This window comes from Acinetobacter baretiae (assembly GCF_015627105.1).
Taxonomy (GTDB): Bacteria; Pseudomonadota; Gammaproteobacteria; order Pseudomonadales; family Moraxellaceae; genus Acinetobacter; species Acinetobacter baretiae.
Map to the genome: position 1 here is coordinate 57,672 of NZ_VTDM01000010.1, position 57,671 is coordinate 115,342.

Consider the following 57,671-nt stretch of genomic DNA (forward strand, 5'->3'; position numbering starts at 1 on the left):
AACTTTATGGAATTCTCACTTGCTTTAGCTTTTAGATGATTTGAAAGGATGAATTTGTTCCTAAAATAGATTGTATAAGTTGTTGTTCTAATTCGGTTAGTGGTTTTTCATCTTCAAGGTTTTGTGATAGTGAGATAATTTTTTCTCCATCAATAATTTGTCCTTGTGTACATAAAATTTGACCAAACTGTTCGAGTGACGCAATATTCTTATCGACTTGAAATGAATGGATATACCAGCCTTTTGCATCTTCAATACGGCGTTGTTGATGGTACATGTGTGCAATGTAGTGTGAAGTGTGTGGTAAATCTAAATCGAGTGCTTTAGTCAGTGCCTCTTTTGCCAATACATAATTTTTTTGTAATATATGACATTGTGCAAGAGGGATGAGAGCGTCATGATGTTCATGCTCAAGTGCTTGTTCAAAACAACTTAAAGCATCTTCAATTCGATATTGATTTACTAGAATTTTACCAAGTGAAATGAGTGATAAATGATGGCCATATTGAATGGCAGATAAAAAATAATGTTCAGCCAATACATGATTATGGCGTTCAGATTCTATTTGACCAAGATGGTTAAACGATAAAGCAAATTTAAGCTGAGCTGCTTGCATGTAGTAATGATATGCAAGTGTCGTTTCACCTTTATAGTGATGTAAATTACCTAACCCATGCATCCAACGTGGATCTTTGGGCTGCTGTTGTTTAATTTGTTCGAGTAAAATTATGGCATGGTCATAATGTTGTGTTGTAATGGCAAGATTGGCGTGTTCATAGAGTAATTGAACATTTTTATCTAAATCACGTATTGTGTTTTTAAAGTCTCTAAAAGCGCCCATGTTTAACCACCTTAATATAAATGATAATTATTATCTTTTATATCACGTTTTTTAGGGTGGTGCTAGGTGCATATATAAGGATATGCACCCGTGTAAGTTTAAATTTAACTGAATTTATTCGCTTCGTTCATCATCATCTTCAGAGGCATCATCCATGCCGAGTTCTTTAAGCTTTCGTGTTAAAGTGTTACGTCCCCAACCCAATACTTCGGCTGCATGACGTTTTCGACCACGTGTTTGCTCAAGGGCAGCATTGATGAGTGTTCGTTCAAAAATTGGTGTAGCAATATCTAAAATTTTGATATCGCCATTTTTGAGTTTATTGACTGCCCACTCACTGAGTAATTCATCCCACTCTTGTGTGACGGCACGTGTTGTTTTTGTGGCAGGATCTGAGGTTTTGATGGCGGTTGTCTGTCTTAGCTCAGGAGGTAAATCATTTGGATAAACCTCTCGGCCTGTAATCATGACCGTGAGCCAACGACAAATATTTTCAAGTTGTCTAACGTTACCTGGCCATGCAAGTTGCTTCATATAGGCAATGGTTTCTTGTCGTAAGATTTTAGAGCTTACACTCAGTTCTTTTCCGGCTTGTTCTAAAAAGTGCTGTGCAAGCATAGCGATGTCTTCACTACGATGTGCAAGTTTTGGAATGTGTATGCGAATAACATTTAAACGGTGATATAAGTCTTCTCTAAAGCGACCAGCTTCGACTAAATTTTCGAGGTCTTGATGTGTAGCAGCGACAATTCGAACATCAACCTTAACAGGAATATGTCCACCTACGCGATAGAATTCGCCATCTGCAAGTACTCTTAGGAGTCGTGTTTGTGTTTCAAATGGCATGTCACCAATTTCATCTAGAAATAACGTACCGCCATTGGCTTGTTCAAATCGGCCATGTCTTTGTGTATTTGCCCCTGTAAAAGCCCCTTTTTCATGCCCAAAAAGTTCAGTTTCAATGAGGTCTTTTGGAATAGCAGCCATGTTAAGTGCAATAAAAGGTTTATTTTTTCTTGGTGAATGGCGGTGTAGTGCATGTGCCACAAGCTCTTTTCCTGTTCCTGATTCCCCATTAATCAGTACAGTAATATGAGATTGAGATAACCGTCCAATTGCACGAAAAACCTCTTGCATGGCTGGGGATTCACCAATAATTTCGGTGGTTTGTAGCGGTTGATAGTTTTGTGTGGCTTCTTGGTTTTGTAGTTTTTCTAAATGCAAAATTGCACGATTTACCAAAGCCAAGGCTTCATCAATATCAAATGGTTTTGGGAGATATTCAAAGGCTCCTGTTTGATAGCTTGATACAGCTGATTCAAGATCTGAATGTGCTGTCATAATGATGACAGGTAGATCGGGATGGTTGGTTTTAACACGACCTAAAAACGTAAGACCGTCAATACCTGGCATACGAATATCTGTCAGTATAACGTCGGGGAGATCTGTGTGTAGTTGGTCTAAAGCGCTTTGAGCATCTTCAAAGCTTGTGACATTGAAACCTTCTTCTTTAAAGGTTTTTTCTAGTACCCAACGCATGGCACGATCATCATCAATGACCCAAATTTTATTTCGTGACATGTTTCGACTCCCAAGGTAAATATAAACTGAAGGTGGTTTTTCCTGAAACGGATTGGCATACAATAACGCCGTTATGCTGGTGTATAATGTTTTGTGCAATACTCAGACCAAGGCCTGTACCATTTGCTCGACCTGTTACCAGTGGATAAAAGACGGCTTCAAGTATGTCGGTTGGAATACCTGGGCCATTATCTTCAATATCGATACGAATCGCTGAACGATGTAATATATTGTTAATGGTCACAAGGCGTTGTATGCGAGTTCTAAAAGTGAGTGTGGGTGACTGTTCTTGGTGATGATAAAAGGCTTTATTTTCAAGAATGGCTTGCACAGCATTAACACTAATGTTGAGCATAACTTGAATGAGCTGATCACGATCTGCCTGTATGGTCGGAAGTGATAAGTCATAGTCACGTATGAGTCTGATTTTCTTTTTCGTTTGATTGCTCACTAGCGAATAAACACGTTCTAGAGGCTCATGTATATTTACATCAATATAGCTAGGGAGTTGTCTAGAACCTAGCATGGTATCTGCTAAGGTACGTAAACGATCCACTTCATTAATAATAATTTCAGTAAACTCATTATATTTTTCGTCATTTAAACGACGTGCAAGAAGCTGCGTTGCCCCACGTATGCCGCCTAAAGGGTTTTTGATTTCGTGTGCAACGCCTCGTATGAGTTGACGTGTGACTTGGTGCTGTTGCAATAAATGTTCTTCTTTTGAAATTCTGAGCATTCGTTCAATCGGATTGAGCTCAATGAGCAAAAATGGTGCAGTATTTTTATCAACATTGACACAAGACACTGAATAGTCAACGTGAATGTTTTGAAAATTCACTCGAATAATTGCTTCTCTGCGTGTATATGCTTGTCCCTTTTCGAGGGTGTTTATGAGTGCTTTTTCAGTATTGAACTCATCATCTGGAATTTCAAGTAATTGCAAAGCTGAATAATTACAAGCACGTAATGCACTAATGTCAAATAGTGATTCACAGGCTGGATTTAAATAAAACACGTTGAGTTTTTCATCTACTAGTAGTACTGCTGTGGACAAGCTGTCCACTAAAAGCCGATAGTCGATCGCAAGTTGCGTGGTCATTTTTCAGCATGTCCTGTATTGAAATAGGGCGTAAATACCGTATTCATGGTGACTTTTCCCTGTTATAGCACGTGTTTACATCATTATGTGTCTTAAATAAAGCAAAATACACGCCAACTTTTTACGCTTTATCGTGCATTGTTTTGGCTCTTTATGGTCTATTGTTTAAATTGTACAGATGAGTAGAGCCGTTAATATAGGACTTATTTGTTGTTTTGCACAGTCATGGTGCATTATTTTTTATTGCCAATGAATGTTTTTCTTTTGGTGCAATTTACAATCTGGATATTTTAAATCTATGCTTATGCCCTGAAAAGTCATACAATACCCAGCATTCTAGTAGAGTGCTGAGTTCCATGAAGTCCCCCAAAGTCGGTTTTGTTTCTTTAGGTTGTCCTAAGGCATTGGTTGATTCTGAGCGTATTTTAACCCAATTACGTATAGAGGGTTATCAAGTTGCGTCAGATTATGATGGTGCTGATTTAGTTGTTGTGAATACCTGTGGTTTTATCGAATCTGCGGTACAAGAGTCTTTAGATGCCATTGGTGAAGCAATAAGTGAAAATGGCCGTGTAATTGTGACAGGGTGTTTGGGTAAAGATGAAGACAAAATTCGTCAAATGCATCCAAACGTTTTAAAAGTTACAGGCGCGGCGGCTTACCAAGACGTCATGGAGGCAGTACATCAGTATGTACCTGCACCACCGAAAAAGCATGATCCTTTCATTGATCTGGTTCCAGAACAAGGGGTGCGCTTAACACCAAAACATTATGCATATTTAAAAATCTCTGAAGGCTGTAATCATCGCTGTACATTTTGTATTATTCCGAGCATGCGAGGTGATTTAGTCTCTCGTCCTGTTAGCTCTGTACTTGACGAAGCAGCAGCATTGAAGCGTGCAGGTGTTAAAGAAGTTTTAGTGATTTCTCAAGATACTTCAGCGTATGGTTTAGACACTAAATATAAACTTGAGTTTTGGAATGGTCAGCCCGTAAAAACCAAATTTTATGATATGTGTGAGGCTCTAGGCCAATTGGGTATTTGGGTGCGACTACACTATGTATACCCATATCCACACGTAGATGCTGTGATTGATTTGATGGCACAGGGTAAAATTTTACCGTATTTAGATATTCCTTTTCAGCATGCAAGTCCTCGTATTTTAAAACTGATGAAACGTCCTGCGCATAGTGAAAATACACTAGAGCGTTTAAAGGTGTGGCGTGAGAAGTGTCCAGAATTAGTGATTCGATCCACATTTGTGGTCGGTTTTCCGGGTGAAACGGAAGCGGATTTTCAGATGCTTTTAGATTGGCTTGAAGAAGCACAGCTTGATCGTGTCGGGTGTTTTACATATTCACCTGTTGAAGGTGCTACAGCAAATGATCTTCCTGATCATGTTCCTGAAGACATCAAACAAGCGCGTTATGAGCGTTTTATGCAAGTACAACAAAAAATCTCTGCGGCGAAATTACAACAACGTATTGGTCAAACTATGACCGTACTCGTAGACGGTTTAGAAGACGAATTTCCTGTAGCAATTGCACGTTCTTATGCAGATGCACCAGAAATTGACGGTAATGTTTTTGTTGAAGATATTGATAAATCAACCATTAAAGCGGGCGATGTCTTGGTGGTTGAAATCACCGATGCTGATGAATACGACTTGTTTGCTAAACTGATTGATGTAAAAACAGCTTAAATCGACAATATATTTATTTGAGAGAAAATTATGGCAGATCCAAATAGCCCACGTTATTCAAGAATTTTACTTAAATTATCAGGTGAGGCTTTGTCTGGTAATCGTGATATGGGTATTGATGCTCAAGTACTTGACCAAATGTCACTTTCTATTGCTCACTTGGTCGGTTTAGGTGTACAAGTTGGTATTGTGGTCGGTGGTGGTAACTTATACCGTGGTAGTCAGTTGCAGAAAGATGGACTGGTTGGTCGTGTAACCGGTGACCAAATGGGAATGTTGGCCACTGTCATGAATGGCTTAGCATTGCGTGATGCATTGGTACGTCGAAACATTAAAACACGTTTAATGTCTGCATTATCGATTGGTACAGTGGTTGAACCATACTCAAGTCGTGATGCAATTCGTCACTTAAATGCGGGTGAAGTATGTGTTTTTGTCGCAGGTACAGGTAATCCATTTTTCACGACAGACACTGCCGCTTGTCTACGTGGTATAGAAATTGAAGCTGATTTGATCTTAAAAGCCACAAAGGTAGATGGCGTATATAACAAAGATCCAAGCAAATATGACGATGCGGTTAAGTATGACCATTTGACATTTGATCAAGTCTTGGATGGTAAACTAGGTGTGATGGATTTAACCGCAATTTGTTTGTGCCGTGACCATGATGCGCAATTACATGTGTTTGATATGAATAAATCAGGTGCGCTTTTATCTGTAGTGATGGGTGAAAAAGAGGGAACTCACGTCACGAAGTGATATACGTGAGTGACAAAGCTCTTTATACTAACCACAATTTTAGTTTTAACTCTTTTAATTATTTAGGAAGATCATATGATTAACGATCTAAAAAAAGACAGCGAACAGCGCATGCAAAAATCTATTGAATCTTTAGAGCAAGGTTTTGCAAAGGTTCGTACTGGTCGTGCACACCCATCCATTTTAAATGGTGTGATGGTCTCTTACTATGGTTCAGATGTTCCTTTAAACCAAGTAGCAAACGTCGGTGTTGAAGATTCAAGAACGTTATTAGTACAACCATTTGAACGTCAAATGGTCACTGTCATTGATAAAGCGATTCGTGAAAGCGATTTAGGTTTAAACCCTATTTCAGCAGACAGTATTCGTGTACCGCTACCTGCATTGACTGAACAAACGCGTCGTGACATGCAAAAAGTTGCTCGTAACGAAGCGGAAAATGCAAAAGTTGCCATTCGTAACATTCGCCGTGATGTACTTGGTGATATTAAAACATTACAAAAAGAAAAAGAAATCTCAGAAGATGATGAGCGTCGTGCAAGTGATGACATTCAAAAAATTACAGATAAATATGTTGCTGAAGTAGATAAGCGTCTTGCTGCAAAAGAAGCTGAACTCCTGAAGGTTTAACTGACTATGACGATCGTTGAAGATATTTGTCCTCCTCAACATGTTGCCATCATTATGGATGGCAACAATCGTTTTGCTAAAAAAAGGAATTTACCAAAAGGCGAGGGGCATCGACAAGGAAAACTGATTTTAGATCCTGTAGTCGAACATTGTCGTAAGGTTGGAGTGAAAGCACTCACGGTATTTGCTTTTTCTAGTGAAAATTGGAATCGTCCTCAAGCTGAAGTTGATTTACTCATGTGGCTATTAGAACAGGCCATTCTTGAGCAAATTCCACGAATGATTGAATTTGAAATTGCCTTAAGATTTATTGGTGATCAAACAAAATTACCCCCACATTTAAAAACACTGATTGCAGATACAGAGCAACGAACAGTACATTTTCATAAAATGACACTGACTATTGCAGTAGGTTATGGTGGACAGTGGGATATTGCAAACAGTGCACGTCAGATTGCGCAAGATGCAGTAGATGGCAAAATTTCAGTGACAGATATTAATGCTGGACTGTTTAACCAATACGTTTGTTTAGGTGATTTGCCTCCTGTAGATTTACTGATTCGTACAGGCGGTGACTATCGTATATCTAACTTTTTACTCTGGCAATTGGCTTATGCTGAGTTGTATTTTACAAAATCACTGTGGCCTGAGTTTTCTGTACAAGAACTTGAAAATGCATTTAAGGTATTTGCAGAGCGCGAACGCCGTTTTGGTAAAACCTCTGAGCAAATCCAACAAGATAAAATTGAGAATTAATACATGTTTGAGCGGATAAAAACCGCATTGGTTTTAGTGGTTGTTGTTTTGAGTTGTATGTTTGCCACGCCGTCTCATTACCCAATGCTTATATTGATGGTTGTTGTGGCAACGCTTGCAGGTGATGAGTGGTATAAACTCATGCCAACATCTGAAGGGGCGCAAGTGTCAAGCACAGCCTCTAAAGTGTATGCTGTGATCATTTTTATTGCGTCAGTAGTGACATTATACTTTAAAGATTTAGCATTACTACTTTGGGGTGGGGCAATTTTTGTGGCGATCTTTAGTGCCTATTGTATAAAAAACTACCCTCAGTATGATGCATGGTACAACAAAGGTTTAACCCTTGTTGGGGCAGTACTGATTACTGCAGCAATTACAGCCATCTTTTCTGTATGGTTAATTTCTGCTTGGTGGTTAATGTATTTGTTTTTGCTGGTATGGGCGGCAGACAGCGGTGCATATTTTGTCGGGCGAAAATTCGGTAAAAAAGCCATGGTACCTCATGTGAGTCCTAAAAAAACGCTAGAAGGGTTGTATGGTGGTGTGGCAATCTCTGCAATGATTGTGATTGCTGTACAAAGCGTATATTTGAATTTTAATTTATTACAACACGGCGCATTTTTAATTTTATCGTTACTTACAGTGTTGGCCTCAGTTTTAGGTGACTTAATTGAATCGATGTTAAAACGTCGTGCTGGCGTAAAAGACTCGGGGTGCTTATTGCCCGGGCATGGTGGAATATTGGACCGCATAGATTCATTATTGACAGCAGCTCCTGTCTTTGCAGCAGGTATTTATTTATTAAAACTGATTGGTGTTGAACTATAATGCGACAAAACGTATGTATTTTGGGTGCAACAGGTTCTATTGGTGACAGTACACTCAAAGTTTTGGCACAGCATGCAGAGCATTATGCTGTTTTTGCTGTGACTGGCTATCACCGTATAGATAAACTGATTGAAATCTGTATAGAACACCGACCTAAAGTGGTTGTTGTTCCTCAAAATAAACAACAAGAGACTTGGCAAAAATTACAGCAACACGGTTTATCTAATATAGAGATTTTAACGGATGAACAGGGTTTAGTGCATGTATCTTCGCATGCAGATGTAGATGTGGTGATGGCAGCCATTGTGGGTGCGGCCGGATTGTTACCAACACTTGCTGCAGTCAGAGCAGGAAAACGAGTTTTGTTGGCAAACAAAGAAGCTTTGGTGATGTCAGGTGACATCATGATGCAAGAAGCGCAAAAAAATAATGCACTATTACTTCCTGTAGATTCAGAACACAATGCGATATTTCAGTGCCTACCACATGATTATAATATTTCAAAAAACAGTACTCCTTTAAAACAAGGTATTTCTCAAGTTCTATTAACAGCATCAGGTGGCCCATTTTTACATACGCCTGCCGATGAACTAATTAAAGTGACACCTGCTCAAGCCTGTAAGCATCCTAATTGGTCTATGGGGCGAAAAATTTCTGTAGATTCTGCAACACTTATGAATAAAGGACTAGAGCTCATAGAGGCATGTCATTTATTTAATATTTGTGAATCTTATGTGACTGTGGTTGTGCATCCTCAAAGTATTATTCATTCTATGGTGCAATATATAGATGGTTCAACTTTAGCACAGATGGGTAATCCTGATATGTGTACGCCGATTGCGCATGCATTGGCATGGCCTCAGCGGATTCATACGCCTGTACCTGCACTTGATTTATTTGTAAATCATCAGCTAGATTTTCAACCACCTGATACTCAAAGATTTCCTGCGCTGCAATTGGCAAGAGAAGCGATCAAGGAAGGGGGTGTTATGCCAACCATACTAAATGCAGCAAATGAAATTGCGGTAGATGCTTTTTTAAATGAAAAAATAAAGTTTACAGATATTTCTAAAGTGATAGATTATGTACTTAATGCAACTAGCAATGTTGCTGCAAATGATCTAGAGGTTATTTTGAGTCATGATATATTGGCTCGGCGTACTGCAAATACATACATTCAACGCAAGGGGCAATAAATAAAATGAATATACTTTTTATGATTGCCGCTGCTGCGTTATTACTTGGGCCATTGGTTGCTATTCATGAGTTTGGACATTATTACACTGCAAGAAAACTGGGTGTAAAAGTTTTAGTTTATTCGATTGGCTTTGGACCAACTTTGTTTAAATGGACGTCTAAAAAAACAGGTATTCAATACCAACTTTCTGCATTACCCCTTGGTGGTTATGTAAAAATGTTAGATGAACGTGAAGGTAATGTGAAAGCTGAAGATTTACCTTATGCGTTTAATCGGCAATCCGTCTGGAAAAGAATAGCCATTGTTGCAGCAGGACCCATCATTAACTTGGTTTTAGCTGTAGTGTTATTTTGGATTTTATTTTTACCAACGCAAGAGCAGTTAAATACTCGTGTGGGTAAAGTTATCACCGATACATCAGCAGCACATTCTGGGTTGCAAGTTGGCGATAAAATTATTGCCATAGATGGTCAAGCTGTATCTACATGGGAAGCTGTAAATTTTGCTTTAGTTCGTCGTGTTGGTGAAACAGGAAATATAGATATTCAAGCAGAACATCAAGGTCAAATTAAAAACTTTAGCTTACCTATAGATCACTTTTTGAACGATCAGAAAAAATCTGTTTTTGATAATTTAGGATTTTTACCATACCGTCCAAAAATTGAACCTATTGTACAAAAGTTAAGTGATAACGGTGCTGCAATTCGTCAAGGCATGCAAGTAGGCGACCGCGTGGTTTCGATCGATGGTACTTCCACACCTGATTGGTTTGATGTTGTTGATATTGTTAGAAAATCACCTGAAAAAATGTTAAACATAGAAGTACTTCGGCAAGAACAAAAGGTGCATTTACAAGTCATGCCACAAGGTCATCGTGATGATATGGGAAATGTGACAGGTGTGCTTGGAGTTCAAAGTAATAACAGTAAAATAGTGATTCCAGATGACTATAAGCAAACAATACAGTATTCTCCTATAGAGGCATTAGGCCGAGCAGTTCATAAAACCTATGATATTTCTGGCATGATGTTAAACTCGATTGTTAAAATGGTTCGGGGCTTGATTGGTTTAGATAATTTGTCAGGGCCAATTACTATTGCTAAAGTAGCAGGGCAAAGTGCTGAAATGGGGTGGCAGACATTTATTTCGTTTATGGCTTTGATGAGCGTGAGTTTGGGTATTTTAAATTTACTACCTATTCCTATGCTTGATGGTGGACATTTATTGTACTACTTGATTGAAGCGATTCGGGGGAAACCTGTTTCAGAACAAATACAGCTATTTGGCTTAAAAGTCGGTATGGTACTGCTCGGTAGCATGATGATCCTTGCTTTATTTAATGATTTTATGCGTTTATAAAAAACAAGGCTTACACAATATTCAACTTAGTGGAAAAAATAGGCATGCGTCACACACATCTTTTTATGCCGCTTGCGCTCGTTAGTGCAATGGCAGCAGTACAACAAGCTTATGCAGCTGATGACTTTATTGCACAAAATATAAAATTTGATGGTTTAGTTCGTTTAACACCAGCCAATGTATCGAGTATGTTGCCAATTAAGAGTGGTGATCGTGTCAATGATGCCATACTCAATAGCGCAATTCATACCTTATACGATACAGGAATGTTTGATGATATTAAGGCATCTCAACAGCCAGATGGAACATTACTGTTAAAAGTCGCTGAGCGACCAATTATTGCCAAAGTGGAATTTAAAGGTAATAAATTGATTCCTAAAGAGGCTTTACAAGACGGCCTTAAAAAAATGGGAGTGGCTGAAGGCGAAGTGCTTAAACCTGCTTTACTTCAAACGGTTGAAACAGAGCTTGAACAACAGTACACACAACAAGGTCGTTACAATGCAACCGTTAAAGTTGAAACGACAGCTCGCCCAAATAATCGTGTAGATGTGACAGTCAACTTTGTAGAAGGTAAATCTTCAAAAGTTATTGAAGTGAATTTAGTGGGTAATAAAGTTTTTAGTGATGAAGATATTAAACAAGTCTTTGCGCTAAAAGAAGCACGTTGGTACTCTATTTTAACACGTAATGATGCCTTTGCTCGAGAGAAAATGGCAACAAGCCTCGATGCAATGCGTGCACTTTACCTAAATAATGGTTATGTAAATTTTGAAGTCAACTCATCTGACTTAAACATTAGTGAAGATAAAAATAAAATTTTTATTAACCTTTCTGTCAGTGAAGGTCAACAATTTAAAGTAGGAAGTACCAAGTTTCTAGGTGATACACTCTATAAACCTGAAGAATTGAAAACTTTACAGATCTATAAAGATGGTGACGTATATTCACAAGAAAAAATTGATGCAGTTAAAAATCTTCTGTTAAGAAAATATGGTAATGCAGGTTATTATTTTGCACAGGTGAATGCTGTTCCTCAAATCGATAATGATAAAAAAATTGTCAATGTGGTTTATTTTATTAACCCAGGGCAACAAGTGACGATTCGTCGTATTAACTTTACTGGCAATACTAAAACTGAAGATACAGTATTGCGTCGTGAAATGCGTCAAATGGAAGGTGCTTTAGCAAGTAATGAAAAAATCGACTTGTCAAAAGTTCGCTTACAACGTACGGGATATTTCAAAACTGTAGATATGAAGGTTTCTCGTATTCAGAGTGTTCCCGATCAAGTAGATCTTGATGTTAATGTGGAAGAACAACACTCAGGTACAAGTACATTGGCAATTGGTTACTCACAAAGTGGTGGTGTTACGTATCAAGCGGGTATTAGTCAAACCAATTTCTTGGGTACGGGAAATAGCGTGGCTTTTGATTTTACACGTTCGTCGTATTCAACAAATTATAATTTGTCGGTGACCGATCCGTATTTTACCATTGATGGCATTAGTGCAGGTTATAACGTCTATTATCGTGAAACTAAGCCATATGAAGACTATCATGTCAGTGATTACTACTCTAAAGCATTGGGTGCAAGTGCAAGCTTGTCATACCCAATTGATGAGAATCAAAGTATTAGTGGTTCTTTAGGTATTGAAAATACCAAAATCACCACAGATATTTATGGTTCAGTGGCCTACGGTGCTTACTTAAGAAATCATGATGGTACGACAGTTTCAGGAGATGTACCTACCTATAAGGGATCTTACTTAAACTACTTAGCAAATCTAGGTTGGGCATTTAATACTTTAGACCGCCCAATGTTTCCAACATCTGGGCAATTACATTCGGTCAATCTAGAAGTGGCTTTACCTGGCAGTGATGCAAGTTACGAAAAATTGACTTATAGTGGTCAAGTATTCTTCCCAATTGGTAAAGGGTTTGGATTGCGTGGCTATGGTAAAGTTGGTTATGGTCATGACCTACCATTTTGGAAAAATTTCTATGCAGGTGGTTGGGGATCTGTACGTGGCTATGAAGACAATACTCTTGGCCCAAGATATCCTGGCGAGTACTACAGCGCAAAAAATCAAGTAGACTCTAATAAAGATCCTATTGGTGGTAATGCCTTAGTCCAGTTTGGTGGTGAAATTATTTTACCTGTACCGTCTAAAGGCGACTGGGCAAGAAATGTGAGACCTGCATTGTTTTTCGAAGGTGGACAAGTCTTTGATACCGAATGTAAAAATATCTCCGACTTTAATGATGGAACCACAACAGTTCCAGTGGCTGGTAAACAACACTGTAAAGATACCTACGGTTTTGATTTGTCTAACTTGCGTTACAGCGCAGGTGTTGGTTTAACATGGAATACCATGATTGGACCGCTTTCAATTAGTTATGCATACCCGTTGAACAAAAAAGACGGTGATGACACACAATCTATTCAATTCCAAATCGGTCGTACTTTCTAAGTACGACTACTTTAAATGAAATATTAGAAGGTTTTCTTATGAAAAAAATTGCAACAACTTTATTTGTTTTAGGTTCTAGCTTTGCAACACTTTCTCACGCTGCAGGATATGGCGTAGTTGATATGCAACGTATTGTTGAAAGCAGTACGTATTTAAAGCAACAAAATGATTCTTTACAACAAAGTGTAAAACCAAGTGCAACTCGTGCAGAACAGCTGAACCAAGAGATTCAAGCACTACAAGAAAAAGCAGCCAATGCAAAACCTGCTGAAGTGCAACAACTTAAAGTACAGTATGAAGCTAAAGTGAAAGAAATTAATGGTCTTGAGCAAAGCATTCAACAACGCGTGCAAGCTGCATCTCAAACGACAAGTCAAATTTTTACCGCTCGAGTTCAACAAGCTGCTGAACAATTACGTAAAGAAAATAATTTAGATGTGGTTTTGAATAAAAATGCTGCATTAGCATATGACAATAATAGTGATTTAACTGATAAAATGCTACAAAAAGTAAACGTAGCTAAATAATCTATGAATCAACAACACTACAAGCTCTTAGACATAGCTCATCTTGTAAAAGGTGAGTTATCTGGCCAAGAAGATTTTATTGTAACAGGCTTAGCAAGTCTTGATGCGGCAAATGAAAGTCAAATTTCTTTTGTAAATGGGCATAAATATTTGTCGCAAGCAAGCGTATCTAATGCTGGAATACTAATTATCACCTCTGATTTGCAACAGGAATTACCTCAATTTAAACAATTTATTATTGTAGATAATCCATATCTTGCTTTTGCTCAATTAACACATGCTTTTGAAATCAAAGATACTCGTTTGGGGATTGAAGATACGGCAAAAATCCATTCATCGGCCGTGATTGCAGACACAGCCTATATTGGACATTATGCCGTGATTGGCGAAAACTGTGTCATTGGTGATGGTACTCGCATTCAATCACACGTGAAAATAGACCGTGGAGTTGAAATTGGTAAAAACTGTTTTATTGATTCACATGCAACCATTACAGGTTTTTCCAAAATAGGAAACCACGTTCGTATTCATGCAAATACAGTGATTGGCGGTGAAGGATTTGGCTTTGCACCATATCAAGGTAAATGGCATCGAATTGCACAATTAGGTTCAGTAAAAATAGGAAACCATGTTCGTATTGGGTCAAATTGTAGTATCGATCGTGGTGCTCTAGATGACACGATTTTAGCAGATGGTGTGGTGATAGATAATCTTGTGCAAATTGCTCATAATGTTCACATCGGAGAAAATACTGCAATTGCGGCCAATACAGGTATTGCAGGAAGTACTGTCATTGGCAAAAATTGTGTTCTTGCTGGTGCATGTGGGATCAGTGGACATCTTAAAATCACAGATAATGTGACACTGACAGGAATGTCAATGGTCACAAAAAATATTTTAGATCCAGGTGTACATTCATCAGGTACAGGTTCTTTTGAAAGTAAGCAGTGGCGAAAAATGGTTGTAGGTCTAAGACAATTAGCAGATGTGCCATTGACCAAACTTGTCAAACGGCTAGATCATATACAGACTCAAATAGAGTCAATTGAATCCACTTTAAAGATGCGTAAGTAATATGGTCACAGAGTCAGAAAAAACAAATCAAAATAAACCCGAATTGCCAATGAGTATTCAGCAAATTCGTGAATATCTACCTCACCGCTATCCATTTTTATTGGTGGATCGTGTTGTTGAAATTACAGATAATGCAATTGTGGGTTATAAAAACGTTTCAATCAATGAAGAATTCCTACAAGGACATTTTCCAGAATATCCAATTATGCCTGGTGTACTGATTATTGAAGCACTTGCACAAGTATCTGGCATTTTGGGTTTCGTGATGAATGATGTTAAACCCACGCCAGGTTCTTTATTTTTATTTGCGGGTGCTGAAAAAATCCGTTTTAAAAAGCAAGTGGTCGCGGGTGATCAGTTAGTTTTAAAATCTGAACTGATTATGCAAAAACGTGGTATTTATAAATACCAGTGTACTGCCTCTGTTGATGGAGTTATCGCGACAACGGCAGAAATTATTATCTCCCATCAAAAATTATAGAGTAGGCATGAGAAATACGGCAAATATTCATTCCACAGCGATTATTGATCCATCTGCAGTTATTGCTCAAGACGTTTCAATTGGTCCGTATTGTATCATTGGTCCAGAGGTCTCAATCGCATCCGGAACAACGCTACATTCACATGTTGTTGTTGCAGGCTACACACGTATTGGTCAAAATAACCAAATCTTCCAATTTGCAAGTATTGGTGAAGTTTGCCAAGACTTGAAATACAATGGTGAAGAAACGTGGCTTGAGATTGGTGATCATAATATCATTCGTGAACATTCAAGTTTACACCGTGGTACGGTGCAAGATCATGCATTAACGAAAATCGGTAGTCATAACTTACTGATGGTCAATACACATATTGCACATGACTGTCAGATTGGCGATCATAATATTTTTGCAAATAATGTGGGCATTGCAGGCCATGTTCAGATCGGCAACCATGTCGTCATTGGTGGTAACTCGGGTGTACATCAATTTTGTAAAATTGATTCCTACAGTATGGTGGGGGGAGCATCTTTAATTCTTAAAGATGTGCCGTCATGTGTTATGGCATCGGGCAATCCTGCACATGCTTTTGGTTTAAATATCGAAGGTATGAAACGTCGAGGATGGTCAAGAGAAACAATTAATGGGTTACGCCAAGCCTTTAAGTTAATTTATAAAGAAAGTTTGACTACGGTGCAGGCAATTGAACGTATTCGATCAGATATTTTACCAAATGTGCCAGAAGCTCAATTGTTAATTCACTCTTTAGAGCAATCTAAACGAGGTATCGTGCGTTAATAATACATGGCAGTAAAAAAAGACGAGTGATTTCACTCGTCTTTTTTATTTTTAGCTAACTCTTTGATGCAGTTTTAAAGTAACCCGCTTCTTTTGATTTTGGATACTTACTTAAAATGAGTTGTTTGTATGTGAGTGCAGCTGTTGAATTATGTTCCACTTCTTTAACTATACTATAAAGCTGATATAAGGCACGAGGTGCTTTGTCTGACTCAGCATGTTGTTTGGCAACAATTTCATAATTCTTTTTTGCAGCAGTGTAATTGGCAGGTGTAACGGCAAGATTAAATTCTGCCAACCAAAAGTGAGCATTGCCAATATAAATACTCTTCGGATAGTGTTTAATAAACTCTTGCATTGGTGCAATGGCTTGTTTTGCACCGCCTTGTTTATATGCCTCTAGAGCAAGTGTATATGCTTCTTTTTCGGTTAAATCTGTTTTTTGTTGTTCTGTCGTTGTGTTTGTTGAAGGGGCGGGTGTTGCAACTACTTTGTTGGGACTCGGTGCTTTAGTCGCAGCAGGTGCAGGTGTGTTCGTTTTTTCTTCATGAGTTGTTGCGGGATTGGTTGGTGTTGCATTGACTGGTGCTGTTGTAGAAGACGATGAAACACTTTGAGGTGTTTGTTGCTCATCAAGTTTTTGTTGTAATAACTGTAGTCGTTGATCTAGATCGGCATAGTGATTTTCTAAATCTTTCTTTAATTGTTGTATGGTGTTTTCATGTTCTTCAAGCGTCCCACGTAAGCGACGAACTTCTTCTTCTAGCTTTTCGCTTTTTTGCATGAGTTGCCAATTCATATTTACAGGAGCTGTACTTTCTTCTGAAGAGGTGGCATTGCTTTTTATTGTAGTTGGTGAAACTGATGCGGTACTGTCTTGACTTAAAGACATATTTTCTATGGGTATAGCTGCGTAAGATATAGAACAGCTAAATAGTGCGATCAAAGCATATGTGTATGTTGATAATTGCATAAAACAGACCTAGTTAAAAATTTCCCTTTTTATGACCATATGGATGTCATATGGAAGATAGCAAGCATTCATAGTGTAAGCATTTTTTTTATTGGGGTATATGCCTTTAAGTGATTTATTAGTAATCAAACACACCGTATTTGCATGAAAAAACTAATTTTTGACTTGTATGGTTGAAAAAAATCTCTATACTTGTCGTTGTGATGGTGATCCTACTGGTTGTCTCGCAATTGTACCCTGTGAACCCCGCCAGGACCGGAAGGTAGCAACGGTAGCAGATGTACAATGTGCCGAGTTTTTGCTAGTAGGGTCGCCTCCATTTTTTTTTAAGCTTCATCAATTTCATCAGTTATTTTCATTTCAATCACTTTAAAAATAATATCTAAGCTATAACCCCTATATTGTAAAAATCTAATTTGTTTTGCCTTCATTTTTGGGTCTGTAGCAACTTCTTCACCAAATTTTCTAACTTTTAATTTATATGCTTCGGCAAGCCAATTGGTTGATTCAAGCTGTTCTTCAATAAACTGTACATCTACTGATTTTTGCTGAATTTTATGCTTAATACGTTGAGGTCCTTGTCCTTTGATGAGCTGGCTACGAAACATTTGTTGAGCGTATCTTTCATCATTTTGATAGTTGTACTCAATCATTTGTTCAATAATTGTATGCACCTCATCTAGATCTTGTGCGTACTGCTGTAACTTTTGTGTGAGTTCGGCCTTAGAGTATTCTTTACGTGCAAGTAAAGCATATGCATAAGATCTCAACTTTGAACCAGTTAGTTGGGGTTTTTCAGAATGAGAATCTTTTGAAATGTAGCGTTTGGTTTTATACATAGTGCGTCAAATTGGTGATATTCATGTGAAAAGCCGAGCATAAATGCTCGGCTTTACGATGCAGACGATTTACTCATCTAACGGGGGTAAGTCGTCTTCTACTTCTTCTGTTACAGTGACTTTAGTTAATAGTTCATTGCGTATTTTAGCTTCAAGCTCCGCAGCGACGTGTGGGTTTTCTTCAAAATAGCGTATAACATTATTTTTACCTTGACCAATTTTACCATCTTGATACGAATACCATGCACCTGCTTTTTTCACTAAATTTTGCTGTACGGCCAAGTCAACAATTTCACCATAATGATTCACTCCTTTGCCATATAAAATTTGAAATAAAGCTTCTCTAAATGGGGGAGCCATCTTGTTTTTAACCACTTTAATTTTGGTTTCTGAACCAATAATTTCATCGCCTTCTTTAACTTGTCCCGCACGACGAATGTCTAGACGAACAGAGGCGTAAAATTTGAGTGCATTACCACCTGTAGTAGTTTCTGGGCTACCAAACATGACACCAATTTTCATACGAATCTGGTTAATAAACACCACCATACAGTTTGAACGTTTTGCATTCCCTGTAATTTTACGTAGCGCTTGGCTCATGAGGCGGGCTTGTAAGCCCATATGAGAATCACCCATTTCTCCTTCAATTTCTGCACGTGGCGTCAAAGCAGCAACCGAGTCGACTACAATCATATCTACTGCGCCAGAACGAACCAACATATCAGCAATTTCTAACGCTTGTTCGCCATGATCTGGCTGTGAAACCAATAGGTTGTCAATATCTACACCTAATTTACGTGCATATTGTGGATCTAAAGCATGTTCTGCATCAATAAATGCACAAGTACCGCCTGCTTTTTGGCATTCGGCAATGGCTTGTAGTGTCATAGTGGTTTTACCAGATGACTCAGGACCATAAATCTCGACAATACGCCCTTTAGGTAGACCGCCTATACCAAGGGCAATATCCAACATTAAAGAGCCTGTAGAAATTGCCTCAACAGCTTGTACGGTATTACTTCCTAAGCGCATCACTGAGTTTTTACCAAATTGTTTTTCTATTTGTGCCAGTGCTGCATTTAAGGCTTTGCCTTTATTTTCGTCCATGTGAAGACCTCAAAATAATAAATATGATTGATAACTCAAGTGGACGTTTGAGTACATCTTGATTCCACGAGCGTTATAGTGACAGGTTTATAAACATTCGACTAGAGTATTTTGATTTGATGCGACAATTTGTGTCGTACTGCTTTATGGTTGATATGTCCATTGATCATTATTACTTTGTTTGAATTTATGAATTTGGCGACGATCTTTTTTATTGGGTCTATGTTCTGGTTTTGCTAGGTTATCAAGTTTGCGTTGAGAGGCGAGTAATTCTCTTTTTGCAATGCTTAAAGGTGTTTCTTGATATAACTGTTGGGCTACAGGTGCAGGGCCTCTTTGATTGGACAGTGCTTGAATCATTACTGTTTTTTTGTCCGATCCTTGTTGAATCGTCAGTTCTAAGCCCACGTAAACTTCTTTTGAAACTTTAACACGTTCTGATTGGTGATGGACTTTACCACCTTCAATTGCTGTTTTCGCTAAGGTACGCGTTTTAAAAAACCGTGCTGCCCAAAGCCATTTGTCAATACGCATGCGTTCTATAGGATGATTGTGAGGCTCAGTTAATTTTTTCATCGTCTTCCTTTTTCAGGGTTTGGCAGGAATTTGAGAAGGTCTGTTAATTGCTCTAGCATAGGGTAATCACACGAAGGTTTTATTTTTCCTGTGCTTGAGGGGTGCGCAATACTCCATAGATTTTTCAAGCCAAACTGTTGGGCTTGATGTAATACCGCAGTGGTATCATCGATAAATACACTATCTTGTATGCAAAATGGAAAGCGAGTGTGTAGTGTATGCCAAAAGTTAATGTCCTCTTTGGCATAGCCAATTTGTTCACTACTAATAATATGTTTAAAATAAGGTGCTATTTGTGTTTTTTCAAGTTTTAAAGTTAATGTTTTGACATCTGCATTTGTAACAAGCCAACACTCATAATTTTTTTGTTTGAGTTGAGATAGTAGCTCAATACAATGTGGCCGCGTGCAAATATGTTCTGCGTATTGTTTATATATCTCGAAAATATTCAATTTGAGTGTGTGTGACCAAAATTGGGTTGAATACCAACGGAGTGTACGTTGGTGTTGTTGATAGCATTGATCAATAAATGCGTAAGTTTGATCAGCACAAATATCGTGTGTGTTCATATAAGATTGAGGGACTTTAACATTCCAAATTAAATCATCGTATGCAAGATCGAGTAATGTACCATCCATATCAAACATGTAAACTGGTTTCAATTCTATCTCGTATTTAAAAGAACACACTAAATTATGGCATGCTTTACGATAAAAAAGCCATGATGTTTTTAATACATATCCATGCTATTTTTCAAGTAAAATCTATTGTAAGTTAAGCTTATTTATTAGAATTAAGATGATGTTTAAACCTTGTATACCACCTAATGATTTAATGTTGAATGACATTGTGAACACTTTGTCTGGAGCGATTGATATTTTACGACAGCAATATCAACAGTTCTTAATGCAAAGCGAAACCTTTAAAATTCAACATAAGGCAGACCAGTCTGCAGTTACACAGGCTGATTTTTATGTACATGAGTATGTATCGAAACAATTACACCAATTGAGTCAACAATATCCAATTCTATCTGAAGAAGGGGTGTTTGATGAGCGTCATACATGGGATAGTTTTTGGTTATTAGATCCACTCGATGGTACAAAAGAGTTTTTAGCAAAACGGCCTGAATTTACAATTAATTTAAGTTTGGTGGAGCAAGGTAAAACTACTTTTGCCGCGATTGCTGTGCCAGAAAAACAGTGTATTTACATCGGTTATTTAGGTCAAATGCCATTTAAATACCATACTTTAGATCATACATGGTCGATTTATGATAAACATGATGTTAACACGAGTATAAATATTGATCATATTTCTGTGGGCGTCAGTCATCGCAGTGATTCGAAGAAAATGTCTCATTTTTTGGACAAGCTGGCGCTAATTAAACCATTGAAATTTGTACGTGCAGGAAGTGCTTATAAGTTTTGTTTAATGTTGGAACATCAGATTGATGTTTACCCAAGATTTCATCCAACGTGTGAATGGGATACCAGTGCAGGTCAATGTTTGCTTGAAAGTATTGGTGGAGGTTTGTGGTCTAATAAACATACCGCTTTTACCTACAATCAAAGAGAGACATTGCTCAACGGAGATTTTATTGCTTTTACTCATATGGAGTATGCAAAATATGCATTTAATGCGATGTAAAAGGCCTTTATTTAGCTATATGAATATGAAAAAAGTGGGGTGATATGAGCTTATCACAACTCCCTGAACAGATGATTGAAGCCATTTCAATGCTTCCAAAACATCTTCCTGTTGTATTAATTACTAGGCATTCTCTCCGAGAGGTAGTGCAGGGGCGTGGTTTAGCAGGTTACGACTTACAACTAACGTCCGATGGTATTGTTTTAGCGCAAGCATGGGGGGGAGTATTTGGCGACGCAAGGCATTGTAATTAAAACCATCACCACAAGCCCTATACAGCGTTGTGTCGACACTAGTCATCACATGTTGGTTGGTACGGGACAAAACCCATCAGCAGGCTTAAAACATGCCTGTAGTGCATTGTTTGTAGAGCCGGGAAGTTTTGTGGTTGACATTGAGCAAGCTTCACCATCTTTTAAAGCATATGGTGCATTGGGTTTTATTAATGCTTTTTTAGCTGGACGCGTTGCTGGTATGAAAACTGTTCGGCAAGGTGTGTGTGATATTTTGACAAAAGTGTATCAACTCACTCAACAAGGTCACGGTCTACATTTGGTGGTTACGCACGATACAATTTTGGCTGTGATTTATGCATATTTGGCAAAAGTAAATGTATTGGATCAGGCGGAGTGGCCACATATGATGGAAGGAATGTTTGTATGGTTTGAAGGGCAAGATTTCTTAAAGAGTGAGATGGTGTGGCTTTGGCGTGGTCAAATATCTCGTATTTCAACGCAAGAAATTTTTCATACCATATAAAAAAGCCCCCTTGAAGGGGGCTTTTTTACTTATGCATTAGTTAGAAGCAAGTGCTTTAACTTGTGCATTTAAGCGGCTCTTATGACGAGCAGCTTTGTTCTTATGGATAATGCCTTTGTCAGCCATACGGTCGATTACAGGAACTGCTTTTTTGTAAGCATCTGTAGCAACAGCATAGTCACCAGAAGCAATCGCACTTAACGTACGTTTTAAGTAAGTACGAACCATTGAACGCAAGCTTGCGTTGTGTTTACGTGCTTTTACGTTTTGACGCGCACGTTTTTTTGCCTGAGCAGAGTTTGCCACTCTTGCACTCCTTGAATTAGATTGGTCTGGGCGGGCTGAAACAAAACCGAAACCACACAGTTCCCCTTAGCCAGCCCGTAAACAAGTGCGATATTGTGATGAATCACAGCGATGAAGTCAACCCTTATTCAGTCAGTGAAGCGGTGTGTTGTAAGGAAAATGTTGAAATGTGTTTATAAAGCCAATAAATTTAGACATATTGTATTTTTTTTAGTCACACTGAGTATATTAAAAAATAAATGATATAGATCTTCAAGTGTGAGAAAAATTTATAGTCTCAGTTAGGCATTAGTATGAGATGAGACTATAACAATGACATTGGATACATGTTAATATCTCGCTTTATGAAAATACAGATGATGTCTTGAGTCTATGTTTATTTTTGAAAAAGAAATTTCAGCACTTCACTTAGATCAGTTAAAACACAAACAAAAACGTTGGATTGGTGGTGTATCTGGTTCCGCCATAAGCGTATTGATCAAAGAAATTTTAACCACAAAAAAACCATCACTTTTTGTGATGGTTGCAAAAAATTCGCAACACCTTATACAGTTAGAAAGTGAACTGGCATTTTATGGGGTACAGGCATTTGTTTTTCCAGATTGGGAAATTTTGCCCTATGATCGCTTATCACCCCATCAAGACATTGTTTCTGAACGTTTAGCCATTTTATCAAATATGCCAAACAGTGGCGTGTTATTGCTTACAGCTTCTACATTTGCACAGCGTGTTGCACCACCTTCTTGGTTGTTAGGAGAGCATTTTGATATTCAAGTCGGGGATCAATTTGATTTAGAAAAACAAAAAAAACAGTTAATTCAAGCAGGGTATCACTTGGTTGATTCGGTATATGACCACGGAGAGTTTGCTGTGCGTGGCAGTATTATGGATATTTATGCTTCGGGTCAAACACAGCCTATTCGCATAGATTTATTTGATGATGAAGTGGAAACCTTAAGGTTTTTTGATCCAGAAACACAAAGAACAACAGAAAATTTAACGAAATTTAGTATTTTGCCTGCAAAAGAGTTTCCACTCAAAGAAGGCAGAACAATATTTCGTGACCGTTATGCGCAAAGTTTTCCTCGTTCCAATAGTAAAAAAAATCCATTTTATCAAGATATTTTGGATGGAATATCATCACCGGGCATCGAATTTTACTTTCCTTTATTTTTTACTGAAGAAGCGATGTTGGCTGAAGGCTATGTGTCTTCATATTTACCCAATCATGCGGTGATTGTTACACATGATGGCCTTGATCAAGATTTATTAAATTTTTGGCAAGAAACTTATAAACGTTTTGAAGATCGTAGACATAATTTAGACCAACCTCTTTTAGCACCTGAACAGCTTTTCCTACAGCCAAATCAACTGATTGAAAAGATGAATGCATTTCGCCGAATAGAAGTGTCTGAACAGGTATTGGCTGATAAAGTAGGTGTAATCAACTTAGCGACTCAGCCACCTCAAAAATTGGCTGTAGATATTAAAAAACAACAGCCGTTTGCGGAACTAAGTCAGTTTATTCGCTCGCAAACAGCGAAAGTACTTATTGTTGCAGAAACTGCGGGACGCCGAGAGTCATTAAAAGATGCATTACGTCCGCATTTAGGCGAAGTAAAACAGGTTGGCTCTTATGCAGATTTTATTCAAGCTAAAACACCGTTAGCCATCACAAATGCACCATTAGATCGTGGTTTAGATGTACCTCAACGTTTAGTCGTTATTTCTGAAAATCAACTCTATGAACATCGAGTCATTCAGCGTAGAAAGAAAAGACAGCAAGAAATATCTGAAGAATTTTTAATTAAAAGTTTGACTGAGCTGAGTATTGGTTCACCGATTGTACATATAGATTACGGCGTTGGACGTTATGCAGGATTAGTGTTTTTAGAGATTGATGATCAAGCGCACGAGTTTTTACAGTTAAATTATGCAGGTGAGGCAAAAGTGTATGTTCCTGTATCGAATTTACATCTTATTAGCCGATATAGTGGAGGGGATCCTGATTTAGCACCTCTACACAAACTTGGTACAGATGCGTGGAATAAAGCCAAACGAAAAGCACTAGAACAAATACACGATGTAGCGGTTGAGCTATTGCATGTGCAAGCACGGCGTCAAGCAAAACCAAGTTTTGCATTTAAAGTGGATGAAACGTCTTACCCTTTATTTGCAAATTCATTTTTATATGAAGAAACATTAGATCAAGCCAATGCTATTGAAATGACATTGCATGATATGCAGCAAGCAAAACCTATGGACCGTTTGATATGTGGTGATGTTGGTTTTGGTAAAACAGAAGTGGCAATGCGCGCAGCATTTGTCGCGGTTGAAAATGGTAAACAAGTTGCAGTTTTGGTACCAACAACGTTACTTGCACAACAACATTATGAATCATTTAAAGATCGCTTTGCTGATTGGCCTGTGCGTATAGAAGTACTTTCTCGATTTGGTTCAAATAAAACCCATCAAAAAACCATTCAAGATCTTGCAGATGGGCAAGTGGACATTGTGATTGGTACACATAAAATTTTACAAGATCAAATCGTATTTAAAAATTTAGGTTTAATGGTGGTTGATGAAGAACATCGTTTTGGTGTTCGAGATAAAGAGCGTATTAAAGCATTACGTGCAGATGTCGATATGCTGACGCTCACAGCAACGCCTATTCCACGAACTTTAAATATGTCCTTTAGCGGTATGCGTAATTTATCTATTATTGCTACACCACCTGCACGTCGCTTGGCTGTAAAAACTTTTGTACAAGAGCAAACCAATGCCACAGTCACAGAGGCAATTTTGCGTGAGTTATTACGTGGTGGTCAAGTTTACTTTTTACATAATGAAGTCGATACCATTGAACGCACCGCAGAAAATATTCGAAGTTTAGTGCCTGAAGCACGCGTTGCGGTTGCACATGGTCAAATGCGTGAACGTGAGCTTGAGCAAGTGATGCAGCAGTTTTATCATAAAGAACATAATGTATTGGTGTGTTCTACAATTGTTGAAACAGGCATTGACGTACCAAATGCCAACACAATCATTATCGAACGTGCAGATAAACTGGGTTTAGCACAGCTTCATCAATTGCGTGGCCGTGTTGGTCGTTCGCATCATCAAGCCTATGCTTATCTTTTGGTTCCGTCTCTTAAAGGATTAAAAGGCGATGCTGAAAAACGTTTAGATGCCATACAACGTGCAACACATTTGGGTGCAGGTTTTATGCTTGCCACTGAAGATTTGGAAATTAGGGGCGCAGGTGAGTTGCTTGGTGAAAAGCAAAGTGGTTCTATGCAAACCATTGGCTATAGTTTGTATATGGAAATGTTGGAAAAAGCGACTAAAGCTGTGCAAAAAGGTAAAACTGCAAATTTTGATGCGCCGTTGAATTTAACCGCAGAGATCAATTTACATTTACCCGCACTGATTCCAGACAGTTATTTAGGAGATGCACATCAACGCCTTTTATTTTATAAACGGATTAGTAATACCAGTACTTCAGATAAGTTGAACCACATTCGTATGGAGCTCATTGATCGCTTTGGGGTATTACCTGATGCGGTGAAACAGCTATTTGCAGTGCATGAAATTCGCTTAACTGCTGAACAATTAGAAATTAGTAAAATTGATGTTGCAGCTCAAGGTGGGTATTTAGAGTTTTCACCAACGACCCCTGTACAAGCAATCACTATTATTCAATTGATGCAAAAGCAACCCAATCATTTTCGTATGGAGGGTGGCCAGCGTTTGAAATTATCTGTAAATTTAACGGACTATGCACAGCGTATTGCATTTGTTAAAGAGGTATTGGCACAGCTTTTATAGCCTCCGAGCCTTTTATTGATTTTAATTGTTGTTAAAGACAGCACTCTATGCGGTAAATTTTGTCACAAATAGAGTGCTTAGATATTCACAATTGCATCTATATGGTAGTATGAAGCAACTTCTACTGTCATGATCTATAAAGATATGTTTAGTTTACATCCACAGTTAGCCCAAGATACTTTTTTTGTTGGTGATTTTCCATTATCAACCTGTCGTTTAGTCAACGATATGCAATTTCCTTGGTTGATTCTTGTGCCAAGAGTGCCTGGTATTACCGAGTTGTATGAATTAAGCCAAGCAGATCAAGAACAATTTTTAAGAGAATCGAGTTGGTTGTCTAGCCAACTGGCAAAAGTATTTCGTGCAGATAAAATGAATGTTGCTGCTTTGGGAAATCTTGTGCCTCAGCTACATTTTCATCATGTTGTTCGTTATCAAAACGATACAGCATGGCCAAAACCTGTTTGGGGGCTAAATGCTGTACCTTACAGTAGTGATGTATTATCACATATGCGCCAAACACTGATGCTTGCCTTACGCGGACAAGGTGATATGCCATTTGATTGGCGTATGGATTAATTCAAAATATATTCATGAATACACGGATTGCATAGGTGGCGTAGATGCTATTTGAGCGTATTTCAATGAATAAATTTGTGATAGAAAGCATCTACCGTGCGGTCGGATATTTGATACTTTCTGTAGCTGTTTTTATTTACTATGCAAATGAAACAATGCAATTGGTGTATTGGATGGTACCCATTGCAAGTGTGGTACTTCTGCCTGTATCAATTAAAACCTTTGATTATTTAAAATATAAAGTGAACGAGGTTTTCGCACGACAGTTAGTTTTCGTGTACGATGTTATTGTGGCAGGGTTAGCAATAGCATCTGTACATTTTTCATTGGTTTTTAGCTTTTTATTAATTATTTGCCTTCTTTTTATTGGTACTACGTTTAAGGCCTCTTTTATTACTTTGGTCTTGATTAGTGCTATTGGTATAACAACCATTTGTTTAGCCAGTATTTTTGCTTTTGGTTTCGATCACTATTTTAATTTAAATCAAATACAATTAATTTTATATAGTTTTTTTTGTTTCTTATTATTTTTAGGCTCAGCTTTTTATTTTTATAAAAGCCATCTAGAGCATGTGAAAAAAACCAAGCATTATTATCAAGAACAAATGGATCGCTATATTCTTTTTTCAACTCAACTGAGTCGTTATGCACCAAAGCAATTGTGGCAGTCGATTATGAGTGGTGAAACAGAAGCCAAAATTGATTATAAAAGAAAAAAAATGACGATTTTCTTTTCAGATATTCAAGGATTTACAGAGTTAGCTGAAAATTTACCTCCCGAAGAGCTTGCATTTTTATTAAATGATTATTTGGATCATATGACAGAAATTGCAAAAAAACATGAGGCGACTCTAGATAAATTTATTGGCGATGGTATTTTAATATTTTTTGGTGATCCACATAGTAAAGGCCTAGAACCAGATGCCAAAAAATGTATTGAAATGGCATTAATGATGCGTCAACAAATGCATGTATTGCGTGAGCGATGGTTGAGAATGGGTTTTCCTGAGTTACATATTCGTATGGGAGTAAGTACGGGATATTGCCACGTCGGTAACTATGGTTCTGATTACCGTATGTCTTATACTGTCATTGGACATGATGTGAATCTTGCATCACGTTTGCAGGCGGTTGCTGATGTTGATGAAATCTTAATTGCAGACAGTACATATCATTTAATTAAAGATTATTTTATTTGTATTCCAAAACAGCCTATGCAGTTGAAAGGAATGAATAATCCGATGAATACATGGCAAGTATTAGAAAAATATACAGGCAATACTGCAGATATACAGCAATGGTTCGATTACAATTATAAAGGATTTCATCTTTTACTTAATTTAGAGGAAATACAACATTATGAGCATGCTAAGCTGATTCAAATTTTAGAAAAGATGACAGATACGCTAAAAATGCAAAAAGAAATGACAACCAGCCAAGGTGTTGCAAAATTGACATTATCAGATGAATTAATTGAATTTATAGATAAAAAATAAATGCTTAGCGTTACCTAAGCATTTAAATGTCATTTTAATTAATGATTTTCAGAAGCGTGATTGATCGTATATTTAGGAATTTCAACTTCTAGATCTTCATCTACAATTTTAACCTGACAAGATAGACGTGAGTCAGGTTCAAGCCCCCATGCACGATCGAGTAAATCTGCTTCGACATCATTCATTTCATCTAGACCATCAAAGCCTTTACGAATCACAACATGGCAGGTTGTACATGCGCATGACATGTCACATGCATGTTCAATTTTAATGCCATGTTGATGTAGGCTAGAACATAAATTACTATTTTCTTCAACTTCGAACTCTGCACCCTCTGGACAAAATTGTGCATGAGGAAGGACTTTAATACGTGGCATAGCGGTTACCTATTTAGTACTTGGGGTGGACCAGTCATCAAGTTTAGTGCCTTTGAGGGCGTGGTCAATATGGCGGTTCATACGTAAAGCAGCGAATTGGTCGCTATAGTGCTTTAGTTGTTTAATTGACCTTTCAATATCATCAATTTGATCACTTTGTAAAGTTGTGACTAATTGTTGTTGTGCTTGCTGTAGTTTGGTCAGTTGTTCTGGCGTGAGTAATGTCGCATCGGCTTTAATGGCTTGAGTTAATGCTTCAAGTTCACGCTCTGCTTCCATTTTAGTTTCATGTAAATGGCGTAAATGTTTATCTTCTTCTGCATACTTGTAGCCGTCAAGTAATAAGCGTTCCATATCTGTATCAGACAAGCCATAAGAAGGCTTAATATCAATATTTGCCTGTGTACCTGATGTGGTTTCTTGTGCAGATACAGCAAGTAATCCATCTGCATCGACTTGAAAGGTCACTTCGATACGTGCTTGACCTGCTGTCATCGGTGGAATACCGTGTAACACAAATTGACCTAGCGATCTACAGTGTTCGACTAAATCACGCTCACCTTGTAATACATGAATGAGCATAGCCGTTTGACCATCTTGATACGTAGTAAATTCTTGCTTACGTGCAATTGGAATTGCAGTATTACGAGGAATAAGGCGTTCCACTAAACCGCCCATCGTTTCTAAACCCAGTGAGAGAGGTGTAACATCTAATAACAGGGCTTGGTCTGTACGATTACCTATAAGCTGATCTGCCGTCATCGCAGCACCAATAGCAACCACTTCATCTGGGTTGATGCTACATAATGGTGTTTGCTTAAATAGTTGTTCTACAGCATCTTGTACAGCATATGAGCGGGTAGAGCCCCCGACAAGCACAACATGCTTGATATCTGTAAGTTCAAGTTTTGCATCTCGAAGTACACGTTTACATACGTGTAAAGTACGATCTAATGCAGGCTGTATAATTTTTTCAAATGTTACTCTATCTAATTCGATTTTTTGTTGTTCAACTTGAATCGAGACGTGTTTTTGTGTAGAAAGATCTTCTTTGGCTTTTTTGGCTGCAATGACCAAATGTGCATATGTTTCATTGTCTACATTATCAATCGCAAGTTGTTGTTTTAGCCATTTTACAATGAGTCGATCTAAATCATCACCACCTAATGCTGTATGACCACCTGTTGCTAAAACTTCAAAAACACCTTGTGAAAATCGTAAAATAGAGACATCGAATGTACCACCACCTAAATCGTAAATGACATAGTTTTGGTCTATTTCTAATTGAGATGTGTGATCTAAACCATATGCAACAGCAGCAGCAGTGGGTTCATTCAGTAAACGTAACACATTTAATCCAGCTAACTGCGCTGCATCACGAGTGGCTTGTCTTTGGGCTTCATCAAAATATGCAGGGACGGTAATAACCGCACCTTGTATAGGATGAGCTACACTTTGCTCTGCACGATGTTTGAGTTGTGTGAGTAAGTCAGCTGAAATTTCGACAGGCGTTTTTTGACCAACAGCGGTTTGAAATGTTGGCATATCTTGTGCCGTACCTAAAAGTTGGTACGGATGTTGAAATTTAATGTCTGCCTGAGAGCGTCCCATAAAACGTTTAACAGATGTAATCGTATTTGTCGGATCATTCACTAAAAAATCTTGTGCTTCATAGCCATAAGAGGTGGCTTCATTCGAGTAATGTACAACGGAGGGGAGCAATACATGGCCATGTTGATCGGGCAGTACTTGTGCTTGACCCGATCGAACTGTTGCCACTAAAGAGTGCGTTGTTCCTAAGTCAATACCGATAGCGACACGATGTTGATGTGGGTCGCTTGATTGTCCGGGCTCTGCAATTTGCAAAAGGGCCATGTGTTAAACATCCTTGATAAGTGTAAAGTTAGAAATCATCGTCTAAATGTGTTTGATGATCAAGAAGATCTTCTTCTGCTTTATCTATATCTTTTAAAACTTTCTGAAAAAATTGTAGTTTGCGAACGCTATCTTGAGCATCTGCCCATTGTTGTTGCGTAAACTGTGTATTAAATGTATGCGTTAAAGTTGCAACATTTGAATGTATTTCTTTTCTGAGTTGCTCGAGTTGCTCTACGGACAGTGCTTCATCGAGCATTTCTCTCATCTCTAGTGCAGATTGTAAGAAATTTAAATCATGAATGGATTGGTCGAGATATTGATCTTGTTGCTTTAATTTTAATAGATAACCTGCGCGAGAGTCGACATGTAAGAGTGTTTTATACCCTTGGTTAATTTCACTTGACTGAATGAGCGCCGCATTTTTATCTTTTGCTTGATCTGGATGGTGTTGCTGTTGCAATTTTAGAAAATTTGCTTTGAGTAAACTTAGATTGATATCTAATTGCTCAGGAAGATCAAACTGTTCAAAATAGTTCATATGTCATCGCCATAAAAAGCCAAAAACGGTGAAACACCGTTTAAAGGACATTGCAAAAGAGTGGACGTTTGCGTGAGACTTAAACAGTGAAAGATTCACCACAGCCACATTCCCCTTTTTTATTGGGGTTATTAAACTCAAAACCTTCGTTTAAACCATTTTTGACATAGTCCATTTCTAACCCACTAAGATAAACCAAGCTTTTGGGGTCGATAAAAATTTTCGCCCCAAAATGCTCGAAGATGTGGTCGTGTTGGTCTATATCATCTACAAACTCAAGTACATATGCTAGACCTGAACATCCTGAAGTTTTCACCCCAACACGAATGCCTTCGCCTTTACCACGGTTTACAATGTAGTTGCGAATATGTGTTGCAGCGCTTTCGGTTAAGTAGATCATGAAAACTCCGTCTGTTGGTAATATTTAAGCGTGAGATTTTTTAGTACGAAAATCTTCAATGGCAGCTTTAATTGCATCTTCTGCAAGTACAGAGCAGTGTACTTTTACAGGAGGAAGTGCAAGTTCAGTTGCAATATCAATATTTTTAATCGCTTGTGCTTCATCTAACGTTTTACCTTTAAGCCATTCTGTGACTAAAGAGCTTGAAGCAATTGCTGAACCACAACCATAAGTTTTAAAACGTGCTTGTTCAATGATGCCGTCGTCACCTACTTGAATTTGTAGACGCATGACATCACCACATGCAGGTGCACCAACCATACCTGTACCTACATTGTCTGCATTTTTATCTAAAACGCCCACATTTCTCGGGTTTTCGTAATGATCAATTACTTTATCGCTATATGCCATGATACTTCTCCTAACCTGGGTGTTGCCTAAGTTTTGCAATATATGTTGTTTAAATTTGAAAGAGTGGTGAAATTAATGTTCAGCCCACTCAACCGATGAGAGGTCAATCCCATCTTTGTACATATCCCAAAGTGGAGATAAGTCACGTAGTTTTTCAACAGCAGATTTGGTAATGGCAATTACATGATCAATTTCCGCTTCAGTGGTGTATTTACCAAAACTAAAACGAATTGAACTATGCGCAAGCTCATCAGACAAGCCAAGTGCTCTAAGTACATAAGATGGCTCTAATGTTGCTGAAGTACATGCAGAACCACTTGACACTGAAATGTCTTTAAGTGCCATCATGAGCGATTCACCTTCAACAAAGTTGAAACTTACATTGAGATAGTTTGCAACATTGTATACAGGGTGACCGTTTAAGAAGACTTGCTCTAAATCTTGTAAACCATTCCATAGACGGTCACGTAAAACACGTAATCTTTCTTGTTCAGCAACTAAGTTTTTGCCTGCAAGTTCAAATGCTTCGCCCATGCCTACAATTTGGTGCGTTGCTAAAGTACCTGAACGCATACCACGCTCATGACCACCACCGTGCATTTGTGCTTTTAGGCGTACACGTGGTTTACGACGTACATAAAGTGCACCAATTCCTTTTGGGCCATAGATTTTATGTGCAGAAAAGCTCATTAAGTCTACGTTAAGTGTACTTAAATCAATTTTAACTTTTCCTGCAGCTTGTGCGGCATCTACATGAAAAAATGTTTTATTGGCACGTGTAAGCTCACCAATGGCTGCGATATCAGTGGTGGTACCAATTTCATTGTTTACCATCATTAGTGAGACTAAAACTGTATCAGGACGTAATACTTCAGCAACCATGTCTGCAGTAATTAAACCTGTTTTCGCTTCAGGTTCAATGTATGTAATTTCGAAACCTTCCGATTCAAGCTCACGACAGGTGTCTAAAATGGCTTTATGCTCAATTTTACTAGTAACAATATGCTTACCCTTTTGTGCATAAAATTGCGCAATTCCTTTTAGTGCCAAATTATCTGCTTCAGTTGCACCTGAAGTCCAGACAATTTCACGTGGGTCTGCGTTGACAAGATTGGCAACTTGTTCACGTGCATATTCGGCTTTTTCTTCAGATTGCCAACCATGAGCATGTGAGCGTGAGGCAGGGTTACCAAAGGTACCATCGAAAGTAAGACATTCCATCATGCGTTCAGCCACGATAGGGTCTACTGGTGTTGTTGCTGCGTAATCAAGATAGATTGGACGTTTCATGTTAAATACCTGTCGCCTGTAAGGTGGCTGAATCGAGATTTGCTGATTTTTGGCGGATAGCTACAGTTTGCACATTCTTTGCAGAAGTAAGATCAGCAAGCGATATTTTTGCTAAATAGTTTTCGATGTGATTAGACAAATCATGCCATAGGTCGTGTGTCAGGCACATTGCACCATTTTGACAGTTACCTTGGTGGTCACAACGTGTTGCATCAACAGTTTCATTGACAGCTTCAATCACTTCTAAAACAGTGATTTTGTCTGCGCTTTTTGCTAGGTGGTAACCGCCATTTGCACCACGTACACTAAGTACAAGGCCATTACGTTTAAGTTTAGCAAAAAGTTGTTCCAAGTAGGCTACAGAGATAGTCTGACGTGTTGCTATTTCTGTAAGCGTAATTGTTTTATCTGCCGGTTGTAACGCAAGATCTAAAAGGGCAGTCACTGCGTAGCGACCGCGAGTGGTTAAGCGCATGACTCGATACACATATTCAGACTAGATATTACAATTTTAAGAATCCTGACTAAAATAGTCAAGTTTTAACTCAATAAAAGTCGTTACTGAGTTTATATACCATTATCTCTAATGAGTATGGCTATATACTAACGCAATAATTAAACTTACTGTAATGATAAAAAAGATAATATTAATTCGTTTTTGCGATGCTTTCATATGACGAACACGGTTTTTAAGCTGTTTGTTTTCGACATACAGTTGATTGATCTTAGCGCGTTGATGGTCTATTTTTTCAAGTAAAGTCGAGGTGCGAAGAGGGGAACTAATAGTTTCTTTTTTTAAACTTGCACTAAAAATCCACTTTTTCCAATCACTACCAAGGTGAGGTAAAGATAATGAAATGAGAAAATCTCTCAATTGATCTTTGGTGGTGTTGTCTTCGCTATATATTTTAATACCATAGATACTTTTTTTATTCCCTAAAGCTAAAGCTTGAGCATAGCCAAAAATTGTACTGCTGATTTCAATTGTTGTGGTTTTTTCAGGGGGTTGAAGGTTAAAGAGCAGTCCTTGACTTGAAAAACTCACATAAAAATTAAAGTAGGGAATGTAACAATTGACTTTGAGAGAAATATTTTTCTCTACAAAAGGAATTGCTTGTTGTTTGACAATTGGATCATGCTTAAAGACAAAGCTATAAAAGGTTTCTAAGACAATCATGAGTGCTTCAAGCAAGAAAGAAAGTCGCTTTTTTTCTTCTGTTGGTGTGTTCATGACTGAATATCCTAAATTAAATGTCGTTCATGCATCTATAAGCGTATTATTTTGTCGTGGGCTTATGCCTGTTACGCTTAACTTATTGGCTACTAAAATAGATCAAAAGTGCATATCTAGCAAGGTTGGAAGTTGCAATGATACATTGTTGCATAGTTCTTATACATGTTATTGACTATAAATATAATTATAGATACTTTTTTTCATTGTCATTCATCGTAAACGCCGTAAAAGATACTGTTTTACGTAAAAATATGGCTTTTCGTGTTTTTTTTGTTTTTTTAAAATTAAAAAGTATGAAAAGCGATAACTGAGTCTTGCCTTTTCCCCCAAAGCATTGATATAAAGGCATTGAGGTAAGATATAGAACATGACTAGATCTTAAATAGACCATATTAGAGGACATAATCTTCATGAATAAATCAGAATTGATTGATAACATTGCACAAAATGGGGGATTGTCAAAGGTTGATGCAGGAAAAGCACTTGATGCAACAATTGCGTCTATTACAAAAGCATTACAAGCTGGCGACACAGTAACTTTGGTGGGTTTTGGTACATTTGCTGTAAAAGAGCGTGCAGCACGTACAGGTCGTAACCCAAAAACAGGCGAAGAGCTACAAATTAAGGCGAGCAAAGTACCAAGCTTTAAAGCAGGTAAAAGCCTAAAAGATGCGGTTGTATAATTACAAACCGTGTAAAAACGCGCTTAAAGGCGCGTTTTTTTATGCATGCTGGCAAAATAAATCTGGTGTAATACATGCATTGATGGTGTGATTTCAGTTAGAATTGCAAACAAATAAGATATTGGAATACAGATGGAATCGTTTCGTAAACTGATTAAAGGTTGGTTGGGTATTGTATTACTTGTTTTATTCCTAATTCCTTTAGCGCTTGTGGGTGTTGAAGGCTATTTTAGTGGATCGAACAAGGGAGATGTTGCTAAAAAAGTGAATGGTCAGGATATTTCAAATAAAGAGCTTGATGAGTTGGTTAAATCTTATCAACAGCAGTATTTGCAATATGTTCAAGGTGATGAATCTCTTTTGAATACGGATGTGATTCGAGAATCAGCATTAAATACATTAATTGCCAGAACCTTACTTTTACAGCAAGCTGGTAAATTGGGTATCGAAATGAGTGATACTCAGTTTGTACAAATGTTGTCTCAGCTACCAGATTTTCAAGTGAATGGTAAGTTTAGTAATGAGGTATTTGGTAATTACTTACGCAGTCGTGGTATTACAAAAGAAGCACTGCTTGCAAACTTACAACAAGACCATGCTTTAAAAATGTTAACTGCAACAGCATCGAGTTACGCACTTACAACGCATCAAGGTGTTGAAAATTTTGTTAATTTACAGTCAGAACAAAGAGAGCTTTATCTGTCGAGTATTAAACTTGATGAATATAAAAAAGGAATTGTGATATCTAACCAAGATGTTGCTAATTATTATGAAAAACATAAAAATGAGTTTAGACGTAGTTCATCTGTAGACGTAGACTACGTAGTAGTTAAACCAAGTATGTTTACACAAACCACCCCAATTACAGAAGCAGAGCTTACACAAGCTTACACGCAATATGTGGACGCACAAAAAAATAATGCTAAAAAAGATGTTCGCCATATCTTAATTACGAAAGATACACGTAGTGAAGAAGATGCTTTAAAATTGGCAAATGATGTAGAAGCAAAACTAAAAGCAGGTTTATCTTTTGCAGATGCAGCTAAACAATACTCTGAAGACCCAACTTCTAAAACTAAAGGAGGTTTGATTGAGGGGTATCAAGCAGGTACATTAGGCTCAACAGAGTTTGATGATGCAGTGAAAACATTGAAAGACCATACTATTTCTGCACCTGTAAAAACAAACTTTGGTTATCACATTATTGATGTGAACACTGAAGCAGTAAAAATTGCATCTTTTGAAGAAGAAAAGGCAAAACTGCAAGCAAGCTTAGAACAAAGTAAACGTGCAAATGCATATACAGATGCGGTAAATGGACTAAATGATGCCGCGGTAAGTGCCGATGCTTTAGATGTTATTACCCAGCAAATCAAAACCACCTCTATTCAAAGTGCTAAAAATGTCACACTTTGGACAAGTAACCCATATTTAAGTCAGCCTGTTGTGAAAACCAAGTTATTTAATAATGAAGTGAAAAATGGTGATCGTAATATTTCAACGAGTATTGCATTGGCGAATGGTGAAACTTTGTGGTTAAAGGTTCGTAATTATCACCCTGAAGGGCTACAAACCTTAGAGCAAGCAACAGATGCTATTAAAGTCACGCTGTTAAATAAAAAAGCAGCGGCACTTGCGACAGCTAAAATTATGTCAACTTTAGAGGCATTCAAAACAGAACCTGCAGCGCAGGTGATTGCAAAAAGCAATATTAAGTTTGAAAAACCTGCATTGTTTAATCGTCAGAATTTGAGAAAAGATATTGCAGATGTGGCTTTCACTCAACCTGTACCTAAAGCGGGTATGTGGTCTGTAGGTACAGCAGATTTAGCGGATGAGCTTGTGATTGTGGCTGTTTCTAAAGTAGATAGAGATGCATTTAGTAAGCTCACACCTGAACAAGTACAGCAAGCTACCAAGGCGTATCAGCAACTTCGTGGTGAGCAAGAGTTAGCAGACTATATTGACTATCTAAAATCAATTGCAAAGATTAAGTAGTTGATTTGTATCCATGTCATTCTCTAGAGAGTGACATGAATTTTTTTAGATTAAGACTTGTCAGTATCCGTAAAATAGCGTATTTTAAAATGAGATCATATTTATTTTGAAGACAATACATGACCTTGTTGATGCAATCTGTTTTTTCATACGTATACTTTTGGCACTTTAGATAATTGCCCCTATACGTATGGGCAAAAGAAAGGTTGCCCATCAACATTTATGAACCTGATTGGCAGCCACCAATCAGGTTTTTTTATGTCATATTTTTGGAGATTTCACATGAGTGACCATTTTAACTTTTACTTTTTCTATAGCCAATCTTATCTATCACAGCATACTCATCATCAAATACGATCTTCCCAGAAATAAGGTAAGGGTTTCGACCCCATAAAAGGATATACCATGAACACAGTTGTTTTACCCATTCAAGAACAAGCACTTCCTACGCCACAGCAGTTAAAACAAGATTTACCCCTTTCAAGTGCGCTCAAACTACAAATTACACAGCACAGACAGGTTGTAGATGCTATTTTAGCGGGTCAAGATGATCGGTTATTACTTATTATTGGTCCTTGTTCCATTCATGATCCTGTTGCAGTATTAGAATATGCAAAAAAATTAGAAAAACTACAACAACACGTCAAAGATCATATTTTTATTGTGATGCGTGCTTATATTGAAAAACCAAGAACAACTGTGGGATGGAAAGGGTTTTTGTACGACCCAATGTTAGATGGTCGTGCAAATTTAAAACAAGGTATTGAAAAATCTCGCGAATTGTATCTCAAATTGGTTGAGATCGGCATTCCGATTGCAAGCGAAATTCTTAACCCAATGGCAACAGGTTATTTTGATGATTTGATTGCTTGGGGAGCAATTGGTGCAAGAACGTCTGAGTCGCAAATTCATCGTGAAATCTCAAGCAGTTTACCTTTTGCGGTAGGTTTTAAAAATGGTACAGATGGTTCGGTACAAATTGCTTTAGATGCTATACAGTCTGCTGCGGCTAAACATGATTTCTTCGCACTTGGGCAACATGGTGCGCCTGTCTTAAAGAGTAGTTTAGGCAATCCATTTCCGCATTTGATTTTACGTGGTGCTAATACGGGCACGAACTATGATGCACAGTCAGTACAAAATATCAAAGACAAAGTGGGCGAAAATATGCCTGCTTTAGTGATTGATTGTAGTCATGGTAATAGTGGTAAAGACCCTTTGAAGCAACCTGCGATTTTAAAACAAATTATTGCAGAAAGAAAGCTCACTCAAGTCAGGGGAGTTATGGTAGAAAGTCATCTTCTTGATGGTGCACAAAAAATTTCAACAGACATGACTTACGGAAAATCGGTGACAGATGGTTGTTTAGGATGGGAAAAAACTGAGCAACTTGTATTGCACGTATGTCGTGATTTATCTATTTAGTACGACTTTGAAAAGTAGGGTACAGGTGCTTTGAGCACCTGTATTTTTTATAGACCTGCTTCGTATGCTGTACTCGAAAGTAAATATTCTAGATCTTTAATATTGTCTGGCTTTATTTTATAAATCCAACCTTTACCATAAGGATCATCATTAATGAAATCGGGGTCATCCTCTAACGCATCATTTACTTCTACGATAGTGCCTGAAATCGGCATATGAATATCTGATGCAGTCTTTACTGACTCGACGACACCCGTTTGAGTCGTGGCTTCGATATGTTGTCCAATGTCAGGTAGTTCAACATACACTAAATCACCTAGAGCATCTTGTGCATGATCTGAGATTCCTGTAACAACTAAATCACCTTCGAGTCTAACCCATTCATGGGTTGAAGCATATTTTAGATCTGCTGGATGGTTCATAAAAATATCCTATTTTATATCTAGAAGCATATTGTATTTTGAAATGAAAAAACCTACTTATCATGATGAGCAGGTTTTTTTATTGCTTAAACGTGTTTATTCATCTGGGTATGCGGCTTTTTTTAAGGCTTTGATATTGGCTTCAGGTGAACATAACGAAATAAAATTGTAGCCATAACCACGCAGTAAGTGCCCTTTACGTACAGCAATCCATGTAGTGTTGATATCAAAAAGTGTTGTTTTCACTTGTGATAAGTGAATGTCACGTTTTTCATCATAGGCAATACTGTTAATAATACCAATACCCATACCTAATTCTACATAGGTTTTAATCACATCTGTATCTAAGGCAGACATTACAATATCTGCATCTAAATGGGCATCGATGAATGCTTGATTGATTTTAGCTCGACCCGTAAAGCCTTCATGATACGTTACAATAGGATATTGCGCCAAGTCTTCAAGCGTGATGTGCTCAAGCTTGGTCAAAGGATGTTCTTTGGGCGTAATAATACTATGCTGCCATGTATAGTATGGAATACCCGCTAAATTATCTTCTGTGGTTAATGATTCTGTTGCAATGCCGATATCGGCTTGCCCCTGTAAAAGCATTTCTACAATTTCAGAAGGGCTTGCTTGTTGTAATACCAAGTGGACTTTGGGAAATTGCTTTTTAAATAAATTGACAATCGGTGGTAAAATATAACGTGCTTGGGTATGTGTAGTTGCAATCGTTAATGTACCTTCATCGATTTTATTAAATTCATCGGCAAGACGTTTGATGTTTTCTGCATCAATTAACATACGCTCTACCACAGACAATAGAGCTTGTCCTGGCTCGGTCAAGCCTAAAATTCTCTTTCCTTTACGAATAAAAAGTTGAACACCGAGTTCATCTTCTAGGTCTTTAATGTGTTTACTTACGCCAGATTGTGAAGTAAATAACGCAGCAGATGCTTCGGTTAGATTAAAGTTTTGTCTAACCGTTTCACGAATAATGCGTAATTGCTGAAAATTCATGTTTTTATACTCTTATTGTTAGGCTATAGAGGATGACTTCGTTTCAAACAGATGTAAATGCTTTGCAGTAATCCAAACGGTTTGACCTGCTGTTAAAATTTGAGCACTGGCTTCTTCTTGTGAAACAAAAATCTCAATTGGATGTTGGTTACGATCTTCTAGTTCAGCAATAATTTTACCTGCAACCCAGACATAACGTAAGAAGGTGGCTTCAATAGAATGTGCTAAATGTTGTGTATGAATAATAAGTTCATGTGGTCGAGCAAATGCAGTGACCTGTCCATTTTCACGCGATGATGTTAGTTCTAAACTGTCATTACCGATATGTAGCACACTATTTTGTGTTGTTCCTTCAAATCGATTGGCTTGTCCTAAAAAGTCAAAAACAAAAGGCGTTTGTGGTTGTTGGTATACTTCACGAGGTGAGCCAATTTGCTCAATATTTCCTTTATTCATGACAACAATTTTGTCTGCAACCTCTAAGGCTTCTTCTTGGTCATGTGTAACAAAAATAGAGGTAATATGTAGTTCATCGTGTAAATGTCTTAGCCAACGTCTTAATTCTTTGCGTACTTTAGCATCTAGTGCCCCAAATGGTTCATCAAGTAACAATACCCGTGGTTCTACAGCCAATGCTCTTGCAAGGGCAATACGTTGGCGTTGTCCACCTGAGAGTTGTGATGGGTAACGGTCAGAGAGAAAATCTAGTTGAACGAGTTCAAGAAGTTGGTGTACACGTTGTTTAATTTCTGCATCTGACGGGCGGGTAGATTTTGGACGTACACGTAAACCAAAGGCAACATTTTCAAAGACTGTCATGTGTCTAAAAAGTGCATAATGTTGGAACACGAATCCTACTTGTCGCTCTCTTACGTGTGTGCGGGTGGCATCTGAACCTTCGAGCAAGACTTGCCCCGAGTCAGCTTGCTCTAACCCAGCAATAATACGCAATAAAGTGGTTTTACCACAGCCTGATGGGCCAAGTAGTGCCACCAATTGACCTTCAGGAAAGTCTAAGCTAATGTTGTTGAGAGCGTGAAAATCACCAAAATGCTTTTCTATATTTTTAACTTGGATACTCATTGAACATGCTCCCTATGTAGTACTTGAATTATTTTTTTCTTGGCGAACTTCTACCCATGTTTTAATAATCAGGGTAAGGATTGCTAAGAAGGCTAAAAGTGATGCCACGGCGAAAGCTGCACTGTAGCTGTAGTCGTTGTATAGAATTTCTACATGTAAGGGAAGGGTGTTCGTTTCTCCACGAATATGCCCAGATACGACAGATACCGCTCCAAACTCACCCATTGCACGTGCATTACATAAAATCACACCATACAGTAAACCCCATTTGATATTAGGCAGAGTAATTTTCCAAAATGTGGTCCAACCTGATGCACCAAGTAAAATGGCCGCTTCTTCTTCCTCGTTTCCTTGTGCTTGCATCAATGGAATGAGTTCTCGCGCGACAAAAGGTACTGTAATAAACACAGTAGCCAAAACAATAGCAGGTACAGAGTACAAAATTTGAATATTGTGGGTTTGCAACCAACTACCGAGCCAACCTTGTGTACCGAACATTAGCACAAGCATCAAACCTGCAATGACAGGCGACACAGAAAATGGGGTATCTATGAGTGTGGTGAGAAGTGTTTTTCCTTTAAAGTTGAATTTAGCAACGGCCCATGCGGCTGCGACACCAAATACTACATTTAATGGAACAGCAATCGCTGCTGTGAGTAGGGTAAGTTTTACTGCAGATAGTGTATCTGGCTCAACCAGTGCTTTGAAATAAACTTCAACCCCTTGGCGGAAGGCTTCAATGAAAACTAAGCCCAATGGTAAAATAAGTAATCCAAGAAAAACAATGAGACTAATACTCAGTAACACTCGTCTGACCCATGCTGGTTCACGTGTAGCATCTTTTGCTTGGAGTTGTTGTGCTAGATTTTGATGAGAACCGGCCATTAGACATTTCTCCCTGTACGGCGTGTTGCCCAAGATTGAAAAATATTAATGAGTAATAAAATGGCAAATGATAAAAGCAGCATAATAACAGCAATGGTTGTGGCACCTGCATAGTCGTATTCTTCGAGTCGAGAAACGATCATGAGTGGTGCAATTTCAGTTTTGTAGGGTTGGTTGCCTGCAATAAAAATAACTGAGCCATATTCACCTACACCACGTGCAAAAGCCAAGGCGAACCCTGTAATTAAAGAAGGCAAAATAATGGGCAAAATCACATGTCTAAACGTTTGCCAACGGGTTGCACCAAGGGCAGAAGCTGCCTCTTCAAGCTCAGTTTCTAAGTCACTTAAGACCGGTTGTACTGTACGAACAACAAAAGGTATACCAATAAAAATTAATGCTAAGGTAATTCCTGTTGACGTATAAGCGACTTTGATTCCCAAAGGTTCTAGATATTGGCCAACCCAGCCTGTAGACGCATATAATGAAGTAAGTGCAATCCCTGCAACAGCTGTGGGCAGTGCAAATGGCAAATCAATGAGGGCATCGACAATGCGTTTAGCGGGAAACGTATATCTAACCAAACACCATGCTAAGAGTAAGCCTAAAAACACATTGACCAAGGCGGCAATGAACGCTGTAGTAAAGCTCAGCTGTAAGGCCTTTAATATGCGGGTATCTTGAATAATATCGAGTAGGCCACTCCAACCGATACCAAAAGATTTAATAAATACCGCTGACAGGGGTAAAAATACAATAATAGATAAATAAAGTATTGTATAACCTAAAGATAAACCAAAACCTGGTAAAACAGCTTTGTTGTTACGCATGATAATCTCTCAAATAACAGCCTATTTTCTATATAGACTGCACTAAAACATGATTTTTCTGGCTTCCTACCGAGGCATAATGTGCACGGTCTCGTATATCTTGTTTTTGCATTGCAACGAGATAAGGTAGCAATTGAGGAAAAGCGCCAAAGCCTGAATCAACATTAATGTGTCCGACTTGCCCTAAGTTAACATAAGGCACTTTCCACTGTTTGGCAAAGTATTTTGCATCGTCAAAGCTCAACCAAGGGTCATTTTCACTGACTAGCATGACTGTAGGCACATTAATTTGCAATGATTTAAAGTATGTAAAGAGATGATCATGTTCTGGTTGAGCAAAACCATGTGATGAAAAACGTGCAGGGTTGGCTGGTGCAACCAAAATCAGTTTTTCAATACGTGGTTGTAGATGAGGGTGTTGTGCAAGTGCTGCAATACTAGTGAGGCAACCAAAGCTATGCGCAATAATTTGTAGCTTACCATTTTGAGTGGTGGCAATGGTTTTGACCCATTGTTCAATCCATTGATCTAAAATGGGTTGTTGCCATTGTTGTACAACACGTTTGGTTTGTGGCAAACGTTGTTCTAACCACGTTTGCCAGTGTTTTTCATTACTTCCACCAACACCAGGAACGATAATATTGTATAGCTGTGTCATATTATTGCTCCTATTAGATGTGGTCATGAAGGTGATTTTTATTTGCTTTGAGCATTGGCTTTGATGATTTTGTCAAAAATACCATCATTTTCAAAATGCGTTTTTTGTACATTTTTCCATCCACCAAATTCTTGATCAATGGTCACTAAAGTTAATGGTTTAAATACATTGCTGTACTGTTTGAGTACGGCAGGGTTGCGAGGGCGGTAAAAGTTTTTAGCAATAATTTCTTGTGCCAATGGTGAATACAAAAAGTTTACATACCCTTGAGCAACCAAAGCATTTCCATCTTTTTTAGCATTTGCATCGACAATTGCAACAGGTGGTTCTGCTAAAATAGACAACGATGGAGTAATGATTTCAAATTTACCAGGTTGTTCACGCGTAGCAAGATAGGCTTCATTTTCCCATGCGATCAGTACATCACCAATGCCACGCTCTGCAAAGGTTGTTGTTGCACCACGAGCACCTGAGTCTAAGACTTTCGTGTTTTTATAAATTTTGCTCACGAAAGTTTGCGCTGTTTGGTCATTACCCTGTGGTTGATGTTTCGCCCATGCCCACGCAGCAAGATAATTCCAACGTGCGCCACCTGATGTTTTTGGATTTGGTGTAATAATTGCTACATCTGGACGCACTAGGTCATTCCAGTCTTTAATTTGTTTTGGGTTGCCTTTACGCACTAAAAAAACAATGGTAGATGTATATGGCGATGAGTTTTGTGGTAAACGCGACTGCCAATTGGTCGGTAGTTTTCCTGTTTTTTCTGCAATGGCATCAATATCAGCGGCCAACGCTAAGGTCACTACATCTGCATTTAAACCATCAATAACAGCACGTGCTTGTTTGCCTGAACCACCATGCGATTGTTTGAAGTTAATGCTTTCACCTGTACGTTGTTTCCAATACTGACCATACGCTTGGTTGATTTCTGTATATAGCTCACGAGTTGGGTCATATGACACATTTAAGAAGTCTTTTGCAGCAATCGTGTATGATGAAGCACTGAGTAAAGTGGCAACAATAGCAAGTTTAATCTTCTTAAATGACATAGTTTGGTTTCCCTATAGCTAAGTATGGCGAGGTAAGGGGTAAGAATACAGATAATGTCTCAGCATAAAAAATAATAAATAATCATGTTTATATGAATTAAATGAATAATCGATATCAAAGGTAGGGTTATGGGTGATTTTATTTTGTTTTTTCTGCAAATCGACTCGCTAAAATTCCACAGGTAATCAGTTGTATTTGATGAAATAACATAAGTGGTAAAATAATTAGACCAAAAGCATGTCCTGCAAATAAAATTTTAGCCATAGGTACACCACTTGCTAATGTTTTTTTAGATCCACAAAATAAAATCGTGATTTGATCTGCACGATTAAAGCCAAGTTTTCGACTTGAAAAATAAATCACAAACATCGCTATAAACAGTAATGCCATGCATACAACAACTAATACAATGAGTTGATTTGCTGATACTTGTTTCCAAACACCTTCTATGACAGCTTCACTAAATGCAGAATAAACCACCATTAAAATTGAGCCTTGATCTACGATTTTAATTTTATTGGGCTGTCGTTTTAATATCGGTCGTATTTTTTGGCTAAATAGTTGACCTAATACAAAGGGTACAAATAGTAAACCAATAATATTCAGTACGGCTGATAATGAAAAAGATGATTGAGTTGATGAACCTGTGATTAAAAATAATCCAACTAAACAAGGCGTGATGAACATTCCTAAAATATTAGATGCAGATGCACTACATAAAGCTGCAGGTACATTGCCATGTGCGATCGATGTAAAAGCAATCGAGGATTGTACGGTGGAGGGAAGTAAGCAGAGGTATAATATGCCTAAATACAGTTGATGGCCTAAAAGTGGCTCAAGCAATGGCTTTAAGGCCAACCCAAGGAAAGGAAACAAAATAAAAGTGGCACTAAAAATGGTTAAATGCAATCGCCAATGTGTAATACCTGCATAAATGGCTTCACGAGATAGTTTTGCGCCGTGTAAAAAGAATAACAGTGCAATAGCCACGTTGGTTAGTGTGTTAAAAGTGATGGCTGCTTGACCTTGTATGGGCAGTACAGTTGCAAGTATTAACATGGCAACGATCATACAACTAAAACGATCTGGCAGATATTTCATCATCTGTAAAAAATTTCCTTCACTAGAAATGGGAGAGTATGACCTAGATTGTCTAGTCAAGGGATTAAAACAACATTAATTCTTATTAATGTTGTTTTGGTTGTGAGTGCTAATCAATTAAACCATTTTCATCATAAAATGGATACGTGGCTTCAGGCGTACCTAAATTTAAGTAGTGTGTTGTAAATCCATGTTTAATATTCCAACGGTGTAATAACATCCCAGCAGGTTCTAAACTGAAGTGTGCAGGTGCGTCGAGACGAAAGTCGGGGGCAACTTGGTGTGATGTTCCAGGCGCACTACATACAGTAATACCTGCAAGTGTTGTAGTAATAAAGCGGTGTAAGTGGCCACACAATATACGCTGTACTTGCGGGTGTTTTTTGAGTGTACATTCTAAACGTTCAATACCACGTAAATTTTGTTGATCCATATGACCAATACCACTTAAAAATGGGTGGTGATGTAACAAAATAATCGTGGGTTTATGTGGGTGTAGTGAGAGTGTTTGCTCTAACCATTCTTGTTGGTCTTTACAAAACTCACCCCAAGGTTTATTTGGAACGGTTGAATCTAGGCCAATGATTTGTATAGGTAGGTCACTGATAACCCAGTTAAAAAATGTTCCTTGTTCAGGCTGCCAAGGTTGATTTTTATAAGCGACTCGAAGATTTTCACGATCATCGTGATTTCCTGCAATGGCAACCCAAGGAAGATTTAACGAGGCAATTGCATCTGTGAAGGCTTTGTATTCGTCACTGCGTCCGAAGTCGGTTAAGTCTCCTGTAATGGCAACTAAATCAGGCGCAGGAGACAGTTGGTTTAAGTGCTCGATACAGCGTTTAAAAGCGTGTAGTGTGTCTACTTTCTTATAAGATAGTTTACCGTGTGCTTTAATATGTAAATCACTAATTTGAGCGATAACAAATTGGTCTTTCAATGTTTGTGTCCTAAATTGCGTGAAATAATCGTTCTGGTGAAATATGTAAACTGACTTGTTGTCCGATTTGCCACTGTTCATGTGGTGAACAGGTCACCGTCAAAGTATGATGATTTTGATCAACGACCATAAGTTTTTGGGTTTGGCCTAAAAATGTAATTTGGCTAATTTTACCGTGACTAAAAGCTGAAGTTTGTTGGTTAAGTAGTAAATCTTCTGGTCGGCAAAATAAAATTTTATCATTCATTTGAATGTGATTTGTACTTCCAACAAAATGAGCAACAAATGCTGTTTCGGGGTGTTGGTAAATTTGTTTGGCTGTGCCAATTTGCTCGATTTTCCCATGTTGCATGACTGCAATACGGTCACCTAAAGCCATAGCTTCTTGTTGATCATGTGTGACATAAATTGCGGTAATACCGAGGCTTTTTAAAAGTATTTTAATATCTTCGCGTAGTTTTTCTTTAAGCTTTACGTCTAAAGCCGCAAGTGGCTCATCAAACAGTAATATTTTTGGACGAGCAGCTAAAGCACGTGCTAAAGAGACCCTTTGTTTTTGCCCACCAGATAAGGTGTTGATATTGCGATCAGCGTATCCATTTAAATCCACCATGCCGAGCATTTCTTCTACTCGTCTTTTGATCTCATGTGCAGGCAGTTTTTGTATTTTTAAAGCATATGCAACATTTTGCCCGACTGTAAAATTGGGAAATAAGGCATAGTGTTGAAATACCATGCCCACGTGGCGCTTTTCAATTGGAAGAGATGTTACATCGTCAGCGCCAAAAAATATTTTCCCGCCGTGATCGGGTTGTTCTAAACCACTAATTAGTCGTAATGTAGTGGTTTTCCCACAGCCCGATGGACCCAGTAAAACGAGCGTTTCGGACTCATATATATCTAGATCTAGTGGTTTAAGCACTTGATTGTTAGGGTGAAAGGTTCTAGCACACTGACGTAAACGAATATGGATAGTTTGAGTCATATTTTTTTCTCGTTTGAAGGGCTAATCAAGTGGCGAATAAAATGTAAAGTCAGCAGTAATGGAATAATCATGACAAAAAATAGCGTAGTGTAAGCAGATCCGATTTCTAAACGCATAGACGCATAACTGTCTGCAAGTCCTACTGGTAGTGTTTTGGTCAGTGGGGTGTGCAACATCCATGTGATATTAAACTCTCCAATAGAGAGTGTAATTACAGTAAATGCACCTGCAAGAACACCTGTAATACAGTTTGGAACAATCACATTAAAAAAACGTTGTCGAGGTGTAGCACCTAGACTTGCTGCTGCTTCATCAAGTATGTGTAGGTGTGATGATTTCATCACCACTAAAATGGAGCGCACCATAAACGGTAGCGTAAAAAGTACGTGACCCACTAAAATGAATACCCAACTTTCACGGAAATCACGAAAACTACCATAGACTAATAATAGTCCGAGTGCAGTTGCCATACCGGGAATTGCAACAGGTAACATTAAGCATTCTTCAATATAGGTTGCTATTTTTGAGGGGCTTTTAAGCAATGCCCATGCCGTTGGTAGACCTAAAACAATGGTAATTGCTAAACAACACAGGGCGATAAGAAGTGAAAGCCAAAATGTATTGGCGTACATGGCCCAAACTTCATGAATCCAACGCAACGTAAAGCCACTTTTAATACCAATAAAATAGTTTTCTGTAAAACTTGCCAAAATAGACATGGCGATTGGAACCAATAAGAAGAGGCAAACGCAAAGTGTTAAACACAGTTGTAAAGTAAAGATAACGTGACGGTTCATGGCAGACTACCTGCAGAGTTGCCTGTTAATTTTCGTGTCATAATAAGTGTAAGCCAACAAATTAATCCCATGAGCACAGATAATGCAGCAGAAACAGTAAAGTTGGCGTAGTTGGTAAATTCACCATAGATGGTTAATGGTAAAACATCGAGGTTTGTGCCTAACGTAAAGGCCGTACCAAAAGCACCAATACTGGTTGCAAAACAAATGGCCATACTCGAAACAATCGCAGGTGAAAGGCTCGGAATAATCACATCTCGCGTGACTCTCCATCGACTTGCACCCAAAGAACGTGCTGCTTCTTCGAGTTGAATATCTATTTTTTCACACGCTGCCACTAAAGTCATAATGACTCGAGGGATTGAAAAATATAAATAGCCTAAAAACAGTCCAACTAAGCTATAAGCAAAAATAATTTTTCCCATGCCTAAGCTTTGTCCTAGTTGGGCAAATACTCCCTGACGCCCCCCGAGCATAATGATAAAAAAACCAACAACAGCACCGGGAAATGCAATAGGAAAAGTCAGTAAAGTGAGGAGCAGTTTTTTTCCTATAAAGTGTTGTCTTGCTAAAAAGTAAGCAATGGTTGTTGAAATAATCACAGCAACAACGGCAACGAGTGCCGAAATACTAAAAGTTGTAATAAAACTAGAGAGATAACGTGGTTGGCTAATCACAGACCAATATGCCATTTTATGATTGGATTGATCGGGGAGGGTACCTAGAACCACAAGGTACCCAAAAGGAATAAGCCAAAATGCACAAAAAGCGATGATGGTTGGAATAAGTAACCATACTGTTTTTGGCAAAATCGTTTGCTTAAACCTCACATTCATTACTTAACCTCACGCAAATACTGCTGTGAAAAGTCTTTTTGAATGTCTGCCATCTCTTTATAGTTTAAAGTATGTGCACGTTTATATTCACTATCAGGTAAGAATTGCGCTTTGGCTGTGGGTGAAATTGCTTTTTCATCTACAGGTCTTAACCAACTGTCTGCCCAGATTTTTTGTCCACGATCTGATAACACATAATCTAGCACTTTCTTACCGTTGTCACTATGTGGTGCATTTTTAACAAGCCCCATCACATATGGAACTTTGATGGTACCTTCTTTTGGAATAACAAAAACCACATTTGCTTTGTCTTTGTATTTTGCACGGTATGCATTAAAGTCGTAATCAATGAGGATAGGGATTTCACCCGATAAAACGCGTGGGTAAGCGGTTTGTTTTGGAACGATTGGTTTGTTCGTACTGAGCTTTTTGAAATAGTTAATGGCAGGTGTAAAGTTTTTGAGTGTACCGCCTTTTGCCATATTTACAGCAGTGGCAGCAGCATAACCAACAAATGCACTAGATGGATCTAGATAACCTACCATTCCTTGATATTCAGGTTTTAATAGGTCATCCCAGCTTTTTGGAATAGGTGCACCATTAAGCGCATCTACGTTAACCATAAATCCAATTGTACCTGAATGAACAGCAACCCATTTTCCGTTTGGATCTTTTAAATCTTTTGGAATTTTATCCCAACCCTTTGGTTTGTAGTTGGCCAAGACATCTGCTTGGTCTGCTTGCATACCAAAAGTAATTCCCAAATAGGTAAAGTCCGCAATTGGGCTGGCTTTTTCTGCCACAAGCTGTGCTAAAGCTTGACCTGAGTTTTTATTATCTGGTGGAACAACGACCCCTGTATCTTTAGCAATTGCTTGAATTTGTACTCCCCAATTTGCCCATTCAGGCGGGCAATTATAACAAATTGCTGTATTATTTTGTGCAAATGCGAGAGTTGGCATAATAGACGCGGCGCACAATAAATGACTTAAAAGCTGTTTTTTCATGAATGATCCTTGTAATTAGCTGTTGTTTGTTTGAGGTGCATTTGACATGCTTTCCTCAAGATTGAATTGTGTGCATAGGGTTTGTGAAGTAACGGCTTCACCTGAAATCATTTGTAACAGTGTTTTTACCGAAAGCCACCCCAAAAGCTCTCTTGGTTGTGCTACAGATGATAAAGCAGGATAAAGTGTTTTTCCAAGAGCAATTCCATCAAATCCAACGACAGAAATTTGTTCTGGAACTGAATAGCCTAAGCGTTGTAAGTTTCCAATACTGCTTAAAGCTAACAGGTCATTTGAACATAGCAGACCTGTTATTTTTTGTTTTAAAAGCGGAATAAGATTGTCTATATAGACTTCGGTATGACTTTGCATTTCAACTACAGGTAGATGATTTAAGCCTGCAGCTTTCATTGCATCAGCATACCCTTGATAACGTAAAGCTGACCGATCCGACTGAAAAAATGGCCCAGTCAGCATTGCAATATTTGTATGGCCATAGTGAATTAATCGTTGTGTTGCATCATACATTGCGCTGTAATTGTCTATACTAATGCTAATAAAATCTGTATTTTCAACAGGGTTATGTGTGAGTACTGTAGGTATAGCTTCTTGTTTGATTTTATTTAAGCAGTCACTTTGTTGTGCATTGGCAACAGTCAGAATTAAGCCATCTACTCGTTGTCTGAGCATGTTTTCTAAGACTTCGAGTTCTGCTTGAGGGTCATATTCAGTCGTTGCCACCAATAAAGAATAATCGTGTTCTCGAGCTGCTTTTTCCATGGCCTCAAGTTGTCCACTAAAAATTGGATTATCTAAAGTGGGTAGCATGACGCCTAACATTTTACTGCTTTGTGTTCTGAGCTGACGAGCAGCGTAGTTGGGTCTAAAGCCTAACATTTTTGCGACTTGATATATTTTTTCTCGAGTTTCGAGTTTCACTTGTTCAGGCGAGGAAAACGCCCGAGCAACTGTTGCACGAGAGACCCCAACAATTTTAGATACTTGAACCAAATTACTCATAATCACACCACCCAAATGAGAACGATCTCATTGGTTATCATGATAGCAAATAAAATATGACAGTCGCATGACAGTTTAATGATAGTTTAGTTGAATAAAAAATAACAGAGTTTTATGGTAAAGCTTGTTTTAATTGCTTTTTATAATGCCGTACCGAGCGTGCATATTTTTTCGCTTTATGTCGTGTAAAAAAACTAGCACGGTAGCCTGTTGGCCCAACGTTATAATAAGCTGAGGCTTTAAACCAAGAGCCTGAAAGGACTTTGTAATGTGCTAAAATATAGGCATTGCAATAAATATTTACACTGTCGTCATATAAATTACCAGGGCAAACCTCTGACCAATAGCTAGGGATAATTTGAGCTAAACCGACTGCACCGCCTGTGGATTTAATTTGACTATGAAAATTTGATTCTTGTCGAATCGTGGCGGCAATCAGTTCAGCAGGTACATGATATTGGTCCGCAGACTGAATAATAAGGGGTGAAACGGCATTGGCTTTATCATAAGGTACATGATAGGCCTGTTGTAAAGCAGTAGATAACTTGACAGATCTTTGTTGAACAGAACCACCATGAGGTCCAAGTGTAGAGCATGCTGTGAGTAAACTCACTGTGGCAAGGGTAAAAAATTTAAAATATCTGTGTACCGGCATTACAAATGACTTGAAACAATGGAGATGATTTATAGTAGTTTTTTATTGCTCATATCATGTTGATGTTGTGTAATTAGATGTGTTTGTCGTGCACACTTTTTGTATATTAATAAGCACAACTCATTGTGCTATAGTGCGGTATGCCATGACAAAAACAATTAATATTTACGGTGCAAGACAAAATAATTTAAAAAATATTTCTTTGCAAATTCCTAAAAATAAAATTGTTGTATTTACTGGAGTTTCAGGCTCAGGAAAATCTTCTTTAGTCTTTGAAACCATTGGTGCAGAAGCACAACGTCAAATCAATGAAACATACGATACTTTTACTCGAAATCGATTACAAAGTGCACCTCAAGCCGAAGTTGATCGCATTGAACATTTAAATGTACCTGTCATTATTGATCAAAAACCATTATCAGGTAACATTCGTTCAACGGTGGCCACAGCCACTGATATTTATGCAAGTTTAAGATTGTTATTTTCTCGCCTAGGTACGCCTTTTGTCGGATACTCACATGTTTTTTCTTTTAATCATCCCAATGGAATGTGTCTTCGCTGTGAGGGAACAGGTTTGGAACAAACACTCAATATTTATAAAATTTTAGATCAAGAAAAATCGTTAAATGAAGGTGCTATTTTATTTCCAACTTATCAACCTCATGCATGGCGTTGGTTACGTTATGCAGATTCAGGCTATTTTGATTTAGACAAGAAATTAAAAAACTATAGTGCGTTAGAATGGGATTTATTGCTCAATGCTAAACAACATAAACCGAAAAATCCAACATCACAGTGGAAAAAAACAGCGCTATATGAAGGGTTAATTACCCGTTTTGAACGTAATTTTATGAAAGGACAAGCTCAAGAGAAACAGCGTTATCAAGCTAGGCTTGATGATATTATTCATGTTAAAGAATGTTCTGAATGTCATGGCCAACGTCTCAATGAAAAATCATTAAGTTGTAAAATTCAAGATCTTAATATTGCACAATGCACAGCACTTTCTGTAAAAGGGTTGCGTGAATTTATCACATCAATCGATGCATCTAAATATCAAATTTTATTAGATGAAATCTTACATAAGTTGGATATGTTGTCTTTGGTTGGATTGAGCTATTTAAGTTTGAATCGTACGAGCAATACATTGTCAGGTGGGGAAGGACAGCGTATTAAAATGGTTAAACATTTAGGCAATAGTTTGGTTGATTTACTTTATATTTTTGATGAACCTAGTGTGGGCTTACATCCAAGAGATGTCGCTAATATTGCACAAATGATTGAAAAAATAAGAGATAAAGGGAATTCAGTATTGTTGGTTGAACATGATCCAGATTTAATTAAAATTGCAGATCAAGTGATTGATATTGGTCCTAAGTCAGGTTTAGAGGGAGGGCAATTGGTATATCAAGGGGATTTTGTGGGGTTAGCATCGTCAAAAGGTTTAACAGGACAATACTTTTCACAGCCTCGAACATTTAAACAGCATCCTAGATCATTTCAACAAGTGCTTACGTTAAAAAATGCCGATCATTTTAATTTAAAAAATATTACGGTTGATCTTCCTCTTCATTGTTTAATTGCTGTCACGGGCGTAGCAGGTTCAGGTAAAAGTACTTTAATGACACAAGTATTACCCAAACAATATCCACGAGCAAAAGTGATTAATCAATCTGCAATCATGGCCAGTGTACGTTCAAATTTATTAACCTTTCTTGATCTATCTGACGAGATACGTAAGTTATTTGCAGAGCAAAACAAGGTGAGTATGAAGTGGTTTAGCTATAACAGCGAAGGTGCATGTCCTCATTGTCATGGTTTAGGTATAGAAAAAATTGAATTGGCATTTTTAGATGATATTGAGTTGTTATGTGAGGTTTGTCATGGTACAGGTTATAAACAAGAGGTTTTAACGTATACCTATCAGGGTAAAAATATTACACAAGTATTGGCCATGACTGTGTCTGAGGCCGTTCACTTTTTTAAACAAGATAGAATTCAACATAAATTACAGCGTTTAATTCGTTTGGGTTTAGATTATTTGGCGTTAGGACAGCGTTTAAATACATTTTCAGGTGGAGAGCGTCAGCGTTTAAAGTTAAGTAAAGAGCTGGGTCAAAGTAATCATATTTTAATTTTAGATGAACCAAGTACAGGATTACATCCTTCAGATACACAAAAACTCTTAGTGCTTTTAAATGCGATTGTCGATGATGGCAACACGGTCATTATTATTGAACATAATTTAGATTTGATTGCTCAAACAGATTGGGTGATTGATATTGGCCCTGATGCAGGTGAGCAAGGCGGTGAAATTATGTTTACAGGTACGATTCAAGCATTATTAGAAAATCCTAATATTTCTTTAACATCCCAATATTTGGTCAAGTATTTGCAAGAAGGATTATAAGAAATAGTGATGATATAATGGAGATTATATTGAAATTTGTATACAAAAAAGGCATTTAGTCATTTTTATGTAAGATATTCTTTATTTGATTTTAAATGATGTTTTAAAGGCTTGAAATAATATTGATTAGAAATAATGGTAAAAATAAATGAATTTGATGCATGAATTTTATTAATTAATTTAAATACTTAGTTTCTTTTGTAGTATGGTTTCCATGAAAAGTTTGTATTTTGACTGATGGATGCTTTGTATTTTTTCACACTCATATATAGGCAATATATTTTTTTTCAATAAACATAGTTGTAAAACTTAATTTACATAAAATGTAATGTTTGTAACATAATAATACATTGAATAAGAGCTATGTCGAATATGAATAATAAGTTTCAAGTCAAACTGCTAGCACTTCTTATTGCAAGTAGTCTTTATCCTGTTGTAGTACAGGCACAAGAAAGTAAAATATCTACTGTAAATACAGAAAATGAGAATAAAGTACAGGCATTAAGTGCAATTATTGTGACAGGAACACGTAAAGTGAACCGTTCAGCGACACAATCTTCACAACCTATTGATGTCGTTACGACAGAAGAATTACAAAAACGTACAGGCACGAGTGAATTAGGTACGGCACTTTCTAAACTCATTCCTTCGATTAATTTTCCAAGGCCATCTGTTGCAGATGGTACAGAGTTTGTGCGACCAGCACAGTTGAAAGGTTTATCACCTGATCAAGTATTGGTTTTGGTTAATGGTAAACGTCGTCATACGAGTGCTTTTATAAATATGGGAGGAACTATTGGTCGTGGTTCTTCACCAACAGACTTAAATGCCATTCCAATGTCTGCAGTAAGCCGTATTGAAGTATTAAAAGATGGTGCATCTGCACGCTATGGTTCAGATGCTATAGCAGGTGTCATTAATATTATATTAAAAACAGACACCAATCATGGTGATGTTGGCGTACGATATGGTAAATATAGTGCAGGTGATGGTGAACAGAAGCAAACCTATGTATCTGGCGGTACAAGTTTAAATGGAAAAGGCTTTGTGACCTTTGCAGGAGAGTTAGAGGGAGACGAAAGTACAAATCGTGCAGGCTTAGATAGGCGTAATCCACTATCTAATACTTATGGTCAACGTAATTTTCGCTACGGTGACCCTAAACAAGAAAGTGTAAAAATCGCGCTAAACAGTGAATATGATTTAACTGATCATGCGACTTTATATAGCTTTGCCACATACAGCCGTAAAGATGCTGAATCTGCTGCGTTTTATCGCTTAGATACGTCATTTGCCAACACTGAAAAAGGCAATAATCTCAAAAAAATGTATCCAAAAGGCTTTTTACCACTCATTTTTGGTCAGTCTGAAGATGTTGCTGGTGTATTTGGCATCAAGGGTGATCTTAATGATTGGCGTTATGATTTGTCTGCAGACTTTGGTCGGAACAAGTACCAAGTACGAACAGATACTATCAACGTCAGTACTTATAACGATTTTAATTACACGCCAACACGTTTTTACAATGGTGCATTAATTAATGATCAAACAGTGGTTAATTTAGATTTATCACGTGATTTTGATGTGAACGGTTTAAGTGGGCCACTTACATTTTCTACAGGCGTTCAGTATTTGAATCAAAATTATCAAATCAAAGCAGGTGACCCAAATTCATATTACAAAACAGGTTCTTCAGGGTTGGCAGGCTTTAGAGATGCAGATGCAGGAAAATGGTCACGTGATAATCTTGCTGCCTATTTAGACGTCGATGCAATAATTACAGATAAGCTTTCTGGTTCATTGGCTTACCGTCATGAGTATTATAACGACTTTGGTCATACAAATAATGGTGCGTTGTCGTTGCGTTATGCACTCAATCCAATGATTGCATTTCGTGGTAATTTCTCTTCAGGCTTTCGTGTACCAAGTTTAGCGCAATCCAACTATACACAAACATCTTCACAATTAATTAATCAAAGTATTGTTGAGGCTGGTACATTCTCTACCACTTCGAAGGTAGCACGATTATTAGGTGCAGAAGATTTAAGACCAGAAACATCTCGTGATTACAGTTTGGGCTTTGTACTGACACCAACTGACAATTTTTATCTTACTTTTGATGCTTATCTCATTGATATTAAAAACCGTATTAGCTTGTCATCAAATATTGATGCAAGTAAACCCGCTGCTCAAGAATATCTGGTTGCACATGGGATTCGTGATATTAATTTTCAAACAGTACGTTTTTTTAATAATGCCGCAGATACTCGTACAAAAGGTTTAGACCTTGTTGCCAATTATGCATGGAATAACTTGCCTTATGGACAACTCAACACTTCACTTGCATATAATTATAATGAAAATAAAGTCACCAAGATTCGTGCCAACCCTGCTATTTTGGATGTCTTAGGAGGTAAACGTATAGATCGCCGTGAACAATACGGAATTTTAGCTGACAGTACGCCAAAGCAAAAATTAAGTATAACCAATGACTATACATTAGGTCATTGGGGAATCAGTACTAATGTGACACGTTATGGTAGCTTTAAGTCATATAACAGCACAAATCCAAGTTTAGATCAAAAATATTCAGCAAAATGGCTATTAGATTTAGCATTGTCGTATAAAACGGATCATTGGAAATTTGAGATCGGTGGCGATAATATTACCAATGTTTATCCAGATAAAGACCGTGATACAAAAGGTTCTGGTGGTAGTATTCAGTACAGTTTATTTTCACCATTTGGTGCAAATGGTGCATTTTATTACACACGTATCAATTATCATTGGTAAGCTTTATTCCAAACATGCATGTGTCTAAAAAGATACATGCATGTTTTTTATTTGTAGGATGTAAAGATGTCCTCTATGACTCGAATTTTAATCTTATTTATCATGTGTTCGATAATCATGTTACAGGGTTGTGAACCCCACCAAAGCAGTGATTCATCTGTATCTAATGCCACAATACTGACAATGCCTAAATCTATGCGAGATTTATTGGCACGTAATAGTATGCCCATTCATGGGAAAGTAGATATAACAGCAGTTGAAAGTATTCCAGCACATTATCATTTTGTGAATGCAGGTTATTTCACGGTTGCCGTTATTGCGGGTAACTCCCCGCCGATTACTACACTGGCATTAGATAATAAAACACCGATCGGTATTGAAGTTGATGTTGCTCGATTGATTGCAGATAGTTTAGGTCTTCAACTTAAGCTTGTACCTACCTCATGGGAAGATTGGCCTTTGGGGATTAATTCAGGAAAATACGATGCAGCACTAATTAATATTTCTGTAAGTAAAGCGAGAAAGGAACGATTTGATTTTGTCACTTATCGTAAAGATAGTTTAGGTTTGTTTGTGGCAAAAGATAGCTCCATTCAACATATTTCTGAAGCTAAAGATGTGGCAGGACAACGTGTAATTGTAGGTGCAGGAACAAATCAAGAAAAAATTTTATTACGTTGGATTGATGAAAATCAAAAGCAGGGGCTAGCAACCACT

54 protein-coding genes, 1 other RNA gene and 1 pseudogene (1 of these 56 only partly in view) are annotated in these 57,671 nt (G+C 37.8%); 24 read left to right on the forward strand and 32 right to left on the reverse strand.

All coding sequences use genetic code 11. The features are described 5' to 3' along the window. Positions 1-31: 31 nt before the first annotated feature. From I2F17_RS05285 to glnL, 3 genes are all read right to left on the reverse strand, one after another. Positions 32-841, reverse strand: a complete 810-nt coding sequence (locus I2F17_RS05285) for a tetratricopeptide repeat protein (protein ID WP_211139266.1) — start codon at positions 839-841, stop codon at positions 32-34. Between the two features lie 114 nt (positions 842-955). Next, positions 956-2,422, reverse strand: coding sequence for a nitrogen regulation protein NR(I) (gene glnG / locus I2F17_RS05290; RefSeq protein WP_196422434.1), 1,467 nt, complete (start codon positions 2,420-2,422; stop codon positions 956-958). Next, the gene (gene glnL, locus I2F17_RS05295; protein ID WP_211139267.1) at positions 2,409-3,524 is read right to left on the reverse strand and encodes a nitrogen regulation protein NR(II); all 1,116 of its coding nucleotides are present in this window, start codon (positions 3,522-3,524) and stop codon (positions 2,409-2,411) included. Before glnL ends, glnG begins: the two co-directional genes overlap by 14 nt. 356 nt (positions 3,525-3,880) lie before the next feature. Here glnL and rimO point away from each other — a divergent pair, with 356 nt between their 5' ends. The 12 genes from rimO to lpxA all read left to right on the forward strand — a co-directional run bounded on the left by rimO (position 3,881) and on the right by lpxA (position 16,112). Continuing rightward, complete coding sequence (gene rimO, locus I2F17_RS05300) at positions 3,881-5,227, forward strand: 30S ribosomal protein S12 methylthiotransferase RimO (RefSeq protein WP_196422432.1); 1,347 nt, start codon at positions 3,881-3,883, stop codon at positions 5,225-5,227. Positions 5,228-5,257: 30 nt separating this feature from the next. After that, entirely contained in the window at positions 5,258-5,986 is a 729-nt protein-coding gene (pyrH, locus tag I2F17_RS05305) for a UMP kinase (protein ID WP_196422431.1), read from the forward strand. A gap of 75 nt (positions 5,987-6,061) precedes the next feature. After that, positions 6,062-6,616 (forward strand): ribosome recycling factor, encoded by a 555-nt coding sequence (frr, locus tag I2F17_RS05310; RefSeq protein ID WP_196422430.1) that lies wholly within the window; start codon positions 6,062-6,064, stop codon positions 6,614-6,616. 6 nt (positions 6,617-6,622) lie between these two features. Then, a complete protein-coding gene (uppS, locus tag I2F17_RS05315; RefSeq protein ID WP_211139268.1) occupies positions 6,623-7,372 on the forward strand; it encodes a polyprenyl diphosphate synthase in 750 nt (249 codons plus the stop codon). Between the two features lie 3 nt (positions 7,373-7,375). Continuing rightward, the gene (locus tag I2F17_RS05320) at positions 7,376-8,203 is read left to right on the forward strand and encodes a phosphatidate cytidylyltransferase (RefSeq protein ID WP_196422428.1); all 828 of its coding nucleotides are present in this window, start codon (positions 7,376-7,378) and stop codon (positions 8,201-8,203) included. Beyond that, the gene (gene ispC, locus I2F17_RS05325; RefSeq protein WP_196422427.1) at positions 8,203-9,399 is read left to right on the forward strand and encodes a 1-deoxy-D-xylulose-5-phosphate reductoisomerase; all 1,197 of its coding nucleotides are present in this window, start codon (positions 8,203-8,205) and stop codon (positions 9,397-9,399) included. The genes I2F17_RS05320 and ispC overlap by 1 nt, the downstream gene beginning before the upstream one ends. Before the next feature lie 5 nt (positions 9,400-9,404). Then, positions 9,405-10,760, forward strand: a complete 1,356-nt coding sequence (rseP, locus tag I2F17_RS05330) for an RIP metalloprotease RseP (protein WP_211139269.1) — start codon at positions 9,405-9,407, stop codon at positions 10,758-10,760. Positions 10,761-10,804: 44 nt separating this feature from the next. After that, on the forward strand, positions 10,805-13,234 hold the full coding sequence (gene bamA, locus I2F17_RS05335; protein ID WP_196422425.1) for an outer membrane protein assembly factor BamA: 2,430 nt from the start codon (positions 10,805-10,807) through the stop codon (positions 13,232-13,234). Between the two features lie 38 nt (positions 13,235-13,272). Further along, positions 13,273-13,761 (forward strand): OmpH family outer membrane protein, encoded by a 489-nt coding sequence (locus I2F17_RS05340; protein ID WP_211139270.1) that lies wholly within the window; start codon positions 13,273-13,275, stop codon positions 13,759-13,761. 3 nt (positions 13,762-13,764) lie between these two features. Further along, positions 13,765-14,835 (forward strand): UDP-3-O-(3-hydroxymyristoyl)glucosamine N-acyltransferase, encoded by a 1,071-nt coding sequence (lpxD, locus tag I2F17_RS05345; protein WP_196422423.1) that lies wholly within the window; start codon positions 13,765-13,767, stop codon positions 14,833-14,835. 1 nt (position 14,836) lies between these two features. Continuing rightward, entirely contained in the window at positions 14,837-15,316 is a 480-nt protein-coding gene (fabZ, locus tag I2F17_RS05350; protein ID WP_196422422.1) for a 3-hydroxyacyl-ACP dehydratase FabZ, read from the forward strand. Between the two features lie 7 nt (positions 15,317-15,323). Then, the gene (gene lpxA, locus I2F17_RS05355; RefSeq protein WP_196422421.1) at positions 15,324-16,112 is read left to right on the forward strand and encodes an acyl-ACP--UDP-N-acetylglucosamine O-acyltransferase; all 789 of its coding nucleotides are present in this window, start codon (positions 15,324-15,326) and stop codon (positions 16,110-16,112) included. A 55-nt stretch (positions 16,113-16,167) separates the two neighbouring features. On the opposite strand, the gene I2F17_RS05360 is transcribed toward lpxA, so the two are convergent. After that, positions 16,168-17,085, reverse strand: coding sequence for a YbgF trimerization domain-containing protein (locus I2F17_RS05360; RefSeq protein ID WP_211139271.1), 918 nt, complete (start codon positions 17,083-17,085; stop codon positions 16,168-16,170). Between the two features lie 213 nt (positions 17,086-17,298). On the opposite strand from I2F17_RS05360, the gene ffs reads away from it, so the two are divergent. Beyond that, positions 17,299-17,395: signal recognition particle sRNA small type (gene ffs / locus I2F17_RS05365), an RNA gene on the forward strand. Positions 17,396-17,411: 16 nt separating this feature from the next. On the opposite strand, the gene I2F17_RS05370 is transcribed toward ffs, so the two are convergent. From I2F17_RS05370 to I2F17_RS05385, 4 genes are all read right to left on the reverse strand, one after another. Further along, positions 17,412-17,924: a regulatory protein RecX gene (locus I2F17_RS05370; RefSeq protein WP_196422419.1), complete on the reverse strand. Its 513-nt coding sequence runs from the start codon at positions 17,922-17,924 to the stop codon at positions 17,412-17,414. Positions 17,925-17,993: 69 nt separating this feature from the next. Continuing rightward, positions 17,994-19,031: a recombinase RecA gene (recA, locus tag I2F17_RS05375; RefSeq protein WP_211139272.1), complete on the reverse strand. Its 1,038-nt coding sequence runs from the start codon at positions 19,029-19,031 to the stop codon at positions 17,994-17,996. Positions 19,032-19,175: 144 nt separating this feature from the next. After that, on the reverse strand, positions 19,176-19,607 hold the full coding sequence (locus tag I2F17_RS05380; RefSeq protein WP_196422417.1) for an RNA-binding S4 domain-containing protein: 432 nt from the start codon (positions 19,605-19,607) through the stop codon (positions 19,176-19,178). Further along, positions 19,604-20,269, reverse strand: coding sequence for an HAD hydrolase-like protein (locus I2F17_RS05385; protein WP_211139273.1), 666 nt, complete (start codon positions 20,267-20,269; stop codon positions 19,604-19,606). Before I2F17_RS05385 ends, I2F17_RS05380 begins: the two co-directional genes overlap by 4 nt. 139 nt (positions 20,270-20,408) lie before the next feature. Between I2F17_RS05385 and I2F17_RS05390 the strand changes: the two genes are divergently transcribed. Then, positions 20,409-21,257 carry a 3'(2'),5'-bisphosphate nucleotidase CysQ family protein gene (locus tag I2F17_RS05390; protein WP_211139274.1) on the forward strand — a complete coding sequence of 283 codons (849 nt, stop codon included), beginning with the start codon at positions 20,409-20,411 and terminating at the stop codon, positions 21,255-21,257. Positions 21,258-21,301: 44 nt separating this feature from the next. After that, positions 21,302-22,016 (forward strand): annotated as a pseudogene (locus tag I2F17_RS05395) (histidine phosphatase family protein). 36 nt (positions 22,017-22,052) lie between these two features. Here I2F17_RS05395 and rpsT read toward each other — a convergent pair. Next, on the reverse strand, positions 22,053-22,322 hold the full coding sequence (gene rpsT, locus I2F17_RS05400; RefSeq protein ID WP_092747128.1) for a 30S ribosomal protein S20: 270 nt from the start codon (positions 22,320-22,322) through the stop codon (positions 22,053-22,055). Positions 22,323-22,700: 378 nt separating this feature from the next. Between rpsT and mfd the strand changes: the two genes are divergently transcribed. The 3 genes from mfd to I2F17_RS05415 all read left to right on the forward strand — a co-directional run bounded on the left by mfd (position 22,701) and on the right by I2F17_RS05415 (position 28,225). Further along, positions 22,701-26,150: a transcription-repair coupling factor gene (gene mfd, locus I2F17_RS05405; RefSeq protein ID WP_211139312.1), complete on the forward strand. Its 3,450-nt coding sequence runs from the start codon at positions 22,701-22,703 to the stop codon at positions 26,148-26,150. A 144-nt stretch (positions 26,151-26,294) separates the two neighbouring features. After that, positions 26,295-26,729: an HIT domain-containing protein gene (locus tag I2F17_RS05410; protein WP_196422491.1), complete on the forward strand. Its 435-nt coding sequence runs from the start codon at positions 26,295-26,297 to the stop codon at positions 26,727-26,729. A 44-nt stretch (positions 26,730-26,773) separates the two neighbouring features. Beyond that, a complete protein-coding gene (locus tag I2F17_RS05415; RefSeq protein ID WP_196422414.1) occupies positions 26,774-28,225 on the forward strand; it encodes an adenylate/guanylate cyclase domain-containing protein in 1,452 nt (483 codons plus the stop codon). A gap of 38 nt (positions 28,226-28,263) precedes the next feature. Here I2F17_RS05415 and fdx read toward each other — a convergent pair whose 3' ends face one another. From fdx to I2F17_RS05455, 8 genes are all read right to left on the reverse strand, one after another. Beyond that, positions 28,264-28,602: an ISC system 2Fe-2S type ferredoxin gene (gene fdx, locus I2F17_RS05420; RefSeq protein ID WP_196422413.1), complete on the reverse strand. Its 339-nt coding sequence runs from the start codon at positions 28,600-28,602 to the stop codon at positions 28,264-28,266. 9 nt (positions 28,603-28,611) lie between these two features. Further along, positions 28,612-30,477 (reverse strand): Fe-S protein assembly chaperone HscA, encoded by a 1,866-nt coding sequence (gene hscA / locus I2F17_RS05425; RefSeq protein WP_211139275.1) that lies wholly within the window; start codon positions 30,475-30,477, stop codon positions 28,612-28,614. Between the two features lie 28 nt (positions 30,478-30,505). Then, positions 30,506-31,018, reverse strand: coding sequence for a Fe-S protein assembly co-chaperone HscB (hscB, locus tag I2F17_RS05430; RefSeq protein WP_211139276.1), 513 nt, complete (start codon positions 31,016-31,018; stop codon positions 30,506-30,508). A 79-nt stretch (positions 31,019-31,097) separates the two neighbouring features. Next, positions 31,098-31,418 carry an iron-sulfur cluster assembly protein IscA gene (iscA, locus tag I2F17_RS05435; RefSeq protein ID WP_196422410.1) on the reverse strand — a complete coding sequence of 107 codons (321 nt, stop codon included), beginning with the start codon at positions 31,416-31,418 and terminating at the stop codon, positions 31,098-31,100. A 24-nt stretch (positions 31,419-31,442) separates the two neighbouring features. After that, the gene (gene iscU / locus I2F17_RS05440) at positions 31,443-31,829 is read right to left on the reverse strand and encodes a Fe-S cluster assembly scaffold IscU (protein ID WP_196422409.1); all 387 of its coding nucleotides are present in this window, start codon (positions 31,827-31,829) and stop codon (positions 31,443-31,445) included. A 72-nt stretch (positions 31,830-31,901) separates the two neighbouring features. Next, the gene (locus I2F17_RS05445) at positions 31,902-33,119 is read right to left on the reverse strand and encodes an IscS subfamily cysteine desulfurase (protein WP_196422408.1); all 1,218 of its coding nucleotides are present in this window, start codon (positions 33,117-33,119) and stop codon (positions 31,902-31,904) included. 1 nt (position 33,120) lies between these two features. Continuing rightward, entirely contained in the window at positions 33,121-33,594 is a 474-nt protein-coding gene (locus tag I2F17_RS05450; protein ID WP_196422407.1) for an Rrf2 family transcriptional regulator, read from the reverse strand. Positions 33,595-33,702: 108 nt separating this feature from the next. Continuing rightward, positions 33,703-34,350, reverse strand: coding sequence for a hypothetical protein (locus I2F17_RS05455; protein ID WP_211139277.1), 648 nt, complete (start codon positions 34,348-34,350; stop codon positions 33,703-33,705). Positions 34,351-34,763: 413 nt separating this feature from the next. On the opposite strand from I2F17_RS05455, the gene I2F17_RS05460 reads away from it, so the two are divergent. The 3 genes from I2F17_RS05460 (at position 34,764) to I2F17_RS05470 (ending at position 38,459) form a co-directional block, all read left to right on the forward strand. Next, positions 34,764-35,036 carry an HU family DNA-binding protein gene (locus tag I2F17_RS05460; RefSeq protein ID WP_196422405.1) on the forward strand — a complete coding sequence of 91 codons (273 nt, stop codon included), beginning with the start codon at positions 34,764-34,766 and terminating at the stop codon, positions 35,034-35,036. 132 nt (positions 35,037-35,168) lie between these two features. Continuing rightward, positions 35,169-37,034 (forward strand): SurA N-terminal domain-containing protein, encoded by a 1,866-nt coding sequence (locus tag I2F17_RS05465; RefSeq protein WP_196422404.1) that lies wholly within the window; start codon positions 35,169-35,171, stop codon positions 37,032-37,034. Positions 37,035-37,439: 405 nt separating this feature from the next. Then, positions 37,440-38,459: a 3-deoxy-7-phosphoheptulonate synthase gene (locus I2F17_RS05470; protein WP_196422403.1), complete on the forward strand. Its 1,020-nt coding sequence runs from the start codon at positions 37,440-37,442 to the stop codon at positions 38,457-38,459. Positions 38,460-38,506: 47 nt separating this feature from the next. Here I2F17_RS05470 and gcvH read toward each other — a convergent pair whose 3' ends face one another. The 15 genes from gcvH to I2F17_RS05545 all read right to left on the reverse strand — a co-directional run bounded on the left by gcvH (position 38,507) and on the right by I2F17_RS05545 (position 51,751). Beyond that, positions 38,507-38,881 (reverse strand): glycine cleavage system protein GcvH, encoded by a 375-nt coding sequence (gene gcvH / locus I2F17_RS05475; RefSeq protein WP_211139278.1) that lies wholly within the window; start codon positions 38,879-38,881, stop codon positions 38,507-38,509. Between the two features lie 96 nt (positions 38,882-38,977). Further along, positions 38,978-39,901, reverse strand: coding sequence for a CysB family HTH-type transcriptional regulator (locus tag I2F17_RS05480; protein WP_196422401.1), 924 nt, complete (start codon positions 39,899-39,901; stop codon positions 38,978-38,980). Between the two features lie 18 nt (positions 39,902-39,919). After that, complete coding sequence (locus I2F17_RS05485; protein WP_211139279.1) at positions 39,920-40,984, reverse strand: sulfate/molybdate ABC transporter ATP-binding protein; 1,065 nt, start codon at positions 40,982-40,984, stop codon at positions 39,920-39,922. A gap of 12 nt (positions 40,985-40,996) precedes the next feature. Beyond that, positions 40,997-41,869, reverse strand: coding sequence for a sulfate ABC transporter permease subunit CysW (gene cysW, locus I2F17_RS05490; protein WP_196422399.1), 873 nt, complete (start codon positions 41,867-41,869; stop codon positions 40,997-40,999). After that, entirely contained in the window at positions 41,869-42,699 is an 831-nt protein-coding gene (gene cysT / locus I2F17_RS05495; RefSeq protein WP_211139280.1) for a sulfate ABC transporter permease subunit CysT, read from the reverse strand. Before cysT ends, cysW begins: the two co-directional genes overlap by 1 nt. 28 nt (positions 42,700-42,727) lie before the next feature. Next, positions 42,728-43,357, reverse strand: a complete 630-nt coding sequence (locus I2F17_RS05500) for an RBBP9/YdeN family alpha/beta hydrolase (RefSeq protein ID WP_211139281.1) — start codon at positions 43,355-43,357, stop codon at positions 42,728-42,730. Positions 43,358-43,395: 38 nt separating this feature from the next. Continuing rightward, entirely contained in the window at positions 43,396-44,409 is a 1,014-nt protein-coding gene (locus tag I2F17_RS05505; protein WP_196422396.1) for a sulfate ABC transporter substrate-binding protein, read from the reverse strand. A 139-nt stretch (positions 44,410-44,548) separates the two neighbouring features. Further along, the gene (locus I2F17_RS05510) at positions 44,549-45,514 is read right to left on the reverse strand and encodes a bile acid:sodium symporter family protein (RefSeq protein WP_211139282.1); all 966 of its coding nucleotides are present in this window, start codon (positions 45,512-45,514) and stop codon (positions 44,549-44,551) included. A 106-nt stretch (positions 45,515-45,620) separates the two neighbouring features. Further along, a complete protein-coding gene (locus tag I2F17_RS05515) occupies positions 45,621-46,451 on the reverse strand; it encodes a phosphodiesterase (RefSeq protein ID WP_211139283.1) in 831 nt (276 codons plus the stop codon). 10 nt (positions 46,452-46,461) lie between these two features. Beyond that, complete coding sequence (locus I2F17_RS05520; RefSeq protein WP_211139284.1) at positions 46,462-47,436, reverse strand: ABC transporter ATP-binding protein; 975 nt, start codon at positions 47,434-47,436, stop codon at positions 46,462-46,464. Beyond that, positions 47,433-48,233, reverse strand: a complete 801-nt coding sequence (locus tag I2F17_RS05525) for an ABC transporter permease (RefSeq protein ID WP_211139285.1) — start codon at positions 48,231-48,233, stop codon at positions 47,433-47,435. Before I2F17_RS05525 ends, I2F17_RS05520 begins: the two co-directional genes overlap by 4 nt. Then, a complete protein-coding gene (locus I2F17_RS05530; RefSeq protein WP_196422391.1) occupies positions 48,230-49,069 on the reverse strand; it encodes an ABC transporter permease in 840 nt (279 codons plus the stop codon). The genes I2F17_RS05525 and I2F17_RS05530 overlap by 4 nt, the downstream gene beginning before the upstream one ends. Then, complete coding sequence (locus tag I2F17_RS05535; RefSeq protein ID WP_196422390.1) at positions 49,069-50,076, reverse strand: ABC transporter substrate-binding protein; 1,008 nt, start codon at positions 50,074-50,076, stop codon at positions 49,069-49,071. Before I2F17_RS05535 ends, I2F17_RS05530 begins: the two co-directional genes overlap by 1 nt. A gap of 15 nt (positions 50,077-50,091) precedes the next feature. Further along, positions 50,092-51,096: a LacI family DNA-binding transcriptional regulator gene (locus I2F17_RS05540; RefSeq protein ID WP_211139286.1), complete on the reverse strand. Its 1,005-nt coding sequence runs from the start codon at positions 51,094-51,096 to the stop codon at positions 50,092-50,094. 112 nt (positions 51,097-51,208) lie between these two features. Then, entirely contained in the window at positions 51,209-51,751 is a 543-nt protein-coding gene (locus tag I2F17_RS05545) for a transglycosylase SLT domain-containing protein (RefSeq protein WP_196422388.1), read from the reverse strand. 145 nt (positions 51,752-51,896) lie between these two features. Here I2F17_RS05545 and I2F17_RS05550 point away from each other — a divergent pair, with 145 nt between their 5' ends. The 3 genes from I2F17_RS05550 to I2F17_RS05560 form a co-directional block, all read left to right on the forward strand. Further along, positions 51,897-54,161 carry an ATP-binding cassette domain-containing protein gene (locus I2F17_RS05550; protein ID WP_211139287.1) on the forward strand — a complete coding sequence of 755 codons (2,265 nt, stop codon included), beginning with the start codon at positions 51,897-51,899 and terminating at the stop codon, positions 54,159-54,161. A gap of 363 nt (positions 54,162-54,524) precedes the next feature. Further along, positions 54,525-56,954 carry a TonB-dependent receptor plug domain-containing protein gene (locus I2F17_RS05555; protein WP_211139288.1) on the forward strand — a complete coding sequence of 810 codons (2,430 nt, stop codon included), beginning with the start codon at positions 54,525-54,527 and terminating at the stop codon, positions 56,952-56,954. Between the two features lie 117 nt (positions 56,955-57,071). After that, positions 57,072-57,671, forward strand: the 5' portion of a protein-coding gene (locus I2F17_RS05560; RefSeq protein ID WP_211139289.1) for an ABC transporter substrate-binding protein. It continues 330 nt past the right edge of the window; only the first 600 of its 930 coding nucleotides appear in the window; the start codon lies at positions 57,072-57,074; its stop codon lies beyond the right edge, outside the window.

Coding starts and splice junctions, on each gene's coding strand:
- I2F17_RS05390 (WP_211139274.1), top strand. CDS start 20,409: ATGTTTAAACCTTGTATACCACCTAATGATTTAATGTTGAATGACATT.
- I2F17_RS05485 (WP_211139279.1), bottom strand. CDS start 40,984: ATGAGTATCCAAGTTAAAAATATAGAAAAGCATTTTGGTGATTTTCAC.
- rseP (WP_211139269.1), top strand. CDS start 9,405: ATGAATATACTTTTTATGATTGCCGCTGCTGCGTTATTACTTGGGCCA.
- I2F17_RS05505 (WP_196422396.1), bottom strand. CDS start 44,409: ATGTCATTTAAGAAGATTAAACTTGCTATTGTTGCCACTTTACTCAGT.
- I2F17_RS05370 (WP_196422419.1), bottom strand. CDS start 17,924: ATGTATAAAACCAAACGCTACATTTCAAAAGATTCTCATTCTGAAAAA.
- I2F17_RS05360 (WP_211139271.1), bottom strand. CDS start 17,085: ATGCAATTATCAACATACACATATGCTTTGATCGCACTATTTAGCTGT.
- I2F17_RS05320 (WP_196422428.1), top strand. CDS start 7,376: ATGTTTGAGCGGATAAAAACCGCATTGGTTTTAGTGGTTGTTGTTTTG.
- uppS (WP_211139268.1), top strand. CDS start 6,623: ATGACGATCGTTGAAGATATTTGTCCTCCTCAACATGTTGCCATCATT.
- I2F17_RS05520 (WP_211139284.1), bottom strand. CDS start 47,436: ATGACTCAAACTATCCATATTCGTTTACGTCAGTGTGCTAGAACCTTT.
- I2F17_RS05465 (WP_196422404.1), top strand. CDS start 35,169: ATGGAATCGTTTCGTAAACTGATTAAAGGTTGGTTGGGTATTGTATTA.
- fdx (WP_196422413.1), bottom strand. CDS start 28,602: ATGCCACGTATTAAAGTCCTTCCTCATGCACAATTTTGTCCAGAGGGT.
- I2F17_RS05415 (WP_196422414.1), top strand. CDS start 26,774: ATGCTATTTGAGCGTATTTCAATGAATAAATTTGTGATAGAAAGCATC.
- lpxA (WP_196422421.1), top strand. CDS start 15,324: ATGAGAAATACGGCAAATATTCATTCCACAGCGATTATTGATCCATCT.
- ispC (WP_196422427.1), top strand. CDS start 8,203: ATGCGACAAAACGTATGTATTTTGGGTGCAACAGGTTCTATTGGTGAC.
- hscA (WP_211139275.1), bottom strand. CDS start 30,477: ATGGCCCTTTTGCAAATTGCAGAGCCCGGACAATCAAGCGACCCACAT.
- lpxD (WP_196422423.1), top strand. CDS start 13,765: ATGAATCAACAACACTACAAGCTCTTAGACATAGCTCATCTTGTAAAA.
- pyrH (WP_196422431.1), top strand. CDS start 5,258: ATGGCAGATCCAAATAGCCCACGTTATTCAAGAATTTTACTTAAATTA.
- I2F17_RS05380 (WP_196422417.1), bottom strand. CDS start 19,607: ATGAAAAAATTAACTGAGCCTCACAATCATCCTATAGAACGCATGCGT.
- I2F17_RS05525 (WP_211139285.1), bottom strand. CDS start 48,233: ATGAACCGTCACGTTATCTTTACTTTACAACTGTGTTTAACACTTTGC.
- I2F17_RS05450 (WP_196422407.1), bottom strand. CDS start 33,594: ATGCGCTTAACCACTCGCGGTCGCTACGCAGTGACTGCCCTTTTAGAT.
- frr (WP_196422430.1), top strand. CDS start 6,062: ATGATTAACGATCTAAAAAAAGACAGCGAACAGCGCATGCAAAAATCT.
- bamA (WP_196422425.1), top strand. CDS start 10,805: ATGCGTCACACACATCTTTTTATGCCGCTTGCGCTCGTTAGTGCAATG.
- glnL (WP_211139267.1), bottom strand. CDS start 3,524: ATGACCACGCAACTTGCGATCGACTATCGGCTTTTAGTGGACAGCTTG.
- cysW (WP_196422399.1), bottom strand. CDS start 41,869: ATGGCCGGTTCTCATCAAAATCTAGCACAACAACTCCAAGCAAAAGAT.
- I2F17_RS05550 (WP_211139287.1), top strand. CDS start 51,897: ATGACAAAAACAATTAATATTTACGGTGCAAGACAAAATAATTTAAAA.
- I2F17_RS05455 (WP_211139277.1), bottom strand. CDS start 34,350: ATGAACACACCAACAGAAGAAAAAAAGCGACTTTCTTTCTTGCTTGAA.
- I2F17_RS05340 (WP_211139270.1), top strand. CDS start 13,273: ATGAAAAAAATTGCAACAACTTTATTTGTTTTAGGTTCTAGCTTTGCA.
- I2F17_RS05480 (WP_196422401.1), bottom strand. CDS start 39,901: ATGAATTTTCAGCAATTACGCATTATTCGTGAAACGGTTAGACAAAAC.
- fabZ (WP_196422422.1), top strand. CDS start 14,837: ATGGTCACAGAGTCAGAAAAAACAAATCAAAATAAACCCGAATTGCCA.
- iscA (WP_196422410.1), bottom strand. CDS start 31,418: ATGATCTACTTAACCGAAAGCGCTGCAACACATATTCGCAACTACATT.
- I2F17_RS05410 (WP_196422491.1), top strand. CDS start 26,295: ATGTTTAGTTTACATCCACAGTTAGCCCAAGATACTTTTTTTGTTGGT.
- I2F17_RS05460 (WP_196422405.1), top strand. CDS start 34,764: ATGAATAAATCAGAATTGATTGATAACATTGCACAAAATGGGGGATTG.
- recA (WP_211139272.1), bottom strand. CDS start 19,031: ATGGACGAAAATAAAGGCAAAGCCTTAAATGCAGCACTGGCACAAATA.
- I2F17_RS05445 (WP_196422408.1), bottom strand. CDS start 33,119: ATGAAACGTCCAATCTATCTTGATTACGCAGCAACAACACCAGTAGAC.
- I2F17_RS05510 (WP_211139282.1), bottom strand. CDS start 45,514: ATGATGAAATATCTGCCAGATCGTTTTAGTTGTATGATCGTTGCCATG.
- I2F17_RS05500 (WP_211139281.1), bottom strand. CDS start 43,357: ATGACACAGCTATACAATATTATCGTTCCTGGTGTTGGTGGAAGTAAT.
- gcvH (WP_211139278.1), bottom strand. CDS start 38,881: ATGAACCATCCAGCAGATCTAAAATATGCTTCAACCCATGAATGGGTT.
- glnG (WP_196422434.1), bottom strand. CDS start 2,422: ATGTCACGAAATAAAATTTGGGTCATTGATGATGATCGTGCCATGCGT.
- rimO (WP_196422432.1), top strand. CDS start 3,881: ATGAAGTCCCCCAAAGTCGGTTTTGTTTCTTTAGGTTGTCCTAAGGCA.
- I2F17_RS05285 (WP_211139266.1), bottom strand. CDS start 841: ATGGGCGCTTTTAGAGACTTTAAAAACACAATACGTGATTTAGATAAA.
- I2F17_RS05545 (WP_196422388.1), bottom strand. CDS start 51,751: ATGCCGGTACACAGATATTTTAAATTTTTTACCCTTGCCACAGTGAGT.
- I2F17_RS05535 (WP_196422390.1), bottom strand. CDS start 50,076: ATGAAAAAACAGCTTTTAAGTCATTTATTGTGCGCCGCGTCTATTATG.
- I2F17_RS05470 (WP_196422403.1), top strand. CDS start 37,440: ATGAACACAGTTGTTTTACCCATTCAAGAACAAGCACTTCCTACGCCA.
- hscB (WP_211139276.1), bottom strand. CDS start 31,018: ATGAACTATTTTGAACAGTTTGATCTTCCTGAGCAATTAGATATCAAT.
- I2F17_RS05555 (WP_211139288.1), top strand. CDS start 54,525: ATGTCGAATATGAATAATAAGTTTCAAGTCAAACTGCTAGCACTTCTT.
- I2F17_RS05540 (WP_211139286.1), bottom strand. CDS start 51,096: ATGAGTAATTTGGTTCAAGTATCTAAAATTGTTGGGGTCTCTCGTGCA.
- I2F17_RS05530 (WP_196422391.1), bottom strand. CDS start 49,069: ATGAATGTGAGGTTTAAGCAAACGATTTTGCCAAAAACAGTATGGTTA.
- iscU (WP_196422409.1), bottom strand. CDS start 31,829: ATGGCATATAGCGATAAAGTAATTGATCATTACGAAAACCCGAGAAAT.
- cysT (WP_211139280.1), bottom strand. CDS start 42,699: ATGCGTAACAACAAAGCTGTTTTACCAGGTTTTGGTTTATCTTTAGGT.